This window comes from Pseudomonas sp. PGPPP1 (assembly GCF_002255865.1).
Classification (GTDB): domain Bacteria; phylum Pseudomonadota; class Gammaproteobacteria; order Pseudomonadales; family Pseudomonadaceae; genus Aquipseudomonas; species Aquipseudomonas cremoris.
The window spans coordinates 1-56,873 of the sequence record NZ_NKIG01000009.1 but is presented as its reverse complement, the minus strand read 5'-3'; the positions used below and the strand labels follow the sequence as shown (position 1 = coordinate 56,873).

At 60.2% G+C, this 56,873-nt stretch carries 53 protein-coding genes (1 of these 53 running past the window's edge); 22 read left to right on the top strand and 31 right to left on the bottom strand.

Going from position 1 to position 56,873, the window contains the following annotated elements:
- Together CFE47_RS12605 and dinG are read right to left on the bottom strand one after the other, a co-directional pair.
- Window positions 1–53 carry the 5' end (the start) of a beta-galactosidase gene (locus tag CFE47_RS12605; protein ID WP_286837440.1) on the bottom strand. 2,245 nt of this gene lie to the left of the window's left edge, so only the first 53 of its 2,298 coding nucleotides appear in the window; the start codon lies at window positions 51–53; its stop codon lies beyond the left edge, outside the window.
- Between the two features lie 98 nt (window positions 54–151).
- Window positions 152–2,296 carry an ATP-dependent DNA helicase DinG gene (gene dinG, locus CFE47_RS12600; protein WP_185707312.1) on the bottom strand — a complete coding sequence of 715 codons (2,145 nt, stop codon included), beginning with the start codon at window positions 2,294–2,296 and terminating at the stop codon, window positions 152–154.
- A 99-nt stretch (window positions 2,297–2,395) separates the two neighbouring features.
- Here dinG and CFE47_RS12595 point away from each other — a divergent pair, with 99 nt between their 5' ends.
- Window positions 2,396–2,860: a CopD family protein gene (locus CFE47_RS12595; RefSeq protein ID WP_286837438.1), complete on the top strand. Its 465-nt coding sequence runs from the start codon at window positions 2,396–2,398 to the stop codon at window positions 2,858–2,860.
- 118 nt (window positions 2,861–2,978) lie between these two features.
- Here CFE47_RS12595 and CFE47_RS12590 read toward each other — a convergent pair whose 3' ends face one another.
- Complete coding sequence (locus CFE47_RS12590) at window positions 2,979–3,737, bottom strand: collagen-like protein (protein ID WP_286837437.1); 759 nt, start codon at window positions 3,735–3,737, stop codon at window positions 2,979–2,981.
- A gap of 182 nt (window positions 3,738–3,919) precedes the next feature.
- A complete protein-coding gene (locus CFE47_RS12585; protein ID WP_185707317.1) occupies window positions 3,920–4,615 on the bottom strand; it encodes a PA1041 family peptidoglycan-binding anchor lipoprotein in 696 nt (231 codons plus the stop codon).
- A gap of 190 nt (window positions 4,616–4,805) precedes the next feature.
- On the opposite strand from CFE47_RS12585, the gene CFE47_RS12580 reads away from it, so the two are divergent.
- Genes CFE47_RS12580 through CFE47_RS12565 form a run of 4 tightly spaced genes read left to right on the top strand, consistent with a single transcriptional unit; the run spans window position 4,806 to window position 6,485 of the window.
- A complete protein-coding gene (locus tag CFE47_RS12580; protein WP_185707319.1) occupies window positions 4,806–5,303 on the top strand; it encodes a DUF6231 family protein in 498 nt (165 codons plus the stop codon).
- 5 nt (window positions 5,304–5,308) lie between these two features.
- On the top strand, window positions 5,309–5,779 hold the full coding sequence (locus CFE47_RS12575) for a YchJ family protein (protein ID WP_135310924.1): 471 nt from the start codon (window positions 5,309–5,311) through the stop codon (window positions 5,777–5,779).
- A gap of 20 nt (window positions 5,780–5,799) precedes the next feature.
- The gene (locus CFE47_RS12570; protein ID WP_286837434.1) at window positions 5,800–6,282 is read left to right on the top strand and encodes an LEA/WHy family protein; all 483 of its coding nucleotides are present in this window, start codon (window positions 5,800–5,802) and stop codon (window positions 6,280–6,282) included.
- Window positions 6,279–6,485: an SEC-C metal-binding domain-containing protein gene (locus tag CFE47_RS12565; RefSeq protein ID WP_057975615.1), complete on the top strand. Its 207-nt coding sequence runs from the start codon at window positions 6,279–6,281 to the stop codon at window positions 6,483–6,485. Before CFE47_RS12570 ends, CFE47_RS12565 begins: the two co-directional genes overlap by 4 nt.
- A 138-nt stretch (window positions 6,486–6,623) precedes the next feature.
- On the opposite strand, the gene CFE47_RS12560 is transcribed toward CFE47_RS12565, so the two are convergent.
- Both CFE47_RS12560 and CFE47_RS12555 read right to left on the bottom strand, forming a co-directional pair.
- A complete protein-coding gene (locus tag CFE47_RS12560; RefSeq protein ID WP_286837431.1) occupies window positions 6,624–8,009 on the bottom strand; it encodes an ATP-binding protein in 1,386 nt (461 codons plus the stop codon).
- Window positions 8,006–8,716, bottom strand: coding sequence for a response regulator (locus CFE47_RS12555; RefSeq protein WP_286837429.1), 711 nt, complete (start codon window positions 8,714–8,716; stop codon window positions 8,006–8,008). Before CFE47_RS12555 ends, CFE47_RS12560 begins: the two co-directional genes overlap by 4 nt.
- A gap of 210 nt (window positions 8,717–8,926) precedes the next feature.
- Here CFE47_RS12555 and CFE47_RS12550 point away from each other — a divergent pair, with 210 nt between their 5' ends.
- The 15 genes from CFE47_RS12550 to pdeM all read left to right on the top strand — a co-directional run bounded on the left by CFE47_RS12550 (window position 8,927) and on the right by pdeM (window position 28,334).
- Window positions 8,927–11,308, top strand: a complete 2,382-nt coding sequence (locus tag CFE47_RS12550; protein WP_286837625.1) for a TonB-dependent receptor — start codon at window positions 8,927–8,929, stop codon at window positions 11,306–11,308.
- A 25-nt stretch (window positions 11,309–11,333) separates the two neighbouring features.
- Window positions 11,334–12,449 (top strand): ABC transporter substrate-binding protein, encoded by a 1,116-nt coding sequence (locus tag CFE47_RS12545; RefSeq protein ID WP_286837426.1) that lies wholly within the window; start codon window positions 11,334–11,336, stop codon window positions 12,447–12,449.
- Between the two features lie 139 nt (window positions 12,450–12,588).
- A complete protein-coding gene (locus CFE47_RS12540; RefSeq protein ID WP_286837424.1) occupies window positions 12,589–13,647 on the top strand; it encodes a FecCD family ABC transporter permease in 1,059 nt (352 codons plus the stop codon).
- Window positions 13,644–14,429, top strand: a complete 786-nt coding sequence (locus CFE47_RS12535; protein ID WP_286837422.1) for an ABC transporter ATP-binding protein — start codon at window positions 13,644–13,646, stop codon at window positions 14,427–14,429. Before CFE47_RS12540 ends, CFE47_RS12535 begins: the two co-directional genes overlap by 4 nt.
- A gap of 93 nt (window positions 14,430–14,522) precedes the next feature.
- On the top strand, window positions 14,523–15,167 hold the full coding sequence (locus tag CFE47_RS12530; protein ID WP_286837420.1) for a glutathione S-transferase N-terminal domain-containing protein: 645 nt from the start codon (window positions 14,523–14,525) through the stop codon (window positions 15,165–15,167).
- A gap of 230 nt (window positions 15,168–15,397) precedes the next feature.
- Complete coding sequence (locus CFE47_RS12525; protein WP_286837418.1) at window positions 15,398–17,839, top strand: penicillin acylase family protein; 2,442 nt, start codon at window positions 15,398–15,400, stop codon at window positions 17,837–17,839.
- 181 nt (window positions 17,840–18,020) lie between these two features.
- A complete protein-coding gene (locus CFE47_RS12520) occupies window positions 18,021–19,025 on the top strand; it encodes a ligase-associated DNA damage response exonuclease (protein ID WP_286837415.1) in 1,005 nt (334 codons plus the stop codon).
- A complete protein-coding gene (locus CFE47_RS12515; RefSeq protein WP_286837414.1) occupies window positions 19,022–20,656 on the top strand; it encodes an ATP-dependent DNA ligase in 1,635 nt (544 codons plus the stop codon). Before CFE47_RS12520 ends, CFE47_RS12515 begins: the two co-directional genes overlap by 4 nt.
- A 310-nt stretch (window positions 20,657–20,966) precedes the next feature.
- On the top strand, window positions 20,967–21,746 hold the full coding sequence (locus CFE47_RS12510) for a transporter substrate-binding domain-containing protein (protein WP_286837412.1): 780 nt from the start codon (window positions 20,967–20,969) through the stop codon (window positions 21,744–21,746).
- A 61-nt stretch (window positions 21,747–21,807) separates the two neighbouring features.
- Entirely contained in the window at window positions 21,808–22,536 is a 729-nt protein-coding gene (locus CFE47_RS12505) for an ABC transporter permease (protein WP_185707343.1), read from the top strand.
- The gene (locus CFE47_RS12500) at window positions 22,533–23,243 is read left to right on the top strand and encodes an ABC transporter permease (protein WP_185707345.1); all 711 of its coding nucleotides are present in this window, start codon (window positions 22,533–22,535) and stop codon (window positions 23,241–23,243) included. The genes CFE47_RS12505 and CFE47_RS12500 overlap by 4 nt, the downstream gene beginning before the upstream one ends.
- Before the next feature lie 9 nt (window positions 23,244–23,252).
- A complete protein-coding gene (locus CFE47_RS12495; RefSeq protein WP_286837409.1) occupies window positions 23,253–24,371 on the top strand; it encodes a succinylglutamate desuccinylase/aspartoacylase family protein in 1,119 nt (372 codons plus the stop codon).
- A gap of 13 nt (window positions 24,372–24,384) precedes the next feature.
- A complete protein-coding gene (locus CFE47_RS12490; RefSeq protein WP_286837407.1) occupies window positions 24,385–25,149 on the top strand; it encodes an ABC transporter ATP-binding protein in 765 nt (254 codons plus the stop codon).
- A 54-nt stretch (window positions 25,150–25,203) separates the two neighbouring features.
- Window positions 25,204–27,684 (top strand): ligase-associated DNA damage response DEXH box helicase, encoded by a 2,481-nt coding sequence (locus tag CFE47_RS12485; RefSeq protein WP_286837405.1) that lies wholly within the window; start codon window positions 25,204–25,206, stop codon window positions 27,682–27,684.
- On the top strand, window positions 27,684–28,334 hold the full coding sequence (gene pdeM / locus CFE47_RS12480; RefSeq protein WP_286837403.1) for a ligase-associated DNA damage response endonuclease PdeM: 651 nt from the start codon (window positions 27,684–27,686) through the stop codon (window positions 28,332–28,334). Before CFE47_RS12485 ends, pdeM begins: the two co-directional genes overlap by 1 nt.
- Before the next feature lie 3 nt (window positions 28,335–28,337).
- Here the strand turns inward: pdeM and CFE47_RS12475 are convergent, their stop codons facing one another.
- Window positions 28,338–28,535 (bottom strand): hypothetical protein, encoded by a 198-nt coding sequence (locus tag CFE47_RS12475; protein WP_065886112.1) that lies wholly within the window; start codon window positions 28,533–28,535, stop codon window positions 28,338–28,340.
- Between the two features lie 107 nt (window positions 28,536–28,642).
- Complete coding sequence (gene dcd / locus CFE47_RS12470; RefSeq protein WP_010212421.1) at window positions 28,643–29,209, bottom strand: dCTP deaminase; 567 nt, start codon at window positions 29,207–29,209, stop codon at window positions 28,643–28,645.
- Between the two features lie 400 nt (window positions 29,210–29,609).
- Here dcd and CFE47_RS12465 point away from each other — a divergent pair, with 400 nt between their 5' ends.
- Window positions 29,610–29,819, top strand: coding sequence for a cold-shock protein (locus CFE47_RS12465; RefSeq protein WP_002554837.1), 210 nt, complete (start codon window positions 29,610–29,612; stop codon window positions 29,817–29,819).
- A gap of 223 nt (window positions 29,820–30,042) precedes the next feature.
- Here CFE47_RS12465 and rpoS read toward each other — a convergent pair whose 3' ends face one another.
- The 8 genes from rpoS to CFE47_RS12425 all read right to left on the bottom strand — a co-directional run bounded on the left by rpoS (window position 30,043) and on the right by CFE47_RS12425 (window position 37,162).
- The gene (rpoS, locus tag CFE47_RS12460; RefSeq protein WP_025855149.1) at window positions 30,043–31,047 is read right to left on the bottom strand and encodes an RNA polymerase sigma factor RpoS; all 1,005 of its coding nucleotides are present in this window, start codon (window positions 31,045–31,047) and stop codon (window positions 30,043–30,045) included.
- Between the two features lie 105 nt (window positions 31,048–31,152).
- Window positions 31,153–31,989: a peptidoglycan DD-metalloendopeptidase family protein gene (locus CFE47_RS12455; protein ID WP_286837399.1), complete on the bottom strand. Its 837-nt coding sequence runs from the start codon at window positions 31,987–31,989 to the stop codon at window positions 31,153–31,155.
- Window positions 31,990–32,198: 209 nt separating this feature from the next.
- Window positions 32,199–32,834 carry a protein-L-isoaspartate(D-aspartate) O-methyltransferase gene (locus tag CFE47_RS12450; protein WP_177325361.1) on the bottom strand — a complete coding sequence of 212 codons (636 nt, stop codon included), beginning with the start codon at window positions 32,832–32,834 and terminating at the stop codon, window positions 32,199–32,201.
- 41 nt (window positions 32,835–32,875) lie between these two features.
- Window positions 32,876–33,625 (bottom strand): 5'/3'-nucleotidase SurE, encoded by a 750-nt coding sequence (gene surE, locus CFE47_RS12445; RefSeq protein ID WP_286837397.1) that lies wholly within the window; start codon window positions 33,623–33,625, stop codon window positions 32,876–32,878.
- Window positions 33,613–34,671, bottom strand: coding sequence for a tRNA pseudouridine(13) synthase TruD (gene truD, locus CFE47_RS12440; RefSeq protein WP_286837395.1), 1,059 nt, complete (start codon window positions 34,669–34,671; stop codon window positions 33,613–33,615). Before truD ends, surE begins: the two co-directional genes overlap by 13 nt.
- Entirely contained in the window at window positions 34,668–35,141 is a 474-nt protein-coding gene (ispF, locus tag CFE47_RS12435) for a 2-C-methyl-D-erythritol 2,4-cyclodiphosphate synthase (RefSeq protein WP_012722614.1), read from the bottom strand. The genes truD and ispF overlap by 4 nt, the downstream gene beginning before the upstream one ends.
- A gap of 54 nt (window positions 35,142–35,195) precedes the next feature.
- On the bottom strand, window positions 35,196–36,041 hold the full coding sequence (gene fghA, locus CFE47_RS12430) for an S-formylglutathione hydrolase (protein WP_135308371.1): 846 nt from the start codon (window positions 36,039–36,041) through the stop codon (window positions 35,196–35,198).
- A gap of 8 nt (window positions 36,042–36,049) precedes the next feature.
- Window positions 36,050–37,162 carry an S-(hydroxymethyl)glutathione dehydrogenase/class III alcohol dehydrogenase gene (locus CFE47_RS12425; protein WP_110623477.1) on the bottom strand — a complete coding sequence of 371 codons (1,113 nt, stop codon included), beginning with the start codon at window positions 37,160–37,162 and terminating at the stop codon, window positions 36,050–36,052.
- A 109-nt stretch (window positions 37,163–37,271) separates the two neighbouring features.
- Here CFE47_RS12425 and CFE47_RS12420 point away from each other — a divergent pair, with 109 nt between their 5' ends.
- Window positions 37,272–38,168 carry a LysR substrate-binding domain-containing protein gene (locus CFE47_RS12420; RefSeq protein ID WP_286837391.1) on the top strand — a complete coding sequence of 299 codons (897 nt, stop codon included), beginning with the start codon at window positions 37,272–37,274 and terminating at the stop codon, window positions 38,166–38,168.
- A gap of 111 nt (window positions 38,169–38,279) precedes the next feature.
- Here the strand turns inward: CFE47_RS12420 and ispD are convergent, their stop codons facing one another.
- From ispD to bamA, 15 genes are all read right to left on the bottom strand, one after another.
- Window positions 38,280–38,987 carry a 2-C-methyl-D-erythritol 4-phosphate cytidylyltransferase gene (ispD, locus tag CFE47_RS12415; RefSeq protein ID WP_286837389.1) on the bottom strand — a complete coding sequence of 236 codons (708 nt, stop codon included), beginning with the start codon at window positions 38,985–38,987 and terminating at the stop codon, window positions 38,280–38,282.
- On the bottom strand, window positions 38,984–39,262 hold the full coding sequence (gene ftsB, locus CFE47_RS12410) for a cell division protein FtsB (protein WP_049709653.1): 279 nt from the start codon (window positions 39,260–39,262) through the stop codon (window positions 38,984–38,986). Before ftsB ends, ispD begins: the two co-directional genes overlap by 4 nt.
- A gap of 171 nt (window positions 39,263–39,433) precedes the next feature.
- Entirely contained in the window at window positions 39,434–40,723 is a 1,290-nt protein-coding gene (gene eno / locus CFE47_RS12405; protein ID WP_105696254.1) for a phosphopyruvate hydratase, read from the bottom strand.
- 157 nt (window positions 40,724–40,880) lie between these two features.
- Window positions 40,881–41,726, bottom strand: a complete 846-nt coding sequence (kdsA, locus tag CFE47_RS12400; RefSeq protein ID WP_010212442.1) for a 3-deoxy-8-phosphooctulonate synthase — start codon at window positions 41,724–41,726, stop codon at window positions 40,881–40,883.
- A 5-nt stretch (window positions 41,727–41,731) separates the two neighbouring features.
- Window positions 41,732–43,363, bottom strand: a complete 1,632-nt coding sequence (gene pyrG / locus CFE47_RS12395) for a CTP synthase (RefSeq protein WP_185707376.1) — start codon at window positions 43,361–43,363, stop codon at window positions 41,732–41,734.
- Between the two features lie 273 nt (window positions 43,364–43,636).
- The gene (tilS, locus tag CFE47_RS12390; RefSeq protein WP_286837384.1) at window positions 43,637–44,947 is read right to left on the bottom strand and encodes a tRNA lysidine(34) synthetase TilS; all 1,311 of its coding nucleotides are present in this window, start codon (window positions 44,945–44,947) and stop codon (window positions 43,637–43,639) included.
- Window positions 44,948–45,125: 178 nt separating this feature from the next.
- The gene (locus tag CFE47_RS12385) at window positions 45,126–46,073 is read right to left on the bottom strand and encodes an acetyl-CoA carboxylase carboxyltransferase subunit alpha (protein ID WP_003172288.1); all 948 of its coding nucleotides are present in this window, start codon (window positions 46,071–46,073) and stop codon (window positions 45,126–45,128) included.
- 150 nt (window positions 46,074–46,223) lie between these two features.
- The gene (gene dnaE, locus CFE47_RS12380) at window positions 46,224–49,745 is read right to left on the bottom strand and encodes a DNA polymerase III subunit alpha (protein WP_286837382.1); all 3,522 of its coding nucleotides are present in this window, start codon (window positions 49,743–49,745) and stop codon (window positions 46,224–46,226) included.
- A 73-nt stretch (window positions 49,746–49,818) separates the two neighbouring features.
- A complete protein-coding gene (gene rnhB / locus CFE47_RS12375; protein WP_286837380.1) occupies window positions 49,819–50,451 on the bottom strand; it encodes a ribonuclease HII in 633 nt (210 codons plus the stop codon).
- Entirely contained in the window at window positions 50,448–51,587 is a 1,140-nt protein-coding gene (gene lpxB / locus CFE47_RS12370) for a lipid-A-disaccharide synthase (protein WP_286837378.1), read from the bottom strand. The genes rnhB and lpxB overlap by 4 nt, the downstream gene beginning before the upstream one ends.
- A 2-nt stretch (window positions 51,588–51,589) precedes the next feature.
- Window positions 51,590–52,366, bottom strand: coding sequence for an acyl-ACP--UDP-N-acetylglucosamine O-acyltransferase (gene lpxA / locus CFE47_RS12365; RefSeq protein WP_185707386.1), 777 nt, complete (start codon window positions 52,364–52,366; stop codon window positions 51,590–51,592).
- Window positions 52,363–52,803: a 3-hydroxyacyl-ACP dehydratase FabZ gene (gene fabZ, locus CFE47_RS12360; protein ID WP_003172281.1), complete on the bottom strand. Its 441-nt coding sequence runs from the start codon at window positions 52,801–52,803 to the stop codon at window positions 52,363–52,365. The genes lpxA and fabZ overlap by 4 nt, the downstream gene beginning before the upstream one ends.
- Before the next feature lie 111 nt (window positions 52,804–52,914).
- Window positions 52,915–53,970 (bottom strand): UDP-3-O-(3-hydroxymyristoyl)glucosamine N-acyltransferase, encoded by a 1,056-nt coding sequence (gene lpxD, locus CFE47_RS12355; RefSeq protein ID WP_185707388.1) that lies wholly within the window; start codon window positions 53,968–53,970, stop codon window positions 52,915–52,917.
- Window positions 53,971–53,973: 3 nt separating this feature from the next.
- Window positions 53,974–54,477 (bottom strand): OmpH/Skp family outer membrane protein, encoded by a 504-nt coding sequence (locus CFE47_RS12350; protein ID WP_105696264.1) that lies wholly within the window; start codon window positions 54,475–54,477, stop codon window positions 53,974–53,976.
- Between the two features lie 45 nt (window positions 54,478–54,522).
- Complete coding sequence (gene bamA, locus CFE47_RS12345; protein WP_286837372.1) at window positions 54,523–56,871, bottom strand: outer membrane protein assembly factor BamA; 2,349 nt, start codon at window positions 56,869–56,871, stop codon at window positions 54,523–54,525.
- Between the last annotated feature and the right edge of the window lie 2 nt (window positions 56,872–56,873).

Sequence of the window (56,873 nt, the reverse complement as noted above, 5' to 3'; positions counted from 1 at the left end):
ATCAAAGGCGCAGCGAACAACAGGGCAAATAGAGCAGGCAGCGTGCGAATCATACGAACAAGGTTCTCCCAAACGGCCGATGAATGGCCTGATGACATAAATCCATAGCAGTGAGATAGACCACGAAGTGGGCGAATCCGCCCACGGTGGCTTAAGAAATTTCGCGCCTGAACGGCGGCAAGGCATTCAGGATAGCCTTGCCATAACGCTGGGTGACCAAACGGCGGTCGAGCAAGGTGATGGTGCCCCGGTCCTCCTCGGTGCGCAGCAAGCGACCGCAGGCCTGGACCAGCTTCAAGGAGGCATCCGGCACCGAGATTTCCATGAACGGGTTGCCGCCCCGCGCCTCGATCCACTCGGCCAGGGCCGCTTCGACAGGATCATCCGGCACCGAGAACGGGATCTTGGCAATGACCACGTGCTCGCAGTAGGCACCGGGCAAGTCCACGCCTTCGGCGAAACTGGCCAGGCCGAACAGCACGCTGGAATCCCCGCCGTCGACTCGCGCCTTGTGCTTGTTGAGGGTTTCCTGCTTGGACAGGTTGCCCTGGATAAACACTTGCTTGCGCCAGTCGCGGTCGAGGCCGTCAAACACGTCCTGCATTTGTTTGCGCGACGAGAACAGCACCAGGGTGCCACGCGAACCTTCCACCAACTCCGGCAGGTCACGGATGATCGCGGCGGTGTGGGCAGCGGCATCCCGCGGGTCAGCCTTGAGGTCCGGCACCCGCAACACGCCAGCGTCGGCGTGATGGAACGGGCTCGGCACCACGGCAGTGACGGCCTTTTTCGGCAAGCCGGCGCGCATGCGGAAGCGGTCGAAGGTGCCCAGGGCGGTCAGGGTGGCCGAGGTCACCAAGCAGCCGTAGGCCACGTTCCACAGGTTACGCCGCAGCATTTCGGCGGCGAGGATGGGGCTGGCGTTGACCTCGATATCAAACAGCGCACCGCTTTCCGACAGGGTCAGCCAACGGGCCATGGGCGGGTTGTCTTCCGGGTCTTCGACCGTGAATGCGGTCCACAGCTCCCAGTTGCCCTGGGCACGGGACAGCAGGCTGCCGAACAGCGGGTACCACTCCTCGGCCTGGTTGCTGGCGATGCCGATGTTGACCTCGCCGTCCATGCCCTCTTTGAGCAAGTCGGTGAGGCGGGTAAACAGGTCGGTCAGGCGCGAAAAGCCCTTCTTCAACTCGATGCCCATCTCGCGCATGTGCTCGGGGATCAAGCCGCCGACAAAGCGGTGACGGGGCCGTTCGCGGCCTTCCACATCTTCGCCGGGCTTGAAGTCGGCGACCTGCTCGCAAGCGCTGAACATGAACTGCTGCTGGGTCTTGATCTCCCGCGCCAGCTCCGGCACCTGTTCGATCAGCTTGCCCAGGTCGCCGGGCAGCGGGTGCTGGGCCAGCAATTTGGTCAGATTCTTGGCGGTGGACTCCAGCCAATCAGCCGTGGAGCGCAGGCGGGTGTAGTGAGCGAAGTGGCCGATGGCCTTGTCCGGCAGGTGATGCCCTTCGTCGAACACATAGAGGGTGTCGCGCGGGTCTGGCAGCACAGCGCCGCCGCCCAGGGCCAGGTCTGCCAACACCATGTCGTGGTTGGTGACGATCACGTCGACCTTGCCCATGCCTTCGCGGGCCTTGTAGAAGGCGCACTGGCCGAAGTTGGGGCAATGGCGGTTGGTGCACTGGCTGTGGTCGGTGGTCAAGCGTGCCCAGTCGGCGTCTTCCAGGGCGGTGGGCCAACTGTCGCGGTCACCGTCCCATTTATTGCCGGCCAGTTTCTCGATCATGCTGGTAAACAGCTTCTGGCTGACTTCATCGACTTCGATCTTGAAGCCTTCTTCCTCGAACAGCGAGGCCGTGGCGGTTTGCGCGTGGCCTTCTTGCAGCAAAACGTCGAGCTTGGACAGGCACATGTAGCGGCCACGCCCTTTGGCCAGGGCGAACGTGAAGTTCAAGCCGCTGTTGCGCATCAGGTCGGGCAGGTCTTTGTAGACGATCTGCTCTTGCAGGGCCACGGTGGCGGTGGCGATCACCAAGCGTTTGCCGGCGGCTTTGGCCGTGGGGATCGCGGCCAGGCTGTAGGCCACGGTCTTGCCGGTGCCGGTGCCGGCCTCGACGGCCACGACCGCGGGCTCACCTTCGCGACGACCTTCGTCGTCGGTGTCGATATCCCCGAGGACCTTGGCCACTTCGGCGATCATCAGGCGTTGGCCGTAGCGCGGTTTCAAGCTCTTGGCTTCGAGAAAACGCGAATAGGCGCCCTGGATCGTGGTTTTGAGTTCAGTGCTGATCATGGATAGTCGGGCGCAAAAAACGCTGGATAAATTTTCAGTGGTTCGGATCGGCCGCTATCATACCCCGCTAATTAATCCCGCGCAGAACGGAGTACTTCAATGACCGTGTTTAGCCTCGCTTACACCCTGCATGTATTAGCCGCCTTGATCTGGGTTGGCGGCATGTTTTTCGCTTGGATGATCCTGCGCCCCGCCGCCGTGGCGGCACTTGAGGGCCCTGCCCGACTCAAGCTGTGGGCAAATGTGTTTCAACGTTTTTTTGTGTGGGTGTGGGTCGCGGTGGCGATTTTGCCGATCAGCGGTGTCGGCCTGCTGCAACTGCGCTTCAGCGGGTTTGAGACCGCGCCGCGTTATGTGCAGGTGATGATGGGGTTGTATTTGGTGATGACGGCGCTGTTTATCCGCATCCAGGCACTGAAATTCCCGGAATTGCGCACGGCGGTGGTGGCTGAGGATTGGCCGGTGGGCGCTGCAGTACTGGGGCAGATTCGCCGGTTGGTGGGGATCAATTTGATTGTTGGGTTGGTGGTGGTGGCGATAGCTTCGGCCAGGCCGATGTTCTGAAGGCCATCTTTAGGGCCCCATCGCGGGCAAGCCCGCTCCCACACTGGACCGCGTTCATCTGAACAACTCGATCAAAGGTGGGAGCGGGCTTGCCCGCGATGGCTTCAGAACAGGCGACTCAGAGCCGTTGGATGGTCACAGCACCCGCAGGCCCCGCTGGCCCCGGCTGCCCTTCCAGCCCAGCGCGGCCCTTTTCACCACCATCGGCCTGGTACACCAGGCAGCCCTTGGACTGCCCACCACGCCCAGGTTTGCCCGCTGTACCGGCCAAACCGCCAGCGCCGCCGTCCACCCAGACCTTGATCTGCTCGGCCGGGAAGCTCTGCGGCAGTTCAACCCGCACCAACGCACCCGCCCCACCGGGCAGGCCATCGCCGCCGTTATCGCCATTGGCGCCGCGCCCCGCCGAACCCCAGGTGCAACCTGGGTCCACGCCGTTGGCACCATCCAGCCCGGCATAACCCTGGGCGCCGGCGCCGCCGCGCGCATCAATCGACAACTCATCAGCCGTCAGGGCATTGATGCGCAAGGTCAGGTCGCGCCCGGCCTTGGCAGGTTTTTCGTGAGTACCGGGTGCTCCGCGTGAGGTGATCTGGCTGCCGTGGTCCAGTTGCGCACGGCGCACTTGCAGTTGCAGCCCGGTGTTGCCGGGGGCAATGGCGATACGGGCTTCGCGCCCCAAGTGCAGTTCATCCACCGTGACCTGGCTGATAGTGGCCGGGATCAGCAGCGTGCCGTAGTCGGCCACGTCCAGGCGCTCCAGTTGCAACACGCTGGTGCTGCTAGGCAGGCGCATCAATGAATTGGTTTCAACGCTGACGCTCTGGGCCAGAGCTACGGGGCTGACCAACAGGGCCAGCAGTAAAACCTTACGCATCGTGGTGCTCCCCTAAGCGCTTAAAAAATGTGTCTTCAAAAAACATTTCTAGTTTTTTCTTTGGGCGCACAGTAACGACTTCCACAGGCGCTTTGCCAGTGAAGGATCAAAAAAGTTAATAAACGGGAGGTTAACGAGGGTCGCCAGCAATGCCCCTGTGGATCCCACAGGGGCAAGGGTTGTCAGCGGTTGATCTGGATTTCCACGCGGCGGTTCAAGGCGCGGCCTTCAGCGGTTTTGTTGTCGGCCACCGGATGACTTTCGCCGGCCCCGGTCACGGAAACAAAATTGCTGCGTGGCACGCCGGAGCCGATCAGGTAATCGGTCACCGAGTGGGCGCGTTTTTCCGAGAGTTTCTGGTTGTAGGCGTCTTTGCCGACGCTGTCGGTGTGGCCACTGACCCGCAGCTGGGCACTTGGCGCTTCTTTTTTCAAGCGAGTGGCGATGGTGTCGAGCTTGGTTTTATCCGCTGCGGTCAACTTGGCCGAGTCGAACTGGAAGTGCACATCGCGAATCACGATGGTTTCTTCCTTGACCACAACCACCTCTTCCACCACTGCGGCTACTGGCACGGGCGGGCACCCATTGGCATCGACCTGCACACCTTTTGGCGTGCCTGGGCACTTGTCACGGCTGTCCGGTACGCCATCGCCGTCCTCGTCGCCATCGCCATGCACCCAGCAGTAGGCGCCGGCCATGCCGCCGACCAACAAGGCGCCATAGCCCGCGTAGGCTGAACTTTGAGTTGCACCGATCGCGGCGCCGGTCACACCGCCAACGGCGGCGCAGGTGGGCCAATCGGTTTTTTGCAAGCCGGCACAACCTGTCAATACTCCGGTTAGCAGAACCAAGGGTAGAGCTGTCCGCATGATGCTCATCTGATTTCTCCTGAGGGGATCGGCGGGGGCCGACGAGTGGAGTAAAGACGGCTCCTTTCATCTGCGCCACTACGCCGCGCCCCTGTATTCATTGGGGATGCTCGTGCACAGCTGGCTTTTCGCGATCGCCCGCTCTAGGCCCGTACGCTCAGCCGCGTTAGTCTCTATGGCCCTGATGTGAGGATCTCTGATGACCGCTGGTATTTCTGCCCGTACCCCGCAGCAGGCCTTGGCCGCCTTGCTCGACCTGCACCAACCCAAACGCCTGTTGCTGCTGGGCGCCAGCCAGTTTCCCGCGCTGGAGGCATTTCAAGCGGCGCACCCTGAGACTCAGGTGTCCGTCGCCCCGCCTGGGCCGCTGCCACCGGAGCTTGCTGCGCAGCGTTTTGACTTGGCGTTGGTGGTCGATTGCCTGGAGCACCTGTCAAAACCCCAGGGCCTGACCTTGCTCGGCGGTATTCGCAACCTCAATGCCAGCAAGATCGCCGTGCTGGTGGACCTGGGTGCCTGCGACTGGAAAGACACTGACTTCTTCTCCCTGGCCCTGCAGGCCGGCGAGCGTTTCCAGCGCGATGAGCAGGTTCTGACGCTGTTTACCTACGATCTGCTTGACTATAAACAGGTGCCGGACTGGCTCAACGCCCGCTTCTGGGCCAACCCGGAAAATTTCGGAAAGTATTGGTGGTAACCCCGATGAGTACATCCATTTGCCCGTGCGGCAGTGGCAACCTGCTGGATGCCTGCTGCGGCCATTATCACGCTGGCCACCCGGCGCCCTGTGCCAGCGCGCTGATGCGTTCGCGCTACAGTGCCTACGTGCTGGGCCTGGTCGACTACCTGGTTGCAACCACGTTGCCCGCGCAACAGGCCGGCCTGGACCGCGACGCCATCGGTGCCTGGAGTGCCCAGAGCACTTGGTTGGGCCTTGAAGTGGAAAGCTCCGAAGTGTTCGGCGGCCAGCCAGAACACGCGTTCGTGACCTTCACCGCACGCTGGCATGACAGCACCGGCGAACATAGCCACCGCGAGCAGTCTTCTTTCGTACAGAATGACGGGCGCTGGTACTTCATCGACCCAACCGTGGAGGTGAAGGCCGGACGCAACGATGCGTGTTTGTGCGGCAGTGGGCAGAAATTCAAGAAGTGTTGTTCCAGCTATCTCTAACCCCTCACAGGACAGACGCCATGCTTCGGATCTACAGCTTGATGCTGGCGTTAACCCTGGGTCTCACCGGCTGTGCCTCGTGGTTCGAAAACGACGCCCCGCCGCCCCACGTGTCCTTGGTGAAAGTCGAGGTGGTGCGGGCCAAGTTGCTGGAGCAGAAATTCAAGCTGTACTTTCGCGTGGACAACCGCGACGACGCCGACCTGACCGTGCGTGGCCTCGTCTACAAGGTCAGCCTGGGCGACTTCGTGCTGACCGAAGGCGAGTCCAATGAGTGGCTGACCGTGCCGCCGCGCAGCCATGCTTTTTTCAAGGTGTCGGTGCGCACCAACCTCTGGCCGCAAATCCGCGACGTGGTGCAGATGCTGAAAAATCCCGACCAGCCCGTGCCCTATCGTTTGGAAGGCGAGCTCAAAACCGGATTATTCATCGGTTATGACGTGCAGGTGGCCCACAATGGCGAGATAATCCCCGGCGATTTTATTCCGGAGCGACATCGATGACTCAACAACCCCATGTCCATGGTCCTGACTGCAACCACGATCACGATCACCATGATCACGACCACGACCACGGCCATGTCCACGGCCCGAACTGCGGCCACGCTCACCAAGAGCCGGTGCGCAATGCATTGAAGGACGTTGGTCGCAACGATCCTTGCCCGTGCGGCAGTGAGAAGAAATTCAAGAAGTGCCACGGGGCATAAGCCACGCTAAAAACCAGATGTAGGCAAGCTTGAGTGGGAGCGGGCTTGCTCGCGAAGGCGGTGTGTCAGTCGCTGAATTCATACCTGACCCACCGCCTTCGCGAGCAAGCCCGCTCCCACATTGGATCGCATTTCAGGTCAGAGTTTGCGCTGGAACTGCAATTCCACCTCAAGCCCTCCTCCTTCCCGATTCCTCAAACTCAACCGCCCCTCATGCGCCCTGGCGATGGTGTGGGCAATGCTCAACCCTAACCCATATCCGCCGGTCTCGGCATTGCGTGAGCCTTCCACCCGGTAAAACGGTTCCATCACTTGCTCCAGCTGCTCCTGGGGAATCCCCGGGCCACGGTCGCTGATAACAATCTTCAAGCTGTCGGACTGGTCCTCGACCCGCACCACTACGTCACTGCCATAACGCACCGCGTTTTCCAGCAAATTCTGCACGCACCGTTTGAGGCTACGGGCGTAGCCCGGTAACGGTTGTTTCGCACGGCCTTCGATGCGCACGCTTTCACCGACGTCTTCCAGGTCCGCCTGCAAACTTTGCAGCAAGGCATTGATGTCGATGTTCTGCCGCGCCTCGTTGATTTCACCGCTGCTGACGAAATCCAGGGTGCTGGAGACCATGTGCTCCATTTCTTCCAGGTCACTGCGAAAACGCTCACGGGTACGGGTGTCCTCAAGCATCTCCGTGCGCAAGCGCAAGCGTGTGATCGGTGAACGCAGGTCGTGAGAAATTGCCGCAAGAAAACGCGTGCGTTCGGCAATGTTGGCAATCAGGCGTTGCTGCATCGCGTTAAAGGCCTGTGCGGCGCGGCGTACCTCGGTGGGCCCATCCAACGATAGCGGCGGGCGCTGAATATCCCGCCCCAAGGCCTCGGCAGCCTTGGCCAAGGCGTTGAGTGGACGGATGGCCAGGCGCACCGCTACCAGGGCGATCACCACCAGCACCAAGACACGCAACAGGTAAATGCGCATGACGTAATCGAACAGCAGGTCCAGTGGCGAGGTGCTGGTCCAGCCCTGCTCTTCACGGGCGTCCACCTGCAGCCAGCGGCCATCGGGCAGGCGCAGGTCGATGAGGAATTGCCCCACCACCGGTTTGGAACCGAGCAAGGTCGACAGCCCGGCGGTTTGCCCTTCGCCATCCACCAGCGACAGGCGCAGCAGGATCAGGGTCTGGGCGTAGCCGGTTTTCTCCGAGAGCACCTTCTTGATCAGCCGCTCGGTGGGCCGGTCGCTGTCAGTGAGGCTGCTGGGCGTATTGCTCGCTTGATCACTTAAGGTCAGGCGGAAATGCGGTGCATCCAGCAACTTGATCAACTGGTCCGCCTGCTGCGGATCGCTGTGCACCAGCCGCACCACATCCGCCAGGCGCGTGGCGATCAGCCGCGCAGGAATCTCCAGCACCTGGCCGTGGCGGCGGTCGTACCAGATGCTGCTGGTCAGGGCCTGTGCCGCGAGCATGCCGCTGACCAGTATCAGCACCAGCCGCCCAAACAGCGAACGCGGCAGCAGTCTCACGAGCCCAGCACCACATCATCAGCGGTGAGCATGTAGCCCTCGTTGCGCACGGTCTTGATCAGCCCCGCCGGCAATTGCGAGCGCAGGCGGCTGACGCATACGTCGATGGAACGGTCGAACGGCGTACTGTCCTTGTCGAACACATGGTTGAGCAGAAAGTCGCGGCTCAACGGCCGGTTGGGGTGCTGCAGCAACAGGCGCAACACGCGGTAATCCGAATTGCCCAGGCTGACCACCACCCCTTCCGGCGACAGCAGTTGCCGCGCCCGTGTGTCCAGTTGCCAGCCGGCGAAACCAATGCTCGGTGCTTCATCCAACCGTGCGCGGTCGGGAAAACTCTGCACCCGACGCAGCACCACCTTGATCCGCACCAGCAATTCACGCGGGTCAAACGGCTTGGGCAGGTAGTCATCGGCGCCGATTTCCAGGCCGACAATGCGGTCGATCAGCGAGCCTTTGGCAGTGAGCATCACCACCGGGGTGTTGGAGTTCACCCTTAATTCGCGGCACAGGCTCAGGCCGTCTTCGCCGGGCAGCATCAGGTCGAGGACGATCAGGTCGATGACGTTCAGTTCCAGACGCCGGCGCATCTCCTTGCCATCGGCGGCGGTGGATACCTGGAAACCGGCGTCGCTCAAGTAGTCGCACAGCAACTGGCGGATCTGCGGGTCGTCATCAACGATCAGGAGATGGTCTTGCTTGGCCATGGGCAATTGATCCGAAAAACTATAAAACGCAGCAAATAGCCGAAAGTTCAGCCAGCTGTGTACGCAAATGTAATGGAATGTTGTGGGAAACGATAATCACGCATCAGCGATACAAAGCCAGGGCATGGCAGGGGAAATCGCTCTTTAGACTACCGAACCTAAATGAGAGTAATTGTAATTTAGACTCGGATGCATCCTATGCCACAGCCCATTACATTGCCTACACCCCGCAGCCACGCGCTGCAAAATACCCTGGCCCCGATGTTCGGCTTGCTTGCCGCCGGCAGCGTGACTCCGGTTGCCTGGGCCGACGCCTCAACCGCCACCCCCCAGGATTCGGTGCTGAGCCTGCCGGAAATCAAGGTCGACGGTGAAGCCACTTCCACGTTCAAGGTGGACCGGGTGACCTCGGCAAAAATCAGCCAGCCGCTGCTGGATGCACCGCAAAGCGTGACCATCGTGCCGCAGCAGGTGCTCAAGGAGCAAAACGCGCAAACCTTGCAGGAAGTGCTGCGCAACGTGCCGGGCATCACCTTCATGTCCGGCGAAGGCAACCTGGGCTGGGGCGACCTGTTTTCGATTCGCGGCTTCTCATCCGAGCAAAGCCTGACCGTCGATGGCGTGCGCGATGCGGGCATGTCCACACGCACCGACACGTTCAACCTGCAGCAGGCGGAAGTGTTCAAGGGCACCGGGTCCATTGAGTCCGGCGTTTCTGCCGTCGGCGGCAGCGTCAATCTGGTGAGCAAAGAAGCGCACCTGGGCGACGCCAATCGCGTGTCTGCCGGTATCGGCACCGATGCCTATCGCCGCCTCACCGCCGACCTCAATAAACAGTTGAACGACACCACCGCCGTACGCATCAACCTGATGAAGCACTACAACCAGGTGTCCGAGCGTGACGACGTGGACTACGACCGCTGGGGCATTGCGACCTCGTTCGGCTTCGGCCTGGGCACCGACACGCGCTTCTTTATCGACACTTTCTACCAGAAAGACACCAACACCCCGGACGGCGGCGTGCCGATCCAGCGCGGCACTAACGGCGACCGCATGCCCGGCGTGAAACGCTCCAACTGGTACGGCGACTCCAGCCTCTATACCCAGGAAAACAAAACCACGTCGCTGACTGCGCGCTTTGAACATGACTTCGATTGGAATGACGCGCACCTGCGCAACCAGACCCGCTGGGAGCGCAGCGACAACTTCGCGGTGCTCTCTCCGGCGCGCTTTTTCGCCGCCGATGCCAACGGCCAGAAAACTTGTACCGGCGCTCGCTGTGCGACGTTGGGCTACACCGGTGTAGGCCCGACCAGCCAAGTGCCGGGCAGCACGGTGAATGCCTACACCGACTACGTCAATAACAGCAACACGGCCTACGGCATCCTGCGCGGCAGCGATTTTGGTTTGTCCAAGCGATACACCATCCTGGATAACCAGACCGACTTCAGCTTTGCGTTCAACACCGGCAGCCTGCAACACGCGGTGGTCTCGGGCCTGGAGTTCTATCACGAGACCTACGGCGGCCTGAAACGCAACGCCGAAGTGCCGGCCGGCAACATGTTGTTCGACATGGCCGACCCCAGCCATAGCTTCGCCAGCACCTACGTAACCAAGGGCGTCGGCGAGCCGCGCTCGGTGATCGACAACGCCGGCATCTATTTGGGCGACACCGTCACCCTCAATGAACAATGGCAAGTGCTGGGTTCACTGCGTTACGACAACTGGGACGCTGAAACCCGCCAGCGCGGCCAAGCCACCACCAGCAGCAGCGACGGAGCGGTCAGTGGCCGTGTTGGCGCGGTGTTCAAACCGTTGCCCAACGGCAGCATCTATGTGTCCTACAGCGAAGCGGCGCAACCGTCGGCACTGGGCGCGTCCACCAACAACCAGATCTACGGCGCGGCGAGCACCAGCAACTACAGCCCGGCCAAATCCAAGACCTATGAACTGGGCACCAAGTGGGACATCGCCCACGACATGCTCAACGTCACCGCAGCGATCTTTCGTACAGAGCTGGAAAACTCCTGGGAGTACCAGGACGGCGAATCGGCCCCGGTACGCGCCCTGCCCGCTAAACGGGTAGACGGCATCGAACTGGGCCTGCAAGGCAATATCACCCCGCGCTGGACCGCCTACAGCGGCTTCTCGGCACTCAAGAGCGTACAGACCAAGGGCATCAACAAAGGCGCAGAAGCCAAGAACGTGCCTGACCTGACCGCCAACCTGTGGACCACCTACGCCGTCACCGATGCCCTGAGCCTGAGCTACGGCGAGCAGTACGTGGGCCGACGCCGCTACAGCGACAACAAGTACGTGGGTGGCTTGAACAACAACAGCAGCTACGCCAACGGCCCGTCCGGGGTGAACGCCATCTACGTGCGCGACAACGAGAAAGCCCCCGGCTACTGGCTGAGCAACGTGGCGGCGCAATACAAGGTAAACAAGGACACCACGGTCAACCTCAACCTCAACAACGTGTTCAACAAATTCTATTACAGCCAGGTGGGCGCCTCCCTCGACGGCTTCCAGCTCTACGGTATTCCCGGGGCCGGACGCACCCTCACCGCCAGTGTCGATTATGAGTTCTAAATTCCCTCTATCAGGAGCCCTTGCCATGTCCAAACCCCGTCACCTGCTCAAGCTCGGCGTGCTGTTCGCCGCGCTGGTCATCGGCCACGTCGAGTCCGCCGCCGCCCAGGAAGTCACCGATGTGCTGGGCCGCAAGGTCGAAGTCACCGATCACGTCAAACGTGTGGTGCTCGGCGAAGGCCGGTTGATTTCGGCATTCGCCCTGTTGGACAAGGACGCACCGTTCCAGCGCATCGTCGGCTGGCAGAACGATTTGAAGCTGCTGGACCAGCACACCTACAACGCCTATGTGGCGAAATTTCCGACGGTGAAGGACATTCCACTGATCGGCCAGGCGTCGGAACAAAGCGTCAGTGCCGAGGAAATCCTGTCGCTTAAACCGGATCTGGCGGTGTTCAGCATCTCTGGCCACGGCCCTACCGAACACAGCCCAGTCGCTGATGTGCTGGCCAAGGCCGGCATTCCTGTGCTGTTTGTCGACTTTCGCATCAACCCGGTACAAGGCACCCACGCCAGCATGAACGCGCTGGGCCAGGCATTGGGTCGCGAAGCCCAGGCCAAGGCATTCCTGGACTTCTATGACGCGCACATCAAGGTCATCACCGACGCCGTGGCCACCCTGCCTGCTGGCCCACGCCCAAGCGTGTTCCTTGAACTGCTCGCCGGCGCCTGGCAAGCACCGGGCCACACCACCGGCCAGAGCGGCATGGGGGAAGTGATCAAGTTGGTGGGTGGACGCAATATCGCCGCCGACGTGGTGCCCGGAGCGCTGGGAGATATCAGCGTGGAGTACGCGCTGAAGGCTGATCCGGATGTGTATGTCGCCACTGGCAACCACAAACCGGGTCTGATCCTGGGCGCTGGCGTGACCACCGACGAAGCCCGCGAGGCCTTTGACCGGGTGCTGGCGCGTCCGGAATTCGCCAACCTTCGTGCAATTCGCGAGGGCAATTCCCACGGCTTGTGGCACGACTTCTACAACTCGCCGTACAACCTGCTGGCCATTGAAGCGCTGGCCAAGTGGGTGCACCCGCAGGTGTTCGCCAAGCTGGACCCGCAGGCGACCATGGAGCAGATCAACGGGCAATTCCTGGGGATGCCGTTGCAGGGTGCCTACTGGATCGACAGTAGAAACAAGTAAACACGATCAAACAGGTGGGAGCTGGCTTGCCTGGGATAGCGGAGTGTCAGTCGCTGAATAAGTCGACTAATACACCGCTATCGCAGGCAAGCCAGCTCCCACATTTGGATCCTCATTTTTTCCAGATTGTATGAGCCACATGACCTCTCAAACCCTCGACCTCGCCAGTGCCACCCACGGCTACCGTCGCCTGCTGGCACGGCGTGCGTGGTTGCTGGCCCTGCTCGGCACTGCGCTGGCCTGCGCCATCCTCGTGGACCTGGCCAGCGGCCCGTCGGGCATGGGCCTGCTGGCCTTGCTCGACGGAATTGTGCACCCCTCCCATTTGAGCGCCACCGACCAGGTGATCATCTGGAACGTGCGCCTGCCCTATGCGTTGATGGCCGTGCTGGTGGGGTGCGCGCTGTCGCTGGCCGGGGCCGAGATGCAGGCGATCTTGAATAACCCGCTGGCCAGCCCGTTTACCCTGGGCGTGTCGTCGGCGGCGGCGCTGGGTGCGTCCTTGGTGATTGTATTTCCGGTGACCACCCTGTGGGTGTCGGCTAACACCGCGATCTCCGTCTCGGCGTTCATCTTCGCAGCGGCCTCAGTGTTTTTACTGCAAGCCATGTCCCGCCTGCGCGGCGCCGGGGTGGAAAGCCTGGTGCTGTTCGGCATCGCCTTGGTGTTCAGTTGCAACGCGGTGGTGGCCTTGCTGCAACTGGTGGCCACCGAAGACGTGCTGCAACAACTGGTGTTCTGGACCCTGGGCAGCGTCACCCGCGCCAACTGGGACAAACTCGGCATCCTGGCCCTGGTGGTCGCGGTGGTGCTGCCGTTTTCCTTCACCGCCGCGCCGCGTCTGACCTTGCTGCGCATGGGCGAAGACCGTGCACAAAGCTTTGGCGTGGACGTGAAGCGCCTGCGGTTTTTCTCGTTGCTGCGCATCAGCCTGTTGTCGGCTACCGCCGTGGCGTTTGTAGGCACTATCGGATTTATCGGCCTGGTGGGTCCGCATATCGCACGGATTCTGGTGGGCGAAGACCAGCGCTTCCTGCTGCCGGCCAGCGCCTTGACCGGTGCGTTGCTGCTGTCGCTGTCGTCGATTGCCAGCAAGCTGATCATGCCCGGTGTGATCGTGCCGGTGGGTATCGTTACGGCATTGGTGGGTGTGCCGATTTTTGTGGTGTTGGTGTTCAAGCGCGGGAGGCAGTTATGAGCAAGGGGTTGAGCATCCACAACGCCAATATCAGTTATGGCCGTCGGCAGATCGTGCATGACCTGAGCCTGCCGCCCCTGCCGCCTGGCAGCTTGACCGCACTGATCGGCCCCAACGGCGCCGGCAAGTCGACCTTGCTGCGTGCCGTGGCCGGACTGGAAAAGATGCAAGGCGTTGTGCGACTGGGTGACCTGGACTTGTCGGCCATGTCGGTGGCTGAACGTGCACGACGTGTGACGTACATGCCGCAAAACCTGCCGCCGGGGTTGAGCCTCAGTGTGATGGAAAGCGTGATCGCCGCCTTGCGCGTGGCCAATGTGGACGGCATTCCGTTGTCCGGCGACGCTTGCCTGCGTGAAGCCTTCGAGGCGTTGCAGCGCATTGGCATCGCCCATCTGGCGGACCAACTGCTGAGCACGTTGTCCGGCGGCCAGCGCCAACTGGTCAGCCTCGCCCAACTCATCGCCCGTCGCCCCCAGGTCATGCTGCTGGACGAACCCACCAGTGCCCTCGACCTCAACTACCAATTGAAAGTCATGGAATGTGTGCGCGGTCTGGTGCGTGAACACAACTTGATTGCCGTGGTGGTGCTGCACGACATCAACCTGGCCGCGCGCTTCGCCGATCGCATCGCCGTGTTGCGCCAGGGCCGCTTGTACGCCAGCGGCAAAGCGGATGACGTGCTCGACCCACTGCTGTTTGCCGAGGTCTACCGCGTGCAGGTGCGTATTGAGCGCTGTTCACAGCAGTCGTTGCAGGTGCTGGTGGACGGGGCCGTGTGATTTGCTTCTAAGGGTATGCGCAAATGTTTCATTGAATTTTCGTACACCCAACATCACCTATACCTACAGGCATTCGCTCAATTGGAGAGCTTCATGATCGACCTGTATTACTGGACAACCCCCAACGGTCACAAAGTGTCATTGTTCCTGGAAGAAGCCGGACTGCCCTACGAGGTGCACCCGATCAATATCGGCCAGGGCGACCAGTTCAAGCCAGATTTCCTGAAGATCGCTCCCAACAACCGCATTCCGGCCATCGTCGATCACCATCCGTCCGACGGTGGGGCGCCGATTTCGCTGTTTGAATCCGGCGCAATCCTGCTGTACCTCGCGGAAAAAACTGGCCAGTTCATCCCACAAGACCTACGCGGTCGTCAGGAAACCCTGCAATGGCTGTTCTGGCAAATGGGCGGTTTGGGGCCAATGGCGGGGCAAAACCATCATTTCAGTCAGTTCGCACCGGAAAAAATCCCCTACGCGATCAAGCGCTATGTAGACGAAACCGCGCGCCTGTATGGCGTATTGGATCGGCGTCTGGCAGACCGTGCGTTCGTGGCGGGCGAGGCCTACAGCATTGCCGATATGGCGATCTACCCGTGGATTGTTTCCCACAAGTGGCAGAGCCAGCGGTTGGAAGATTTCCCACATGTGCATCGCTGGTTCAACAGCATCAAGGAGCGGCCGGCGACCATCAGGGCCTATGAACTGGTGCAAAAGGTCAACCCGCCAAAACCCTGATCTAACGTCTCACGCGGTCAAACTGTGGGAGCGGGCTCGCTCGCGAATGCGGTGTATCAGTCAATGCAGATGTGACTGACCCACCGCATTCGCGAGCATGCCCGCTCCCACACTTAAATCTCCTCCCGTCTCACGTTCTCACCCAATTGCCAAAACTCCCGCTTGCGTCGTTTCGCCGCGCTCACTAACGTAGCGCCTTTACTGACGCTACCCCCCGCAGGAGCTTTGCCATGGCCTCGCCAGCCCTCTCACATTTTCTTCCCCGGTTCGGCGTTGCCGCGGCAGTGGCCAGTGCGTTAAGCCTGGCCGGTTGCCAGCTCCAGAGCACCCAGGACACCCTGCCGCCGGTTGCCGGCGTGCAGCCGATCAAAGGCTTGGCACAAAACGTGTCGGTGCGCCGCAATGCCCAGGGCATGCCGCTGATCGAAAGTAATACCTTCCACGACGCGCTGTTCAGCCTCGGTTACGTGCACGCCAGTGATCGCATCACCCAGATGGTCACCCTGCGCCTGCTCGCCCAGGGCCGCCTGGCGGAAATGTCCGGGCCCGAGGTGCTGGATGTCGACCGTTTCATGCGTGCGGTCAACCTGAAAAAAAGCGCTGGCGAGTTGTATAACGCCTCGTCGCCGCGCCTCAAGCGCTTCTTCGAAGTGTATGCGCGTGGCGTCAACGCCTACCTGTTCCGCTACCGCGACAAGCTGCCGCCAGACCTGGCCCAGACTGGCTACAAGCCGGAATACTGGAAGCCAGAAGATTCGGCGCTGCTGTTCTGCCTGCTGAATTTCAGCGAGTCGGCCAACCTGCAGGAAGAAATTTCCTCGCTGGTGCTGGCGCAAAAGGTCGGCGTCGACAAACTCGCCTGGCTCACACCGAGCGCGCCGGATGAAGCCATCCCACTGGCCGAGGCCGAAAAACTCAAAGGCGTGAACCTGAGCCAGATCACCGGCCTTGCTGGGTTGGACACCGTCAGCCAGCAACTGAGCAGCCTCAACGCGTTGGCCGTCACCACGTCGAGCAACTGGGCGATTGGCCCGCAACGCAGCCGCAGCGGCAAAAGCCTGCTGGCCAGTGACCTCGCTGCCCAGCCGCAAGCGCCGTCGCCGTGGAGCTACGTGCAGATTCGCGCGCCGAAATACCAGGCCGTTGGTGCCTCGATTGCCGGCTTGCCGACCCTGTTGTCTGGCTTCAACGGCAAAGTCGCGTGGAGCATGAGCACCGTCAAAGGCGACACCCAGGACCTGTTCCTGGAGAAGGTCAAACGCCAAGGCAGCGCGCTGTACTACGAGAACAACGGCAAATGGCTACACGCCGGCGTGCGTAACGAAACCTTCTTCATCAAAGGCCAGCGCTCGATCCGCGAAGTGGTGTACGAAACTCGTCACGGCGCCCTGCTTAACAGCAGCCAGGCGCTGACCAGCGGTTTCGGCCTGGCCCTGCAAACCGCCGACTTCAAGGACGACAAGAGCCTGGACGCGTTCTTCGACCTGTCCCGCGCGCAAAACGCTGGCAAGGCCTCGGACGCCACCCGCGAGATCCGCGCCATCGCCTTGAACATGATCTTCGCCGACGCCAGCAACATTGGCTGGCAAGTCACCGGCCGCTTCCCCAACCGCCGCGAAGGCGAAGGCCTGCTGCCCTCGCCAGGCTGGGATGCGCGCTTTGACTGGGACGGCTACGCCGACGCGATGCTGCACCCGTATGACCAGGACCCGCCACAAGGCTGGATCGGCACCGCCAACCAGCGCACCGCTCCGCGCGGTTATGGCATGCAGTTGTCCAATTCGTGGGATGCACCGGAGCGCAGCGAGCGCCTGGCGCAACTGGCCAATGCCGGTAAGCATGACAGCCGCAGCATGATCGCCATGCAGTACGACCAGACCACCACCTTCGCTGCCAAGCTCAAGACCATGTTCCAGTCGCCGGGCATGGCCCAGCCGTTGAAACAGGCGATCGATGCGCTGCCGGCCGCCGAGCAGACCAAGGCACGCGAGGCACTGAGCCGCCTGATGGCCTTCGACGGTCGCCTGGTGTCGACGTCCGCCGACGCCGCACTCTACGAACTGTTCCTGCAGGAAAGCGCCAAGCAGATCTTCCTCGACAAGCTCGGCCCGGAAAACAGCGCCAGCTGGAAGGCGTTTGTCAGCACTGCCAGCCTGTCCTACTCGGCCACCGCCGACCACCTGCTGGGCCGCGAAGACAGCCCGTTCTGGGACGACACACGTACCCCGCAGAAAGAAGACAAACCGGCGATCCTCGCCCGCACCCTGGCGGCAGCAATCACCGCTGGCGACAGCCAACTGGGCGCCGATCGCAAGGCCTGGCAGTGGGGCAAGTTGCACAGCACCACCTGGAAAAACATCAACGGCCAAGTGATTCGCGGCCCGTTGGCCAGTGGTGGCGACCACAACACCTTGAACCCGGCGCCGTATAGCTGGGGCCAGGATTTCAACACGAGCCAAGTACCGGCGTTGCGCATGATTGTCGATTTTGGCCAACTGGAACCGATGATGGGCCAAGGCGGTATCGGCCAGTCCGGCAACCCGGCCAGCCCGAACTATGCCAATGGCATCGACCCGTCGCTCAAGGCGCAATACCTGAGCTTCCCGATGCAGCCGCAGAACTTTGAGAAGGTGTACGGGAAGACCAGGCTCACCCTGACTCCCGGTAAATAACCCGATCTAAATGTGGGAGCTGGCTTGCCTGCGATGACGGTCTATCAGTCAACGGTGCATCAACTGACAGATCGCCATCGCAGGCAAGCCAGCTCCCACATTTGATCGTGCGTAATCCAATAGAACTTCTCCCCCCACCCTCTCCTCCTACCTGATAAGCCCATCGCCCCCGGCACCGCCCATGGACCTTGTCATCGCCCGCCCCGAAGGCATCTACTGCGCCGCCGGCGACTTCTATATCGACCCCTGGCGTCCAGTGGAGCGGGCAGTCATCACCCATGCCCACGGCGACCACGCCCGTACCGGCAACCAGCACTACCTGGCCGCCGCCCCCGGCGAAGGCATCCTGCGCTCACGCCTGGGCCAGGACATCAACCTGCAAACCCTGGCCTACGGCGAACGGCTGGACCATCACGGCGTCACCCTGAGTTTCCATCCCGCCGGGCATGTGCTCGGTTCGGCCCAGGTGCGCCTGGAATATCGGGGCGAAGTCTGGGTTGCATCCGGCGACTACAAGGTGGAGCCCGATGGCACCTGCGCACCCTTTGAGCCGGTGCGTTGCCATACCTTTATCACCGAGTCGACGTTCGGCCTGCCAATCTACCGTTGGCAGCCCCAGGCGCAGGTCTTTGCCGGAATCAACGATTGGTGGCAGGCCAATATCGCCGCCGGCAAGGCCAGCGTGTTGTTCTGTTATTCCTTTGGTAAGGCTCAACGGATCCTGCATGGCATCGACGCCAGCATCGGCCCGATCCTCAGCCACGGCGCGGTAGAGCCGTTGAACCGCGTCTACCGCGAAGCCGGTATCTACATCCCGGAAACCCTCTACGCCGGGGACTTCCAAAAGACCGACCCGCTACTGCGCCACGCCCTGATCATCGCCCCGCCCTCCGCCGGCGGCAGCAGTTGGATCAAGCGCTTCGGTGACTACAGCGATGCCTTTGCCAGCGGTTGGATGCGCCTGCGTGGCACGCGCCGGCGGCGCGGCGTTGACCGGGGCTTTGTACTGTCAGACCACGCCGACTGGCCCGGGCTGTTGTGGGCCATCGAACAAACCGGTGCCGAACGGGTGATGGTGACCCACGGTTCTGTCGGCGTACTGGTGCGCCACCTGCGGGAAAAAGGCCTGGATGCCCAAGGCTTTTCTACCGAATACGGCGATGACGAAGAAGAGGCCAGCGTATGAAAGCGTTCGCCGAGCTGTACGCCAACCTCGACGCCACCACCTCCAGCAACGCCAAGCTCGCGGCCTTGCAGGCCTACTTTCGCCAAGCCCCGCCGGAAGATGCCGCGTGGGCGGTGTACTTTCTCTCCGGTGGTCGGCCTCGGCAACTGGTGCCGAGCCGACTGCTGCGGGATATGGCCACCGAAGCGGCCGCAATCGAGCCGTGGTTGTTTGAAGAAAGCTATCAATCCGTGGGCGACCTGGCCGAGACCATTTCGCTGCTGCTACCGGACTATCCCTACACCTCCCAGGATGGCCTCGCGGTGTGGCTGGAAGAAAAACTGCTGCCGCTGCGTGGCCTGCCGCCCCTGGAGTTGGCTGAACGCCTGCCCGCGTTATGGGCGCAACTGGATCAACCAAGCCTGATGGTGTGCATCAAGTTGATCACCGGTAGCTTTCGCGTCGGCGTGTCCAAATTGCTGGTCACCCGCGCTCTCGCCGCCCTCGCCGACCTGGACAGTAAACGCGTGGCGCAACGGCTGGTGGGCTACACGGATTTGTCCAATCGCCCTACGGCTGAGGGGTACCTCAAGCTGATCGCTGCCGAATCGTCCGACGAACACGCGCAACGCGGCGGTCAGCCTTATCCATTTTTTCTTGCCCACGGATTGGCGCAACCGCTGGAGCAATTCGACACCCTGCTCGGTTCCCCCGCCGACTGGCAAGTGGAGTGGAAGTGGGACGGCATCCGTGCGCAACTGGTCAAACGCGAAGGTCGCCTGTGGGTCTGGTCACGCGGCGAAGAACTGGTCACCGAGCGATTCCCCGAACTCCACGGCCTGGTGAGCGGCCTGCCGGATGGCACGGTGATCGACGGTGAAATCGTGGTGTGGAAAAACGCAGTGCAACCCTTCGCCTTGCTGCAACAGCGCATCGGTCGCAAGACGTTGAGTAAAAAAGTCCTCGAGGACGCACCCGTGGCGGTCCTCGCCTACGACCTGCTGGAACATCAGGGCGATGATTGGCGCAACCACACCCAGGCCGAACGCCGCGCCCAACTTGAGCAGGTAATAACTCAATGCAATCAGCCTGTGCTGCGCGCCTCACCATTGTTGACGGGCGCCACCTGGCAAGACCTGGCCGAACAGCGTGAGGCGTCCCGCAGCCTCGGCGTGGAAGGCATGATGCTCAAGAATCGCCAAGGCCTGTATGGCGTGGGCCGGACCAAGGACATGGGTCTGTGGTGGAAGTGGAAGGTCGACCCGTTCAGCGTCGATGCCGTCTTGATCTACGCCCAACGCGGGCATGGTCGGCGCGCCAGCCTCTACAGCGACTACACCTTCGCCGTGTGGGACGGACCGCCTGGCAGCGAGCGAACGTTGGTGCCGTTTGCCAAGGCGTATTCCGGGCTCACCGACGAAGAAATGCGCAAGGTCGACGCCATTGTGCGCAAGACCACGGTGGAGAAATTCGGCCCGGTCAGCAGCGTGACGCCCAGCATGGTGTTTGAACTGGGGTTCGAAGGGATTGCCCTGTCCAAGCGGCATAAGAGTGGGATTGCGGTGCGGTTTCCACGGATGTTGCGGTGGCGGCAAGATAAAGCGGTGGAGGAAGCGGACAGTCTCGCCACGCTGCAGGACCTCCTGACCTGACACATATCCCCTGTGGGAGCGGGCTTGCTCGCGAATGCGGTGTGTCAGTTAACTGATCTGCGACTGATACACCGTATTCGCGAGCAAGCCCGCTCCCACATTTTGAACCTCGCCAGACCCAAAATAGTGCACTGAATTTTTAGTGCCCACTTTCGGGCATCTCCTACACTCAGGTCTCCCTATTCCCACCTTTTAAAACGACCATTCGGAACTATGGTGCAGAAATTGCTACTTGTGTTGCGTCTGACACCGTTCAGTAACAGTCCTAAACGCGCCACAAGCGCTTATCTTGGTTTCCAGGGATTACATAATGAAAAAAGCATTGCTGACCCTTTCTGCACTGGCTCTGTGCATGGCCGCAGGTTCCGCGCTGGCCAAGGAATACAAGGAACTGCGTTTTGGTGTCGATCCGTCCTACGCACCGTTTGAATCCAAAGCCGCCGACGGCAGCCTGGTGGGCTTCGATATCGACCTGGGCAATGCCATCTGTGCCGAGCTGAAGGTCAAGTGCAAGTGGGTCGAAAGCGACTTCGACGGCATGATTCCTGGGCTCAACGCCAACAAGTTCGACGGTGTGATTTCCTCGATGACCGTGACCGAAGCCCGTGAAAAGGCCATCGACTTCTCCAGCGAGCTGTTCTCCGGCCCGACGTCCCTGGTGTTCAAAAAAGGCGCGAACTACTCCACGCCTGAATCCCTCAAGGGCAAGTCCGTGGGCTACGAACAAGGCACCATCCAGGAAGCCTACGCCAAGGCTGTGCTGGACAAGGCCGGTGTGACCACCAAGGCGTACGCCAACCAGGACCAGGTCTACGCTGACCTGACTTCGGGCCGTCTGGACGCTTCGGTGCAAGACATGCTGCAGGCAGAACTGGGTTTCTTGAAGTCGCCAGCCGGCGCTGACTACGAAGTCAGCAAGGCCATCGACGACCCGTTGCTGCCTTCGAAAACGGCGGTCGGTATCAAAAAAGGTAACAAAGACCTCAAGGCCTTGCTCGATAAAGGTATCAAAGCGTTACACGATGATGGCACCTACGCCACCATCCAGAAGAAACACTTCGGCGACCTGAACCTGTACAGCGGTAAATAACACCCTGGCGCCCACTTTTTTTGCAGTGGGCGCTTTTTTATTGCCATCAGGTCCTGAATTCATGTTTGAAGATCTTTTGCAAACCCTGGGGCTGGGTGCTTTCAGCTTGAAGGGGTTCGGTCCACTGTTGCTGCAAGGTACGTGGATGACCGTCAAGCTGTCGGTCGCTTCCTTGGCCGTCAGCGTGCTGCTGGGCCTGCTCGGTGCCAGCGCCAAATTGTCCAGCGTGCGCGTATTGCGCATCCCCGCCCAGCTCTACACCACCTTGATTCGCGGCGTGCCCGACCTGGTGCTGATGCTGCTGATTTTTTACAGCCTGCAGATCTGGCTGACCGGTTTAACCGACTTCATGGAATGGGACTACATCGAGATCGACCCATTCAGCGCCGGGGTGATCACCCTGGGCTTTATCTACGGTGCCTATTTCACCGAGACGTTTCGCGGCGCGATACTCGCCGTGCCCCGTGGCCAGCTGGAAGCTGCTACCGCCTACGGGCTTAAGCGCGGCCAGCGGTTTCGCTACGTGACGTTCCCGCAGATGATGCGCTTTGCCCTGCCGGGTATCGGCAATAACTGGATGGTCATGCTCAAGGCCACGGCGCTGGTGTCGATCATCGGCCTGGCAGACTTGGTCAAGGCTGCCCAGGACGCGGGCAAGAGCACGTATCAGCTGTTCTATTTCCTGGTGGTGGCTGCGTTTATCTACCTGTTGATCACCAGTGCCTCCAACTTCGTCCTGCGCAGGCTTGAACGTCGCTACTCCGCCGGGTGTCGGGAGGCCGTACGATGATCGAACTTCTTCAGCAATACTGGCGGCCCTTCCTTTATAGCGACGGCCAGCACATCACCGGGCTGGCCATGACAATGTGGCTGCTCAGTGCCTCGTTGGTCATCGGGTTCCTGGTATCGATCCCGTTGTCCATCGCGCGCGTCTCGCGCAACCGTGCGGTGCGCTGGCCGGTGCAGTTCTACACCTACCTGTTTCGGGGGACGCCGCTCTATATCCAGCTGCTGATCTGCTACACCGGGATCTACAGCATCGCGGCGGTGCGCGAGCAGCCGATGCTGGACGCGTTCTTTCGCGATGCGATGAACTGCACGATCCTGGCCTTCGCCCTGAACACGTGCGCCTACACCACGGAGATTTTCGCCGGGGCGATCCGCAGCATGGCCCACGGCGAAGTCGAAGCCGCAAAAGCCTACGGCCTCAGCGGCTGGAAGCTGTATGCCTACGTGATCATGCCGTCGGCCCTTCGGCGCTCGCTGCCGTACTACAGCAACGAAGTGATCCTGATGCTGCACTCGACCACCGTGGCCTTTACCGCGACGGTGCCCGACATTCTCAAAGTGGCGCGGGATGCCAACTCGGCCACTTATATGACCTTCCAATCATTCGGCATCGCTGCGCTGATCTATCTGACCGTGACCTTTGCGTTGGTCGGCCTGTTTCGCCTGGCAGAGCGCCGCTGGCTGGCCTTTCTCGGGCCGAGCCACTAAGGAGCGTGTATGCGTCATCAGGTGCATGAACTGATCGCGCCGGTGCCAGGAACGGCGCGGCAGATCCACAGTTTCCACTTCGGCCCGGAGCGGGCCGCAGGCAAGATCTACATCCAGTCGTCGCTGCATGCCGATGAGCTGCCGGGCATGCTGGTGGCGTGGCACTTGAAGGTGCGTCTGGCGGAGCTAGCCGCGGCCGGACGCCTGCGCAGTGAGATCGTACTGGTGCCCATCGCCAACCCGGTGGGCCTGGAACAGGTATTGATGGACATCCCGCTGGGCCGCTATGAGTTGGAGAGCGGGCAGAACTTCAATCGCCTGTTTGTCGACCTCAGTAACGCGGTAGGTGACCAGGTCGAGAGCTTGCTCGGCGACGATCCCCTGCATAACGTCGATCTGATCCGCGACGCACTCTGCGCCGCCCTGGCCGAACAAACCGCCAGCACCCAATTGCAATCCCAACGCCTGGTGCTGCAACGCCTGGCTTGCGATGCGGACATGGTGCTGGACCTGCATTGCGACTTCGAAGCCGTGGCACACCTGTACACCACGCCCGAGGCCTGGCCACAGGTGGAACCGCTGGCACGCTATATCGGCTCGGAGGCGAACTTGCTCGCGACCGATTCCGGCGGGCAATCCTTCGATGAATGTTTCACCTTGGTGTGGTGGCAATTGCAGCAACGCTTCGGCGAGCGCTTCCCGATTCCCATGGGCAGTTTTTCGGTGACCGTCGAGTTGCGCGGCCAAGGCGACGTCAATCACGGCCTGGCCGCCCTCGATTGCCAGGCGATCATCGACTACCTGATCCATTTCGGCGCCATAGCTGGCGACGCCGCGCCGCTGCCCGAGCTGCCCTACCCGGCCACACCGCTGGCAGGGGTTGAACCGGTTGCCACACCGGTGGGCGGCCTGCTGGTGTTCAGCGCCTTGCCCGGGGAATACCTGGAGGCCGGGCAACTGATCGCCGAAATCATCGACCCCATTTCCGACCGCGTAACGCCTGTGCACTGCCAGAAGGCCGGCCTGCTTTACGCCCGTTCGCTACGCCGCATGGCCACTGCCGGGATGGTCATCGCCCATGTCGCAGGCACCGAGGCCTACCGCAGCGGCTATCTACTTTCGCCTTGAGGATGCACGCCCCATGTACAAATTGACCGTTGAAGGCCTGCATAAAAGCTATGGCGACAATGAGGTGCTCAAAGGCGTCTCGCTCAAGGCCAAGACCGGTGATGTGATCAGCCTGATCGGCGCCAGCGGCTCGGGCAAAAGCACGTTTTTGCGTTGCATCAACTTCCTGGAAACCCCCAACGACGGCGCCATGACCCTGGATGGTCAGCCGATCCGCATGGTCAGCGACCGCCACGGCATGCGCGTGGCCGATGATGCCGAGCTGCAACGCCTGCGCACGCGGCTGGCGATGGTGTTCCAGCACTTCAACCTGTGGAGCCACATGAGTGTGCTGGAGAACATCACCATGGCGCCGCGCCGGGTGCTGGGCTGCAGCAAGAAAGACGCCGAAGACCGTGCCCGTCGCTACCTGGACAAAGTGGGTCTACCTGCGCGCGTGGCCGACCAATACCCGGCGTTTCTCTCTGGCGGGCAGCAGCAACGGGTGGCCATCGCCCGCGCGTTGGCGATGGAGCCTGAGGTGATGCTGTTCGACGAACCCACCTCGGCCCTCGACCCGGAGCTGGTGGGCGAAGTACTCAAGGTGATCCAGGGCCTGGCCGAGGAAGGCCGCACCATGATCATGGTGACTCACGAGATGAGCTTTGCACGCAAAGTGTCGAGCCAGGTGCTGTTCCTGCACCAGGGGCTGGTGGAAGAGCAAGGTGCGCCGGAGGAGGTGCTGGGCAACCCCAAGAGTGAGCGCCTGCAGCAGTTCCTGAGTGGCAATTTGAAGTAAACCTTTGCCCACTCTGGAAGGTCTGTGGATTAAGCCTTCCAGAGTGTCAGCCGCGTGGCAAAACCCATCGATTTCGCCAAACCCTGGTTTGCCGCCAAAGGGTGGAAGCCATTCGCCTTTCAAAAAGCCGTCTGGGCCGCCGTCAAAACGGGCCAGTCGGGGTTACTGCATGCGAGCACCGGTGCGGGTAAAACCTACGCCTTGTGGTTTGCCGCCCTCAATCGTTTCGCCCTTACCCGCGCGCCCGCTGTCGGTAAACGCAAACCGCCTGCCGAACCGCTGACCGTGCTGTGGATTACGCCCATGCGCGCCCTCGCCGCCGACACCGCGCGCGCCCTGGAAGCGCCGCTTGCGGCCTTGCAGATTCCCTGGAGCATCGGCCTGCGCACCGGCGATACCAGCAGCAGCGAGCGTGCGCGCCAGACCCGCCGCCAGCCCACGGCACTGGTGACCACCCCGGAAAGCCTGACGCTGATGCTCGCCCGCGCCGACAGCGAAGCGAGCCTGGCGCACCTGCGCATGGTGGTGGTGGATGAATGGCACGAGCTGATCGGCAACAAACGTGGCGTGCAGTTGCAACTGGCATTGGCACGGCTGCGGCGCTGGCATCCGGAACTGATGGTGTGGGGCATTTCAGCGACACTGGGCAATCAATCCCACGCCTTGGACGTCTTGGTCCCACACGGTGACGGGATCAATGTACAGGGGCAAACCGCCAAGGAACTGCGGGTCGACACCTTGCTGCCACCGGTTGCCGAGCGTTTTCCCTGGGCCGGGCATATCGGCTTGAAGATGCTGCCGCAAGTGGTGGCCGAGGTGGACGCCAGCAGCAGTTGCCTGGTGTTCACCAATACGCGGGCACAGTCGGAAATCTGGTATCAAGCGCTGCTCGACGCGCGTCCCGATTGGGCCGGTGTGATTGCCCTGCACCATGGATCGCTGTCGCGGGAAACCCGCGACTGGGTGGAGCGGGCCTTGAAAGACGGTCAACTCAAGGCCGTGGTGTGTACGTCGAGCCTGGACCTGGGGGTGGATTTTTTGCCGGTGGAGCGTGTACTGCAGATCGGTTCGGCCAAAGGCGTGGCGCGCCTGATGCAACGCGCCGGGCGCTCGGGGCATGCGCCTGGGCGACCATCGCGGGTGACGCTGGTGCCGACCCATAGCCTGGAGTTGGTGGAAGCTGCGGCGGCGCAGGATGCGATCGCCCAGCGGCGCATCGAAGCGCGAGAATCGCCTCACAAGCCGCTGGACGTTCTCGTACAGCATCTGGTGAGCATGGCGCTGGGCGGCGGGTTTACACCGGATGCGCTGCTGGCGGAAGTACGCGAGGCCTGGGCGTACCGCGACCTGACAGATGAAGAGTGGGCCTGGGCCCTGGGGTTTGTGCGCCATGGCGGTTTGTCCCTGACCGCTTACCCCGATTACCGGCGCGTAGAGCCAGACGAACACGGCATCTGGCGCGTGCCCGATGCGCGGTTGGCGCGTCGCCATCGGATGAGCGTGGGCACCATCGTCAGTGATGCGAGTATTCAACTGAAATTCTGGAGCAAGGGCGGCGGCGGCAAGAACCTGGGCAGTGTCGAGGAAGGGTTTATCGCGCGGCTCAAGCCGGGTGACGGTTTTCTGTTTGCCGGACGTTTGCTGGAGCTAGTGCGCGTGGAAAACATGACCGCCTACGTACGCCGCAGCACCGCTAAAAAAGCCGCCGTGCCGCGCTGGAATGGCGGGCGCATGCCGCTTTCCAATGAATTGGCGCAGGCGGTCGTCGAGCGTTTTGATGCGGCGGCGCACGGGCACTTTGACGGCCCGGAGATGCGGGCGGTGCAACCGCTATTGCAGACACAGTTGCGCTGGTCCGGCTTGCCGACAAGGTCGCACTTGCTGGCAGAAGCGTTGAAGTCACGAGAGGGCTGGCACCTGTTCCTCTACCCTTTCGCTGGGCGCCAGGTGCACTTGGGGCTGGCTAGCCTGCTGGCATGGCGGGTCAGTCAGCAGCACGCCGTGACCTTTTCGATTGCGGTCAACGATTACGGTCTGGAGTTGTTGAGCGCCACCGAGTTGGATTGGCCTGCGCTGCTGGACGATGCGCTGCTCAGCCCTGAACATTTACTGCATGACGTTGCGGCCAGCTTGAATGCCGGGGAACTGGCGCTGCGTCGTTTTCGCGAGATCGCACGCATTGCCGGGCTGGTGTTTGCCGGCTACCCAGGGGCGCCGAAGAGCACTCGGCAGGTGCAGGCATCCAGCGGCTTGTTCTTCGAGGTGTTCAAACAATATGACCCGCAGAACCTCTTGCTCACCCAGGCAGGGGAAGAAGTCCTGCGAGATGAGTTGGATATTCGTCGGCTGGAAGAGACATTGCGCCATCTGTCGGCACTGACGCTGGACCTGCACCTGATCGAACGGCCCACCCCCCTGGCCTTCCCACTGCTGGTGGAGCGGATGCGCGAAAGCATGAGTTCGGAAAAACTCTCGGAGCGCATTGCGCGGATGGTCAAGGACCTGGAAAAAGTCGCGGATAACGGGAAGCGCTGATGCATTGCTCACTGCTGCTTGAGGGTGAAGAACTGTGGTTGCTGGCGGAAAAGGCAGTGTACTGGCCAGTGCGCCGCTGCCTGTTGATTGCTGATGCGCATTTTGGCAAGGCTTCGGCTTATCGCAGCCTGGGGCAACCGGTACCGCAGGGGACCACCACTGCCAACTTGGAGCGACTGGACCGGCTGTTGTCGGCGCATGCATGCGAGCACGTGATATTTCTCGGGGATTTCCTGCACGGCCCCGGCTCTCACGCCAGCGGCACCTTAAGCGCCTTGCGGGCCTGGCGCGAGCGTCGTGCGGGGCTACGCCTGACCCTGATTCGCGGCAATCACGATAAACGCGCGGGCGACCCACCGCTGGACCTGAACATTGAGGTGGTTGCAGAGCCGCTGTTGATGGGCCCCTTTGCCTTGCAGCACGAACCAGACGCTCATACCAGCCACCACGTACTAGCGGGGCATGTGCATCCGGTGTATCGCTTGCGCGGCAAGGGCCGGCAGAGCTTGCGCCTGCCGTGTTTCCAGATCGGCACGCGACTCAGCCTGCTGCCTGCATTTGGCGCGTTTACAGGTGGATATGCGGTGCAACAGGACAATGACCGCCGAATCTTTGTGATTGGCGATCATGAAGTCTGGCCAGTGGGCTAGAGATCAGGCGACAGGTGCGGGAGGTGGCTCGTCCGGCAACGTCGGCTCACCGGGTTCGGTAGGCTGGGGGTAATCCGGCTCGGGCTGGCCGGGAATGCCGCCCGCGTAAGCGGGATCGGCCATCAGGGACCAGGCCAGAACGCCAATCTGGTTGGGTTCAAGTCGGGCAAGTTCGGCGCTGATTCGCGGGTTGATCTTCATGAAGTACTCCTCAAGCGTTGCTCGACGCGTTTTGCACGCGCCGAGGCAGTACACCCAATAGAGTCACTTCCCGCAGACAAATTCCCTTTACGTGTAAGACCTTTCGATCAAGCGCGTGGGAGAGTGACGCCGCGCTGGCCCTGATACTTGCCTGCACGGTCTTTGTACGACACTTCGCAGGCTTCGTCGGACTGCAGGAACAGCATCTGCGCCACGCCTTCGTTGGCGTAGATCTTCGCCGGCAAGGTGGTGGTGTTGGAGAATTCCAGGGTCACGTGGCCTTCCCACTCCGGCTCCAGCGGCGTCACGTTGACGATGATGCCGCAGCGCGCGTAGGTGCTTTTACCCAGGCAGATGGTCAGCACGTCACGGGGAATACGAAAGAACTCCACGGTGCGTGCCAGGGCGAACGAGTTGGGAGGAATAATGCAGACGTCGCTCTTGACGTCGACGAAGCTCTTTTCGTCGAAGTTCTTGGGGTCGACGATCGCCGAGTTGATGTTGGTGAACACCTTGAATTCATCGGCGCAGCGCACGTCGTAACCGTAGCTGGAAACACCATAAGAAATCACCGGGGCATCGCCCTGGCCACGGATCTGCCGCTCGACGAACGGTTCGATCATGCCGTGCTCTTGCGCCATGCGGCGAATCCACTTATCCGATTTGATGCTCATGGCGGGTGTCCTGAATAGCGAGGTGAAAAAATTCTGTGGGGCATCTTACCGGGGCCGGCGCTGGGGTTCAAAGGCCACGGGACTTTTGTTGATGAATGTCTCGGCAGCAGGTGCTGCAGCTAAAGCCGCAGCCAGCGGGGCCGGCGTCCGTATTGCCACGCCTGGTGACTGTAAATACCACCGCCAGTCACGAAAATGGAGAAACCTTCGGAAATACCATTGGCACGTTCCGGAAAAAGGGTTAAGGTGGCGCCACTGTGCTGCTTGTGTCACTGAGAATCTCTACACGATATGTTGAATTTCGATCCAACCATCTCCAAGAATTTTTCCTGCTCTTTGCACTCAGTCTCGGCCAGGGCTTTTCCTGAGTCGCAGTTAACTTTGTCCAAGGAGATACACCATGTCTAATCGCCAAACTGGTACCGTTAAGTGGTTCAACGATGAAAAAGGCTTCGGCTTCATCACTCCACAATCCGGTGACGACCTGTTCGTTCACTTCAAAGCTATCCAATCCGACGGCTTCAAAAGCCTGAAAGAAGGCCAACAGGTTTCTTTCATCGCTACCCGCGGTCAGAAAGGCATGCAAGCTGAAGAAGTTCAAGTTATCTAACTTGTACTGACTTAGTCGAAAAGACCCCGCCCTTAAAAGCGGGGTTTTTTTATGCCTGGAATTTGGTAGCAGGCACAAAAAATGTGGGAGCAAAGCTTTATGTGGGAGCTGGCTTGCCTGCGATGCTAACGCCTCGGTGTATCAGTTACACCGAGGTGATGCTATCGCAGGCAAGCCAGCTCCCACACAAGCCCAGCTCCCACACTTTCTTCACAGCAAATCGTTATTGAAACAACGACTCACTCGACAAGCCATTCTTCTCCAGGATCTCACGCAGGCGCTTGAGCCCTTCTACCTGGATCTGCCGCACCCGCTCACGGGTCAGGCCGATCTCCAGGCCTACGTCCTCCAGGGTGCTGCTCTCGTGGCCACGCAGGCCGAAGCGGCGAATCACCACCTCGCGCTGCTTGTCCGTGAGCTCAGACAGCCACTGGTCAATGCTTTGGGAAAGATCATCGTCCTGCAACAGCTCACAGGGATCTGTAGGGCGATCATCCGTCAGGGTGTCCAACAGGGTTTTATCCGAATCCGGACCCAGCGAGACATCGACCGAAGACACCCGCTCGTTCAGGCCAAGCATGCGCTTGACCTCCCCTACCGGCTTTTCCAGCAGGTTGGCGATTTCTTCGGGCGAAGGTTCATGATCGAGTTTTTGAGTAAGCTCACGCGCCGCCCGCAGGTAGACGTTGAGCTCCTTGACCACATGGATCGGCAAACGAATCGTACGGGTCTGATTCATGATCGCCCGTTCGATGGTCTGGCGAATCCACCAGGTGGCATAGGTTGAAAAGCGGAAGCCCCGCTCAGGGTCGAACTTCTCCACCGCCCGGATCAAGCCCAGGTTGCCCTCCTCGATCAGGTCCAGTAGCGACAGCCCACGATTGACATAGCGTCGGGCGATTTTCACCACCAGGCGCAGGTTGCTTTCAATCATGCGCTTGCGCCCAGCCGGATCGCCCTTCTGCGACAAACGCGCAAAATGGACTTCTTCTTCGGGAGTAAGCAGAGGGGAAAAGCCGATTTCATTGAGGTACAGCTGGGTCGCGTCGAGCGCCCGTGTGTAGTCAATGTACTTGTGTTGCTTTAACGCGGTGGAGTTCTTGGACTTGGTGCGAACTGAAGGTACAGCAGGTCCCTCATTCGACATCGATTCCGTAGCAATGCCGGTCTCCATAAGGAGAACCTCATCGTCGATGTCAAACTCCGGCGCTTCTTTACTGAGAGCCATTGTTATAGTCCTTTGGTGAGTTCGACCTCAAGCTCTAGCGACGCCTTTATCCTTGGCAACGCTTGAGCCTGTTCCTTCTACGTGAGGGAACAGGCTGGCAACATATCAACGACGGGGTAGGAATTGCAGCGGGTCTACAGGCTTCCCTTGACGGCGAATCTCAAAGTGCAGTTTCACCCGGTCTGTACCAGTTGACCCCATTTCGGCAATTGTCTGTCCGACTTTGACCTGCTGCCCCTCCCGAACCAACAGCCTACGGTTGTGGCCGTAAGCACTGACGTAGGTATCGCTGTGTTTGATGATGACCAGCTCGCCGTAGCCCCGTAAACCACTCCCGGCGTACACCACTGTCCCATCAGACGCAGCTAAAACAGGCTGTCCCAAATCTCCGGCGATATCAATGCCTTTATTCAAACTACCGTTTGAAGAGAATTTTCCAATCAGTACGCCGTTCGAAGGCCATCCCCAGCCCGTCGGAGCAGGCCCTGCAGGGGGCATAGGGGCCGGCGCGGGCTTGCTCGCAATCGTTGGCGAGGCAGTGCCTGCTGGCCTTGTGATGATGGTCGTTTTGCTCGAAGACGACGGTGAAGAAGCGGTGTTTGTCACCACCGTGGTAGGCGTTGAACCGGTGCGGCCGTCAAAGCGAATCGTCTGACCCGGATGTATCGTGTATGGCACAGGAATATTGTTACGGGCTGCAAGCGCCTTGTAATCCCAACCATAACGGAAGGCGATCGAGAACATCGTATCGCCCTTGCGTACCACATATTGCCCAGTGGTCACTGTCGGCTTTTGCGGCACGGCATTATTGCGATCAACCACCCGTGCGCCATTGCTTGACGTGCTGGAGCACGCGGCCAACAGGGAACTCAAGACAAGGCCAAGCACCAGTCGCTGAAAGCTTGTTTTACTCATACGCTGCGCAAGACCTGTGAGACTCACCCGCCGCTCCCTTTGTGGTGGCTGAACATGAATGCCTGTATCAGGCTTGAAATATGACGCAAGTATAACTGGGCATTGGAGTTTTACCGGCACACGACTGAAACGAAAAATTCATCGTGCTTAAACCAGCGCACTCATCATGTTGACTCTATAAACCCCGCTGTAAGACACATCCCCGCCAACAGAATTCACTGCCGACGAACAAATGATCAGGCCAGCGGGCCATTGAGCAACGGTACGAAGCGCACCGCGCCGAGTACATGCCGTGAAAAACCTTCGTCCTCACGAATAATGAGCATCAATTGTTGCACTTCGCCGGAGCCCACCGGGATGACCAACCGCCCGCCAGGCGCCAGTTGATCGAGCAACGCTTGCGGTACATCGGTGGCCACTGCGGTAACGATGATGCCGTTATAAGGTGCCAGCGCCGGCCAACCCTCCCAGCCATCGCCCCAACGGAACACCACATTGCGCAGGTTCAACTCCGCCAGGCGCTCCTTGGCTCGGTCCTGCAGAACCTTGATGCGCTCCACCGAGAACACCCGCTCCACCAGTTGCGACAACACCGCTGTCTGGTAGCCAGAGCCCGTGCCGATCTCCAGCACCTTGTCCAACGGGCCCGCCGCCAACAGCAGCTCGCTCATGCGCGCCACCATGTAAGGCTGGGAAATAGTCTGGTTGTGGCCAATGGGCAGCGCCGTATCTTCATACGCACGGTGGGCCAGGGCTTCATCGACAAACAGGTGCCTAGGGGTGCGCCGGATCACTTCCAGCACCTGGGCGTTGGACAGCCCCTCTTCGTACAAGCGCTGGATCAGACGCTCGCGGGTGCGCTGGGAGGTCATCCCGATACCCCGGCGCAGCAGGTCGTCTTGTTCACGAGCCATCAGTTCAAAGCCTCCAGCCAGCCATCGAGACTACTGAAGGCATCACTGAAGGTGCGATCAAGTTGCAGCGGGGTAATCGAAACATAACCTTGCATCACCGCATGAAAGTCCGTGCCTGGGCCGCCGTCTTCGGCATCGCCCGCTGCGGCGATCCAATAGCCTTCCTTGCCACGCGGGTCGACCACCTTCAACGGAGCCGCAGCACGAGCACGATGGCCCAAGCGGGTCAGTTGGATACCGCGAATATGGTCGAGAGGCAGGTTGGGAATATTGACGTTGAGTACCGTGCGCGGCGGCAGGTCCAGGGAGCCATGGGCCTCCACCAGCTTGCGCGCGAAGTAGGCGGCAGTGGGCAGGTTGTCCAATTGGCGCGAAGCCAACGAAAAGGCGAACGAAGTACGCCCGAGGAAGCGCCCTTCGAGAGCCGCCGCGACGGTGCCGGAATACAGCACATCATCCCCAAGGTTTGCACCCAGGTTGATGCCCGAGACTACCAAGTCCGGCTCCTGATCCAACAAACTGTTGATTGCCAGGTGCACGCAGTCGGTGGGGGTACCGTTCACGCTGATAAAGCCATTGGCCAGAACCTGCGGGTGCAGGGGACGGTCGAGCGTCAGCGAACTGCTGGCGCCGCTTTTGTCCTGGTCGGGGGCAACCACCACGCACTCGGCGTAATCCTGCAGCGCGGCATAGAGCGCGGCAAGACCGGGTGCGGTGGCACCGTCATCGTTTGATATCAGAATACGCATGGGCTGTCCGTCTGCCCCACCGGCACCAGATCAACAAGCTCGCGCACCAAGACAGTGGCGAAGCATCCGGCCGGCAGGACGAATTCCAATTGCAGAATGTCAGGACCGGGATAATGCCACGTCAACCCGCCAATGGGCAGTCGCAGAATGCGACGTTCCTGGCTCATGCCGGCATTCACCAGCCAATCGCGCAGGTCGGCTTCACCGGCAGCAACCGCTTGTTCCAACTCATGGGTTGCACCTGTGGCCGGCGAGTCACCCTCGCCCCACTGTGGCCCGGTCGGATGCAGGTCCAGGATCGCCAGGCGCGGGTCGCTGCACTCAGCCTCCCCCGCCGGAAAAAAACTGCGACTGTCGGTAAACGCCAGCAGGTCGCCGACCTGGGCGCGCTGCCAGGAACCGTCGGCAACACGCGCCGCCAGCACCTTGTTAAACAGGAAGCTGCGCGCGGTTGACAGCAGCCGCGAACGCACATTGCGCTGCTCCGGCAAGGCCTTGCGCGCAGCCCACTCACGGGCATCAACGACGTTGCCACCGTTGTGGCCAAACCGCTGGGCACCGAAGTAATTCGGAATGCCGTGTTGTGCAATCAGTTGCAACCGCGCGTCGATGGCGGCGGTATCACCGGTGAACTGAGTCAGGCGCAAGGTGAAACCGTTGGCCGAATGCGCACCTCGCTGCAGTTTGCGCTTGTGGCGGGCAGTCTTGAGGATCTTGAGCGTTTCGTTTTCCGCCGCACTCATGTCTGGGTCGGCCTTGCCCGGCAGTTGCACGCTGAACCACTGGCGGGTCAACGCCTGGCGATCCTTCAGCCCGGCATAGCTGACGGTACGCAACGGCACACCGGCGGCCTTTGCGATACGCCGTGCGGCCTCCTCGGTGTTCAGGCCACGCTTTTCCACCCACAACCACAGGTGCTCACCCTCGCCGGTCAGCGGGATATCGAGCACTTCATCGACCTGGAAATCTTCAGCCGTGGCTTTCAGTACCGCGCTGCCCAAGGCTTCGCCGTAGGCCCGAGGGCCTAGCAATTGCAGGTCATTCATGCGCGCAGCAACAAGGCAACGGAGTGCACCGCGATGCCCTCTTCACGACCGGTAAACCCAAGCTTTTCAGTGGTAGTGGCTTTCACGTTCACTTGATCCAACTCAATTTGCAGATCCGCGGCAATCAACGCGCGCATCGATTCGATGTGGGGCGCCATTTTCGGCGCCTGGGCCACGATGGTGTTATCAACGTTGCCGACCTTCCAGCCCTTGGCATGGATCAAGCCGACCACATGGCGCAGCAGTACACGACTGTCCGCCCCCTTGAAGGTCGGATCGGTGTCTGGAAAGTGCTTGCCGATATCACCCAACGCCGCCGCGCCGAGCAAGGCATCGCTCAAGGCATGCAACACAACGTCGCCGTCGGAATGAGCCAGCAACCCATGGTGGTGCGCAATACGCACGCCGCCCAAGGTGATGAAATCGCCTTCAGCGAAACGGTGCACATCGTAGCCATGGCCAATACGCATAAAAAAACGCCCCGATTTAATTCAGGGCGTGATTCTACCTACTTTTGCCTCACATTAACCGAGCAAAGCACGCCCGTGATGACGCAAATGGTCTTCGATGAAGCTGGCGATGAAGAAGTAGCTGTGGTCATAACCGGGTTGCAGGCGCAGTTCCAACGGATGACCGGCCGCCTTCGCAGCTTGTTGCAAGGCCTCAGGCTTGAGTTGCACGGCAAGGAAATCATCGCGATCGCCTTGGTCTACCAGCAATGGCAGCTTTTCCGAGGCCTCGCTGATCAGCACGCAGGCGTCCCATTCGCGCCATTTGGAGCGCTCTTCCCCCAGGTAACGGGAGAAGGCTTTCTGGCCCCACGGGCAATCCATGGGGTTGTTGATCGGCGAAAACGCCGACACCGACAGATAGCGCCCAGGGTTGCGCAAGGCACACACCAATGCGCCATGGCCGCCCATGGAATGGCCACTGATGCCGCGCTTGTCCGAAGCCGGGAAATGCGCTTCAACCAACGCCGGCAATTCCTGCACCACGTAGTCATGCATCCGATAATGCTTGGCCCAGGGTTCCTGGGTGGCATTGAGGTAAAAGCCCGCGCCCAGGCCAAAATCCCAAGCGTTGTCCGGGTCGCCCGGCACGCCGGGGCCGCGTGGACTGGTGTCCGGCGCGACGATAATCAGCCCCAGTTCGGCGGCCATGCGCTGGGCACCGGCCTTTTGCATGAAGTTTTCGTCGGTGCACGTCAGTCCGGACAGCCAGTACAACACCGGCAACTTGCCGCCCTGCTCCGCTTGCGGCGGCAGATAGACGGCGAAGGTCATGTCGCAACCGAGCACATCGGAATGATGCTTGTAGCGTTTATGCCAGCCGCCGAAGCTCTTCTGGCACGACAGGTTTTCCAGACTCATGGCCGACCTCAGAAGTGGATGACTGTACGAATGCTCTTGCCTTCATGCATCAGGTCAAACGCTTTGTTGATGTCTTCCAGGCCCATGGTATGGGTGATGAAGGTGTCCAGCGGGATTTCGCCGGTCTGGGCCATTTCCACGTAGCTTGGCAATTCGCTGCGACCGCGCACGCCACCGAAGGCCGAACCGCGCCAGACGCGACCGGTCACCAACTGGAATGGGCGTGTGGAAATTTCCTGGCCAGCGCCAGCCACGCCGATGATCACCGACTCACCCCAACCTTTGTGGCAGCACTCAAGGGCAGCACGCATCAGTTGTACGTTGCCGATGCATTCGAAGGAAAAGTCCACGCCGCCGTCAGTCAAATCGACAATCACATCTTGAATTGGGCGGTCGTAGTCTTTCGGGTTGATGCAGTCGGTCGCGCCCAGTTGCTTGGCGATTTCGAACTTGGCCGGGTTGATGTCGATGGCGATGATGCGACCCGCCTTGGCCTTGACCGCGCCAATCACCGCCGACAGGCCGATACCGCCCAGGCCGAAGATGGCCACGGTGTCACCTGGCTTGACCTTGGCGGTGTTGATTACCGCACCGATACCAGTGGTGACGCCACAGCCCAACAGGCAGACCTTTTCCAGCGGCGCTTCTTTGGGAATCTTGGCCACGGAAATTTCCGGCAGCACGGTGTACTCGGAGAAGGTCGAGGTGCCCATGTAGTGGAAAATCGGCTGGCCTTTGTAGGAAAAACGCGTGGTGCCATCCGGCATCAGGCCTTTGCCCTGGGTGGAACGAATGGCCTGGCACAGGTTGGTCTTGCCCGACAGGCAGAATTTGCACTTGCCACATTCCGGGGTGTACAGCGGGATCACGTGGTCGCCAACAGCTACCGATGTCACGCCCTCGCCGATGGCCTCAACCACCGCACCGCCTTCATGGCCAAGGATCGACGGGAAGATACCTTCCGGATCGGCGCCCGACAGCGTGTAGGCGTCGGTATGGCACACGCCGGATGCGACCACGCGCAACAGCACTTCGCCAGCTTTGGGCATGGCGACATCCACTTCAACGATTTCGAGGGGCTTTTTGGCTTCGAAGGCTACGGCGGCGCGGGACTTGATCATCCGGGTTTCTCCAAGGGGTTAAAAACTGAGGAGGTGAGTGTAAATCACGGCTCGTTGATTAATAATTCAGACGAAAGCAAAACTTTATTGCTGTACAGGGATAATCGCCATGCTGGAAAACCGCTGGGAAGGCATCGACGAGTTCGTCGCGGTTGCCGAATGCAGCCAATTCACGGCGGCGGCGGAGCGCCTGGGCGTGTCGTCATCCCATATCAGCCGGCAAGTAGCGCGCCTGGAAGAGCGCCTGCAGACGCGGTTGCTGTACCGCAGCACGCGCAAAGTCACGCTGACCGAGGCCGGGCAAACCTTTTTGCAACACTGCCAGCGTTTGCAGGACGGTCGCGAAGAAGCGTTGCGCGCAGTCGGTGATCTCACCAGCGAGCCCAAGGGCATGTTGCGCATGACCTGCGCCGTGGCCTACGGCGAGCGGTTTATTGTGCCCTTGGTAACACGCTTCATGGGGTTGTACCCGCAGCTGCGGGTGGATATCGAACTGAGCAACCGCCAACTGGACCTGGTGCACGAAGGTCTCGACCTGGCCATTCGCCTTGGACGCCTACAGGATTCGCGCATGGTCGCCAGCCGACTGGCGCCCCGGCGCATGTACCTGTGCGCCTCGCCGTCATACCTGGCGCGGTATGGCCGGCCCCATAGCCTGTCAGAATTGAGCCGGCATAACTGCCTGATCGGGGGCTCTGACATTTGGCAATTGGCCCAGGACGGGCGCGAATTTTCGCAGCGGGTACAGGGAAACTGGCGCTGCAACAGTGGGCAGGCAGTGCTGGATGCAGCGTTGCAGGGGGTGGGCTTGTGCCAGTTGCCGGACTATTACGTGCTGGAGCACCTGCACAGTGGCGCGCTGGTGTCGTTGCTGGAGGCGCATCAGCCGCCGAATACGGCGGTGTGGGCGCTGTATCCGCAGCAGCGACATTTATCGCCGAAGGTGCGCAAGTTGGTGGATTTCTTGAAAGAGGGGTTGGCTGGGAGGCCAGAGTACAGCAGTTAATCATGGGATATCTGATCGGGCCTCATCGCAGGCAAGCCAGCTCCCACATTGGGAATGCATTCCTCTGTGGGAGCTGGCTTGCCTGCGATGCAGTCGACTCGGTGCAATTGACTAGCGCCGGTTAGCCCACCGCAACCGCAACCACTCCAAATCCTCCGGCCGGGTCACCTTGATATTGTCCGAACGCCCTTCGATCAAGCGCGGCGCCTGGCCAGACCACTCCATAGCCGAGGCCTCGTCGGTAATCAACGCATCCGCCACCAGGCTATCGGCCAACGCGCGGTGCAACGCGCCCAGACGGAACATCTGCGGCGTATAGGCTTGCCAGATCAAACTGCGATCAACGGTTTCCACTACCCGCCCGCGCTTGTCGACGCGCTTGAGGGTGTCGCGAGCCGGCACGGCAAGCAAGCCACCCACCGGATCGTCCGCCAGTTCCATCAACAATTTGTCGAGATCGTCACGGCTCAAGTTCGGCCGCGCCGCATCGTGCACCAATACCCAGTCATCATCACTGGCGCCCAGGGCATTGAGTTGCAGCAGCGCATTGAGCACCGAGCCCGAACGCTCCGAGCCACCGTCCGCACGCTGAATACGTGGGTCGCCAGCGCAGGCCAGAGCGGGCCAGTAAGGATCATCAGAAGCAAGACTGACCACCAAGCCCTTAAGGGAAGGATGGTCGAGAAAACAGCCAAGGCTGTGTTCGAGAATTGTGCGCCCGCCCAGTTGCAGGTACTGCTTGGGGCGGTCCGCAGCCATACGGGCACCGACGCCCGCGGCAGGAATCACGGCCCAGAAGGCCGGCAAATCGTGACTCATTGGGCCAACTGGTAGAGGGTTTCGCCCTCCTTGACCATGCCCAACTCATGGCGAGCCCGCTCTTCGACGGTCTCCGTACCTTTTTTCAGCTCAAGCACCTCGGCATCGAGGACGCGGTTGCGCTCCAGCAGAACTTCATTTTCGGCGTGCTGTGCAGCAATTTGCTCGGTCAGGTCTTTTACCTGCGCAAAGCTGCCATTCCCCACCCATAGGCGGTACTGCAGGCCAGCCAGCAACAAGAGCAAGACGAGGAACAACCAATTGGGACTGCGCATCGAATATCAGGTATCCAGTGAAAAAAGACAGCCATGCAAAACTTTTGAAGCAACTGATAGCACGAAGCCTGGAAAAACCAGGCTTGTGCTTGTTAGCCATCAGATTAGCGTCGAAATTCACTCTGTCGTGAGTTTTCCGACGCAATCCGCCGACTTTTTACCATTTGCCGATCAGCCGCGAAACTCACCACGACCGTTGTACTTGGCCTTGCCCGCCAGTTGCTCTTCGATACGCAGCAATTGGTTGTACTTGGAAACGCGGTCGGAACGGCACAGGGAACCGGTCTTGATTTGGCCCGCCGACGTGCCCACAGCCAGGTCGGCAATGGTCGAATCTTCGGTTTCGCCGGAGCGGTGGGAGATCACGGCGGTGTAGCCCGCAGCCTTGGCCATCTGGATAGCTTCCAGGGTTTCGGTCAGGGTGCCGATCTGGTTGAACTTGATCAGGATCGAGTTGGCGATCGACTTGTCGATGCCTTCTTTCAGGATCTTGGTGTTGGTCACGAACAGGTCGTCGCCCACCAGTTGGATCTTCTCGCCGATTTTGTCGGTGAGGATTTTCCAGCCGTCCCAATCGGATTCGTCCAGGCCGTCTTCGATCGAGATGATCGGGTAGCGCTGGGTCAAACCTTTCAGGTATTCCGCGAAACCTTCGGAGTTGAACACCTGGCCTTCGCCGGACAGGTTGTATTTACCGTCCTCGTAGAACTCGCTGGCCGCGCAGTCCAGGGCCAGGGTCACGTCGGTGCCCAGCTTGTAGCCAGCGTTGGCCACAGCTTCGGAGATCACTTTCAGTGCATCTTCGTTGGATGCCAGGTTCGGTGCGAAACCACCTTCGTCACCGACAGCAGTGCTCAGGCCACGGGCCTTCAGCACAGCTTTCAGGTGATGGAAAATCTCGGTGCCCATGCGCAGGCCTTCGGAGAAGGACTTGGCGCCAACCGGCTGAACCATGAATTCCTGGATATCAACGTTGTTATCGGCATGCTCGCCACCGTTGATGATGTTCATCATCGGAACCGGCATCGAGTAAACACCCGGTGTACCGTTCAGGTTGGCGATGTGGGCGTACAGCGGCAGGTCCTGGTCCTGGGCAGCAGCCTTGGCCGCAGCCAGGGATACCGCGAGGATGGCGTTGGCGCCCAGGCTGCCTTTGTTTTCGGTGCCGTCGAGCTTGATCATCGCAAGGTCAAGGGCTTTCTGGTCAACAGGGTCTTTGCCCAGCAGCAGGTCGCGGATCGGGCCGTTGATGTTGGCTACAGCCTTGAGCACGCCTTTACCCAGGTAACGGCTCTTGTCGCCATCACGCAGTTCCAGCGCTTCGCGCGAACCGGTAGACGCACCGGACGGCGCGCAGGCGCTGCCGATGATGCCGTTATCGAGAAGCACGTCGGCTTCGACGGTGGGGTTGCCACGGGAGTCGAGAACTTCACGACCTTTGATGTCGACGATTTTTGCCATTGTTGTAAACACTCCAAAGTTGACGAAAACGACGCAGCTGAAGGAAAACTTTTGACCGACCGCAAGGGTGGAACAACGGGGCAGGCTTGCAGGCGACAAGGCTCAGGCCCGGGGGCCTGAGCATTTAGCGTGGGATACTTTACCGGAGAAACGTTGCTTACGCGGTCTCTACCGTCGGAAAACTCTTGACCAGTTCGTCCAATTGCTTGAGCTGGGCCAGGAACGGCTCCAGCTTGTCCAGGCGCAGGGCGCATGGGCCGTCGCATTTGGCGTTGTCCGGGTCCGGGTGGGCTTCCAGGAACAGGCCCGCCAGGGACTGGCTGATGCCCGCCTTGGCCAGGTCCAGCACCTGGGCACGACGCCCACCTGCGGAATCGGCGCGACCACCGGGCATTTGCAGCGCGTGGGTCACGTCGAAGAACACCGGGTATTCGAACTGCTTCATGATGCCGAAACCGAGCATGTCCACCACGAGGTTGTTGTAGCCGAAGCTCGAACCGCGCTCGCAGAGGATCAACTGGTCGTTACCCGCTTCCACGCACTTGTTCAGGATGTGTTTCATCTCCTGGGGCGCGAGGAACTGGGCTTTCTTGATATTGATCACAGCGCCGGTCTTGGCCATCGCGACGACCAGGTCGGTCTGGCGCGACAGGAAGGCCGGCAACTGGATGATGTCGCACACCTCGGCGACCACGGCAGCCTGTTCAGGCTCGTGGACGTCGGTGATGATCGGCACGCCGAAGGCTTGCTTGATGTCCTGGAAGATCCGCATGCCTTCTTCAAGGCCCGGGCCGCGATAGGAGGTCACGGACGAACGGTTAGCCTTGTCGAAGCTGGCCTTGAACACGTAGGGGATACCGAGTTTCTCGGTGACCTTTACGTACTCTTCACAGACCTGCATCGCCATGTCGCGGCTTTCCAGCACGTTCATGCCGCCGAACAGCACCATGGGCTTGTCGTTGGCAATCTCGATGTCGCCGACGCGAATGATCTTCTGGGCCATCAGGGTTACGCCTTCTTCTGGTGTTGCGTCAGTGCTGCCTTGACGAAACCGCTGAACAACGGGTGACCGTCGCGCGGCGTCGAGGTGAACTCCGGGTGGAACTGGCAAGCGACGAACCATGGATGATCCGGGGCTTCGACCACTTCAACCAGCGCGCCATCACCGGAGCGACCGGAGATTTTCAAGCCGGCCTCTTTGATTTGCGGCAGCAGGTTGTTGTTCACTTCGTAGCGATGACGGTGACGCTCGACGATCACGTCCTTGCCGTAGCAGTCGTGAACCAGCGAGCCCGGCTCCAACAGGCAGTCTTGCGCGCCAAGGCGCATGGTGCCACCCAGGTCGGAAGCTTCGGTACGGGTCTCGACGGCGCCGGTGGCATCTTCCCACTCGGTGATCAGGCCCACGACCGGGTGGCCGCTCTTGCTGTCGAACTCGGTGGAGTTGGCGTCTTTCCAGCCCAGCACGTTACGGGCGAACTCGATAACGGCCACTTGCATGCCCAGGCAGATACCCAGGTAAGGCACCTTGTTCTCACGAGCGTACTGCACAGCAGTGATCTTGCCTTCCACGCCACGCAGGCCGAAACCGCCAGGCACGAGGATAGCGTCCACACCTTCGAGCAAGGCAGTGCCTTGATTCTCGATGTCTTCGGAGTCGATGTAGCGCAGGTTGACCTTGGTACGGTTGCTGATACCGGCGTGGCTCATCGCTTCGATCAGCGACTTGTACGCGTCCAGCAGTTCCATGTACTTGCCGACCATCGCGATGGTGACTTCATGCTCAGGGTTGAGCTTGGCGTCGACTACCGCGTCCCACTCGGACAGGTCCGCGCCGCCGCACTGCAGGCCGAAACGCTCGACCACAAAATCGTCCAGACCTTGCGAATGCAGGATGCCCGGGATCTTGTAGATGGTGTCGGCGTCTTCCAGCGCGATCACGGCACGTTCTTCAACGTTGGTGAATTGCGCGATCTTGCGACGCGAGGAAATGTCGATCGGGTGATCAGAGCGGCACACCAGCACGTCCGGCTGCAGGCCGATGGAACGCAGTTCCTTGACCGAGTGCTGGGTTGGCTTGGTTTTGGTTTCGCCGGCGGTCGCGATGTACGGCACCAAGGTCAGGTGCATCAGCATCGCGCGCTTGGCGCCGACTTCGAAGCGCAACTGGCGGATGGCTTCGAGGAACGGTTGGGACTCGATGTCACCCACGGTGCCACCGATCTCGACCATTGCCACGTCGGCATCGCCTGCACCCTTGATGATGCGGCGCTTGATTTCGTCGGTGATGTGCGGGATCACCTGGATGGTTGCACCCAGGTAGTCACCACGGCGTTCCTTGCGCAGCACGTGCTCGTAGACACGGCCGGTGGTGAAGTTGTTGTTCTGGGTCATGGTCGTGCGGATGAACCGCTCGTAGTGGCCCAGGTCCAGGTCGGTTTCGGCGCCGTCGTGGGTGACGAACACTTCACCGTGCTGGAACGGGCTCATGGTGCCCGGGTCAACGTTGATGTACGGGTCCAGCTTGAGCATGGTGACCTTAAGTCCCCGCGCCTCCAGGATGGCCGCCAATGAAGCCGATGCGATGCCTTTCCCCAATGAAGAAACAACACCGCCCGTGACGAATATGTAGCGCGTCATGAAAAACCCTAGAAGTCTGCGTTAAAGCGGTCCGAGCCGCCGGGGAAAGCGAAGGAAGGCCGAAGCCCCCGATCACCTGCATTAATCACAGTGCACCTTTCAAAAAAACCGCCGCGTGGTGACAGACCAGCAATGAAACACCGGTACGTTGATCGCTACACATTTTTTGGAATCGCCCAGCAAAGACTGCTTGGTAATCGGCAACTGCTGCGATTCAGGAGAATCCACAGAAGTTGTATCAAGAAGGGAGCGTAGTCTACCGGAAAGGCTCTATCAGCTCAAACCTTGATCGCAGGTCTGTGGCATCCAATGTAATTGCCCATCACCTGTCGGGTTGGGCCATAGCCCTGCAAGGGTTGGGACAGCCAGCAATTGCTCGTCCCGATACAGCAGCGGCAATCTGCCACGTACGAAGCCTGGCACCCCACATTCATTAAGCAGACGCTTTAAGTCCCGCCGCCCTCGACCGGGCACTTCGATAATTTCACCGCCCTGACGATAGCGAACCTCGAAAGAACCTTCGGGGGCCTCCCCTACGAATTCGAGCCGTCCATTGCCGGGTAACTCTAGTGGTTTTTTCAGAGTGGGCCAGCTCACCGTTGCGTCAGAAAATTCCGACCAAGCAGCGGGCACCCACCAGATGCGCTCGGCGCAACGGTGTAGTTCCCCGTCGGCCAGGCGCCATAACGGTTGCGCGTCGCCCTTGGCATCCCGCAAGGAATACCAACTGGCCCAGTGGTCGCTGTCGGGCAGTCGAGTGAGCGGCGTCAGCCAGTGACGCAGGGCATTGCGCTGGCGAGCGTCGGAAAGTTCGCGCAGTGGTGCAAGTACCAAGGACGGCAACGGTAGCCAGGGAAACGGCGAAGGTTGATCGGCACCTTGCAGATCCATCCCTGCCAGCTCATCGAGCAATGCCTGGGCTTCACTCAGGTGCTCGGCGGTGCGCGCCAGGCTTGTTAGGGCTTGGGGCCAGCGCTCGATGAGCGTTGGGAATACCCGATGGCGCAGGTAGTTGCGGGAGAAACGTGGGTCGGCGTTGGAGGGATCTTCGATCCACTGGAGTCGGTGCTCGTGAGCGTAGGCCTCCAACTCGATCCGCGAGACGTCCAGCAACGGCCGCACCAGATGACCACCCGCCAAGGGGCGATGGGCAGGCATTGCCGCCAGACCGCGCACCCCGGCCCCGCGAAGCAGGCGAAACAGCAGCGTTTCGGCTTGGTCGTCACGGTGCTGGCCGGTCAGCAAGACCTCCCCTGCCCCGGTCACTTCAGCAAACGCCTGGTAACGCGCATCACGGGCGGCACGTTCAAGGCTGGCACCTGGCTGGACGTGGACGCGCATGATGCGCAGAGGTACGCCCAGGGCATCACACACCGACTGGCAGTGCGCCGGCCATGCGTCTGCGGCAGCTTGCAAGCCATGGTGAATATGAATGGCGCTGAGGGGCGGAAGGTCTTTGGCGTTGGCCAGGAGGTGCAGCAGGACCGTGGAATCAAGACCGCCGGAGAATGCGATATGCCAAGCCGAAGCGTTGCGCCAAGTAACCAAGGCTTGCAGGAGTTTAGCGGGCAGAGTTGGCTTCATCACAGGTTACCGCTGCAAATCTGGAATACGTCGGCCCAGCATACACAAAGCAAATGTGGGAGCGGGCCTGCTCGCGAAAGCGTGGTGTCAGTCACTGAATAAGTTGACTGAAACACCGCTTTCGCGAGCAAGCCCGCTCCCACACTAGTACTGCATTGTCTGCCAGATCAGTGTCTGATCAGAGACCGTAGCTCATCAGGCGCTCATAACGGCGCGCCAACAGCGCTTCGTTATCCAGCTTCTTGAGCATCGCCAGTTGCGAGCCCAGCTCAGCGCGAATGGTCGCGGCAGCAGCAGCCGGGTCACGGTGGGCGCCGCCCAGTGGCTCGGCGATCACTTTGTCCACGATACCCAGGCCTTTGAGGCGATCGGCCGTGATGCCCATGGCTTCGGCAGCGTCCGGTGCCTTTTCTGCGGTTTTCCACAGGATCGAGGCGCAACCTTCCGGCGAAATCACCGCGTAGGTCGAGTATTGCAGCATGTTCAGTTGGTCGCAGACGCCAATGGCCAGTGCGCCGCCGGAACCACCTTCACCGATTACGGTGGCGATGATCGGGGTTTTCAGGCGGGACATGACGCGCAGGTTCCAGGCAATCGCTTCGCTCTGGTTGCGTTCTTCAGCGTCGATACCTGGGTAGGCACCCGGGGTGTCGATGAAGGTCAGGATCGGCATCTTGAAGCGTTCGGCCATTTCCATCAGGCGGCAGGCCTTGCGGTAGCCTTCCGGGCGTGGCATGCCGAAGTTGCGACGGACTTTCTCGCGCACTTCACGGCCTTTCTGGTGACCGATCACCATCACTGGCTGGTCGTCCAAGCGAGCGATACCGCCCACGATAGCCGCGTCGTCGGAGAAGTGGCGGTCGCCATGCAGCTCGTCGAACTCGGTGAAAATGTGCTGGATGTAGTCCAGGGTGTACGGGCGGCGCGGGTGGCGGGCCAGGCGCGCGATCTGCCAGCTGGTCAGCTTGCCGAAGATGTCTTCGGTCAGGGTGCTGCTCTTGTCCTGCAGGCGAGCGATCTCATCGCCGATATTCAGCGAATTGTCATTGCCGACCAGGCGCAGTTCTTCAATCTTGGCTTGCAGGTCAGCGATCGGCTGTTCGAAATCAAGAAAATTCGGGTTCATAAGCGTCCGTCTTGGGTCGACGGCCAAGGAGTGCCTGGCCAGCCGGTTGTCTATTCGCGCCCTACCTTAAGGGAGAGGCGCGTTTAGGTCGAGATTAAATGTTTTGTCGATATCAGGCGATTTGCTGTCACCCGGCTTTTTACAAGTGCATCAACGGTATTGGAGGAAGACGTTGTCTCGCCCGAACTGGTCACGCAAAGCTTGAATCAAGCCATCGGCGGGATCAATTCGCCAGGTCTCGCCAAACTGCAACATGGCCTTGGCGTCGCTACCGGTGTACTCCATGGTCACTGGGCACGCGCCTCGGTGACGCTTTAGCAGGTCGCCCAACCAGCGTAGCTGATCGCCCTTGAGCGCTTCGGTTTTCACCTTCAAGCGCAGGCTTTCTGCCAAATTGGTGCGCGCATCTTCCATGCTCATCACCCGTTTGATCCGCAAGCGTAGGCCGCCGGAGAAATCATCGTTGCTGACCTCCCCTTCCACCACCACCATGGCGTCGGTCTGCAACAACGACTGCGCCGAGTGGAACGCGTCGGCAAACAGCGATGCTTCAATGCGCCCCGAACGGTCGTCGAGCGTGACAAAGCCCATCTTGTCACCCTTCTTATTTTTCATCACCCGCAGGGCGATGATCATGCCCGCCACGGTCTGGGTGTCGCGAGCCGGTTTCAGGTCAATGATGCGCTGACGAGCAAACCGGCGGATTTCGCCTTCATATTCGTCGATCGGGTGGCCGGTGAGGTACAGCCCCAAGGTATCTTTTTCACCCTTGAGTCGTTCCTTGAGCGTGAGTTCCTTGGCCTTGCGATGGTTGCCGTACACGTCCGAGTCTTCTTCGACGAATAACCCGCCAAACAAGTCGGCGTGGCCACTGTCGTGGGTGCGAGCGGTCTGCTCGGCAGCCTTGATCGCCTCTTCCATGGCGGTGAGCAACACCGCGCGGTTACGGTCGATATTGGCCTGATAGGCTTTCGGCTCATCGTGGAAATACGGGCCGAGACGGTCGAGTGCGCCGCTGCGAATCAGGCCATCGAGGGTCCGCTTGTTGATGCGCTTAAGGTCAACCCGCGCGCAGAAGTCAAACAGATCCTTGAACGGCCCGTCCTGACGCGCTTCGACAATAGCCTCCACGGGGCTTTCGCCGACCCCCTTGATCGCGCCCAGACCATAGATGATGCGGCCTTCGTCGTTCACCGTGAACTTGAACTCCGAGGCGTTCACATCCGGCGCGTCGAGGCGCAGCTTCATGGTGCGCACTTCCTCGATCAAGGTCACGACCTTGTCGGTGTTGTGCATATCCGCCGAGAGTACCGCCGCCATGAACGGCGCCGGGTAGTGGGCTTTCAGCCAGGCGGTCTGGTACGACACCAGGCCGTACGCAGCGGAGTGGGATTTGTTGAAGCCGTAACCGGCGAATTTCTCCACCAGGTCGAAAATGTTACCGGCAAGGTCCGCATCGATGTTGTTGGTGGCGCAACCTTCGATGAAACCGCCCCGCTGCTTGGCCATCTCCTCGGGTTTTTTCTTACCCATGGCGCGACGCAGCATGTCCGCGCCGCCGAGGGTGTAACCGGCCATCACCTGGGCGATCTGCATCACCTGTTCTTGATACAGGATGATGCCGTAGGTGGGCGCCAATACCGGCTTGAGGCCTTCGTATTGATAGTCGGAGTGCGGATACGCCAACTCGGCGCGGCCGTGCTTACGGTTGATGAAGTCATCCACCATGCCCGATTGCAGCGGGCCCGGACGGAACAGGGCCACCAGTGCGATCAAGTCTTCCAGGCAGTCGGGCTTGAGCTTTTTGATCAGCTCCTTCATGCCGCGCGACTCTAGCTGGAACACCGCCGTGGTTTCGGCTTTTTGCAGCAACTGATAAGTCGGCTTGTCATCCAGCGGGATAAACGCGATATCCAGCGGCTCTTCGTCGACCTTGGCACGTTCACGGTTGATGGTCTTGAGTGCCCAGTCGATGATCGTCAGGGTCCGCAGGCCGAGGAAGTCGAACTTCACCAGACCGGCGGCCTCCACGTCGTCCTTGTCGAACTGGGTTACCAGGCCATCGCCTGCTTCGTCGCAATAGATTGGCGAGAAGTCGGTGAGCTTGGTCGGTGCGATAACCACACCACCGGCGTGTTTACCGACGTTACGCACCACGCCTTCAAGCTTGCGGGCCATGTCCCAGATTTCGGCGGCCTCTTCATCGATCTTGATGAAGTCGCGCAGGATTTCTTCCTGCTCGTAGGCCTTTTCCAGGGTCATGCCGACTTCGAACGGAATCATCTTCGACAGGCGATCGGCCAGGCCGTAGGACTTGCCCTGCACTCGGGCAACGTCGCGGATTACCGCCTTCGCGGCCATGGAGCCGAAGGTGATGATCTGACTTACCGCGTTGCGGCCGTATTTTTCGGCCACGTATTCGATCACGCGGTCGCGGCCATCCATGCAGAAGTCGACGTCGAAGTCGGGCATGGAAACCCGTTCCGGGTTCAGGAACCGTTCGAACAGCAGGTCATATTCCAGCGGATCGAGGTCGGTAATCTTCTGTACGTAGGCCACGAGTGAGCCAGCACCCGACCCCCGGCCAGGACCCACCGGCACACCGTTGCTTTTGGCCCACTGGATAAAGTCCATTACGATCAGGAAGTAACCGGGAAACCCCATCTGAATGATGATATCCAGCTCGAAATTTAGCCGATCGACGTACACCTGACGCTTGGCATCGTAGTCTTCAGTGGTGTCCTTGGGCAGCAGAACGGTGAGGCGCTCTTCCAGGCCGTCGAACGACACCTTGCGGAAATACTCGTCGATGGTCATGCCATCGGGAATTGGGAAGTTGGGCAGGAAGTGTTTGCCCAATTTCACTTCGATATTGCAGCGCTTGGCGATTTCGACGGAGTTTTCCAGGGCCTCGGGCAGGTCGCTGAACAGCTCGGCCATCTCATCGGCGCTTTTGAGGTATTGCTCTTCACTGTAGTTCTTCGAACGACGCGGGTCATCCAGGGCCCGGCCTTCGCCGATGCACACGCGGGTCTCGTGCGCCTCGAAATCTTCTTTCTTGATGAAGCGCACATCGTTGGTCGCCACCAACGGCGCGCCCAGCTTGTCGGCCAGGGCGACGGCGGCGTGCAGGTGCTCTTCATCGTTGGGGCGGTTGGTGCGCTGGACTTCCAGGTAGAAACGGTCGGGGAAGACCTGCATCCACTCGCTGGCGAGCACTTCCGCTTCATGGGGGTTACCGCCCAGCAGCGCAATGCCGATCTCGCCTTCTTTGGCGGCCGACAGCATGATCAGACCTTCACTCGCCTCGGCAACCCATTCACGCTCGATGATGATCGAGCCATTGCGTTGGCCGTCGATAAAGCCGCGGGAAATCAGTTCGGTCAGGTTGCGATAGCCGACGCCGTTCATCGCCAACAGGCTGATGCGGCTCAGGGGGCTGTCGGGGTCTTTGTTGGACAGCCACAAGTCGGCGCCACAGATCGGCTTGATGCCGGCCCCCATGGCGTTCTTGTAGAACTTGACCAAGGAACACATGTTGTTCTGATCGGTTACCGCTACCGCAGGCATGTTCATGCCCACCAGGGTTTTGACCAGCGGTTTGATCCGTACCAGGCCATCGACCAGGGAGTATTCAGTGTGCAGGCGTAGATGGACGAATGAAGCCGGCATAGTGATCTCTTATACGTGGAAAACAACAAGGCCCGGATTGTACCGGGCCTTGAGTAAAACATCAGCCTCGCGACTATACCGCCTCGAGACTCTCCCGCGCTTCGTAAGCCAGGCGAACCGGGGCGAATGAGCGGCGGTGGATCGGCGTCGGGCCCAGCCGAGCCAAGGCTTCCAGATGAACGGGCGTCGGGTAGCCCTTGTGGCCACCAATGCCGTAGCCGGGGTAGATCAATTCGAACGCAGCCATTTCACGGTCGCGGCTGACTTTGGCCAGGATCGATGCGGCGGCAATCGCCGGCACCTTGCTATCACCCTTGACCACGGCTTCAGACGGCATTGTCAGTTTCGGGCAACGGTTGCCATCGATCATCGCCATTTTTGGCGTGATGTGCAGGCCTTCTACCGCACGCTGCATAGCGAGCATGGTTGCGTGAAGGATGTTCAGTTCGTCGATCTCTTCGACCTCGGCCCGAGCGATGTGCCAGCTCAGCGCTTTTTCGCAGATCTCGTCGAAGAGCTTTTCGCGGCGGGCTTCGGTGAGTTTTTTCGAGTCGTTGAGGCCGAGGATCGGGCGGTTCGGGTCAAGAATCACCGCCGCTGTGACAACAGCGCCGCACAGCGGGCCGCGCCCTACCTCATCAACACCGGCCACCAGTTCGTGGGCTTGTGCGACCAGGCTGAAATCCAGGCCCATTTGCGTCGTCATAGGGAATCCTGTTTTTGGCCGATCAAGGTCAACACGGCATCCGCCGCCTGGTTGGACGCATCCCGACGCAAAATGCGATGGATAGCGTCAAAACCACGGGTCTGCTCTTCGCCACCATCGATCAGGGGAAGTACGGTTTGCGCCAAGGCCTCAGGCGTTGCGTCGTCCTGTAACAACTCCGGCACCAACAGGCGTTGAGCCAGCAAATTGGGCAAGGAGATGTAGGGGCTCTTGACCATGCGTTTGAGAATCCAGAAGGTCAGCGGTGCCAAGCGGTAGGCCACGACCATCGGGCGCTTGTACAACAAGGCCTCCAGGGTCGCGGTGCCCGAGGCAATCAGCACCGCATCACAGGCGGCTAAGGCCAGGTGCGATTGGCCATCCAACAGGGTCAACGGCAGGCTGCGGCCTTCCAGCAACGTTTCGATCTGCGCGCGACGTTGCGGGCTGGCACACGGCAGTACGAAGCGCACACCGGGCTTCAGGGCCATCAAGCGTTCAGCCGCATCAAAAAACAACGCGCCCAGACGACCGACTTCGCCGCCCCGACTGCCCGGCATCAGCGCAACCAGCGGCCCCTCAGCCAAGCCCAATTCGGCACGGGCAGTTGCTCGATCAGCCTGCAGGGGGATCGTATCGGCCAAGGTATGCCCGACAAACCGCACCGGCACGCCCTTCTCTTCGTAGAACTTCGCCTCAAACGGCAACAAGGTCAGCATCAAATCGCAGCCTTCACGAATCTTCAACACGCGCTTCTGCCGCCACGCCCACACGGACGGGCTGACGTAGTGCACGGTCTTGATACCGGCCTGACGCAATTTGAGTTCGATATTGAGGGTGAAGTCCGGCGCGTCGATTCCGATGAAGACGTCAGGCTTTTCTTCGATCAGGGTCTGGATCAGCAGCTTGCGGCGAGCCAGCAGTTCACGAAGGCGACCCAGCACTTCCACCAACCCCATGACCGACAAGCGCTCCATGGGGAAGTAGGACGTGAGCCCTTCGGCCTGCATCAACGGACCGCCGACGCCAATGAACTCCACCGCCGGATGCTGGGCCTTGAGGGCCCGCATGAGACCTGCGCCCAGAATATCGCCGGAAGCTTCTCCGGCCACCAGCGCGATACGCAGATTGGCCATGATTAGCGGGTGATGCCGCGAGTCGACGCCTGGATAGAGTCACGGAACACCGCGACTTCCGGGAACAACGCTGCCGGCTCGGCCAGTTGGGTCAACGCCTGCTCCACCGTCAGCCCCTGGCGGTAAACCACCTTGTAGGCACGACGCAGGGCATGGATCGCCTCTTCGCTGAACCCACGACGGCGCATGCCCTCGAAGTTCATGCTGCGGGCTTCGGCCGGGTTGCCGAACACGGTGACATACGCAGGAACATCCTTGCCGATGGCGGTACCCATGCCGGAAAAGCTGTGGGCGCCGATATGGCAATACTGATGCACCAGGGTGAAACCGGACAGGATCGCCCAGTCATCAACGTGCACATGGCCAGCCAGCGCAGTGTTGTTGACCAAGATGCAGTGGTTGCCGATTACGCTGTCATGGCCGATGTGGGCATAGGCCATCACTAGGTTGTGGTCACCCAGGGTGGTTTCTGCACGGTCTTGCACAGTTCCACGGTGAATGGTCACGCCTTCTCGAATGATGTTGTGATCACCGATTACCAGGCGTGTTTCTTCACCCTTGTACTTCATGTCCGGGGTGTCTTCGCCTACCGAGGAGAACTGGTAGATACGATTGTGTTTGCCAATGCGGGTCGGACCTTTGAGGATCACATGCGGCCCGATGACAGTCCCCTCGCCGATTTCAACACCTGCGCCGATGATCGACCAAGGGCCGACCTCAACGTCGGCGGCCAGAACGGCCGACGGATCGATGATTGCGCGAGGGTCAATCAAACTCATAGTTTGCGTTCCGCACAGATGATCTCGGCAGAGCACACCGGCTTGCCGTCCACCGAAGCCTGGCACTCAAACTTCCAGATCTGGCGTTTGCAGCTGATGAACTTGGCTTCCAGGATCAACTGGTCACCCGGGGTGACCGGGTTGCGGAAACGCAACTTGTCGGAGCCCACGAAATAGTAAAGCGTGCCGTCGGCAGGCTTGAGGTCGAGCATTTTGAAACCAAGGATACCGGCAGCCTGGGCCATCGCTTCGATGATCAACACGCCCGGCATGATTGGATGCGCGGGAAAGTGACCGTTGAAGAACGGTTCGTTGATGCTGACATTCTTGTAGGCACGAATGCGCTTTTCCTCAACATTGAGGTCCACTACACGATCCACGAGCAGGAACGGGTAACGGTGAGGCAGGTATTCGCGAATCTCGTTGATGTCCATCATTTCGGGGGGAAGCCTGTAATAAAGATTGGGGGCGGGCGAACTAAACGCACGCCCCGCTAGCAAATCAAGGAGGCAGTCTAGCGGCTGTGCACACTTGATATGGAAATGGTATCAGCCTTCTGATGAAGCATTACCGCCAGGGGTCACGTCCCCAACACGCTTTTCCAGCTGTTTGAGACGTCGAGCCATGTCGTCGAGCTGCCTCAAACGTGCTGCACTCTTGCGCCACTCAGCCGCAGGCTGCATGGCGGTACCGGACGAATAGGCCCCTGGCTCGGTAATCGAGTGGGTCACCATGGTCATGCCGGTGATGAAGACGTTGTCGCAAATGTCGATATGCCCCACCAGCCCAACACCACCAGCGAGCATGCAATGCTTGCCGATCTTGGTGCTGCCGGAGATGCCCACACAGGCGGCCATGGCGGTGTGATCGCCAATCTGCACGTTGTGGGCAATCTGGATCTGGTTGTCGAGCTTCACGCCATTACCGATCACGGTATCGGCCAGGGCCCCACGATCGACCGCGGTGTTCACGCCAATTTCCACGTCGTCGCCGATCAATACGCCGCCGACCTGGGCAATCTTGTTCCAGATACCCTTGGAATTGGCAAAGCCGAAGCCTTCACCGCCGATGACCGCACCGGACTGAATTACCACACGCTCACCGATACGCACATCGTGGTACAGGGTCACGCGGGGTGCCAGCCAGCCGCCAGCGCCGATTTCGCAGCGCGCGCCGATAAAACAATGGGCGCCAACCGTCACGCCAGCCGCGACACGTGCGCCACTTTCGATCACCGCGAAGGCGCCAATGCTAGCCGCAGGGTCGACCTGGGCATCATCGGCGATCACCGCCGACGGATGAATACCGACGGCTGCCTTGGGTTTTGGATCGAACAGGTGCGACACCTGCGCATACGCCAGGTACGGATCGGCCACCACAAGCGCATCCCCGGTAAACCCTTCGGCATCAGCAGCTTTCAGCAACACGGCGGCGGCTTGACTGTCGACGAGGTATTTACGGTATTGGGGGTTTGCGAGGAAGCTCAACTGAGCTGGGCCAGCCTCCTGCAAGGTGGCTAGCCCAGTGATTTCTTTCTCCGGGGAGCCACGCAAAGTGGCTCCCAGGAACTCGGCCAACTCGCCGAGTTTGATAGTCGCGGTCATGGCTTACTTCAGCTGGTTCATGCGCTCGATCACCTGACGGGTGATGTCGTATTGAGGCTTGACGTCGATCACAGCGCCACGCTCGAACACCAGGTCAAAGGCACCTTTCTTGATGACTTCTTCCACAGCGCTGTCGAGTTTTGGCTTCAGCTGTTTCAGCATTTCGCGGTCAGCAACAGCCTTGGCTTCGTTCAGCTCCTTGGACTGGAACTGGTAGTCACGAGCCTTTTGCTTGAATTCAAGCTCCAGGCGCTCGCGCTCGCCTTGCTGCATCTTGTCACCGCCGGCAACCAGGCGATCCTGGATACCCTTGGCGCTGCTTTCCAAAGTTTTCAGCTTGGTCAGTTGAGGACCGAATTTTTTCTCGGCATCCACGGCGTACTTCTTGGCCGCATCGGATTCCAACAGCGCCATCTGATAGTTCAGGACGGCGATTTTCATTTCGGCGAAGGCCGGGCTTGCTACCAACACGGTTGCCAGCAGTACCAATTGAGTCAACTTACGCACGATGCACTCCTACAGAATCCGTTGTCGTTATCTTGGGTCAGACGCTTAGAACGTCTGGCCGAGGGAGAATTGGAAAATCTGGGTTTCAGCGTTATCAGGCTTCTTGATCGGCATGGCCAGAGCAAAGCTCAATGGGCCAAGCGCAGTCACCCATGTCACACCCACACCCACGGAGCTTGCCAGGTTGCTCAGGCTCACGTCGTTGCATTGGGTTTCAGACTTCACACCACTCGGGTTTCTGATCTGCTCGCACTTGGAGTCGAACACGTTACCCACGTCCCAGAATACCGACGTACGCAGCGAACGCTGGTCCTTGACGAATGGCAGCGGGAACAGAATCTCCGCACCACCCTGGATCAGTACGTTACCACCGAACGGCAGCGGGTCATTGTCCGAGTCAGCCACGGTGCCCTGGTTACCGGTTACACCAACACCACGGCTTGGGGTACCACGTGGGCCCAAGGTGCTGTCTTTGAAACCACGTACGGAGTTGAAGCCACCCGCATAGTAGTTCTCGTAGAACGGTAGACCATTGGTGGAACCATAACCATCGCCATAGCCCAGCTCAGTGTGCAGGCGCATGGTGTAGTTGTCGCTCAACGGCTGGAACAGCTGGCCACGGTAATCAAGCTTGAAGAACGACAGGTCGCTGCCCGGCGTGGTGGCTTCCAGGGTCAAGCTCTGGGAGTGACCACGGGTTGCCAGTACACCTTTGTTCAGGGTCGACTCGGACCAGCCGGCCGACGCCTTGAAGTTCAGGAATTTGTCGCCTTCGGTACGCACGAAGTTGAAGATTTCATCCACGGTGTACACACCGGTCTTGATCTCATCCTGTTGCGCGGTCAGGCCGAAGGTCAGACGCGAGGTCTCACTGATCGGGTAGCCAATGTTCACGCCAGCACCCAGGCTGTCGATCGCATAGCTTGCAACGTCAACGTCGAGGTCTTTGTAGTCGGTGGTGCGGTAGAAGGCGTTGTAGCCCAGGCTCACACCGTCAGCAGTCCAGTAGGGGTCGACATAACCGAAGTTATAGCGGCTCTGGTATTCGCTTCGGGTCAGGCCGATGGACACCTTGTTACCGGTACCCAGGAAGTTGTTCTGGGTAATGGAACCACCGAGGATCAGACCAGCACTCTGTGCGAAGCCGACGCTGGCGGTGATGGAACCCGACGCTTGCTCTTCTACGGCGTAGTTCACGTCAACCTGGTCATCCACGCCGGGTACGGCTGGAGTTTCAACGTTGACTTCCTTGAAGAAGCCCAGGCGTTCAAGACGGGTCTTGGACTGGTCGATCAGGTAGGTCGACGCCCAGCCACCTTCCATCTGACGCATTTCACGACGCAGCACTTCGTCCGCAGACTTGGTGTTTCCACGGAAATTGATACGGTTCACATAGGCACGCTTGCCTGGATCGACGACGAAGGTGATGTCCACAGTGTGGTCATCATCATGCGGGGTCGGCACGCCGTTGACGTTGGCGAAGGTATAGCCTTCGTTACCCAGGCGACGGGTGATCAGTTCGGAGGTGGTGGTCATCAGCTTGCGCGAGAACACCTGGTCTTTCTGCACCAGCAGCAGGGCCTTGACCTGGTCTTCAGGTACTTTCAGGTCGCCGCTCAGCTTGACGTCACGAACCTTGTACTTCTCGCCTTCGTTGACGTTGACGGTGATGTAGACGTGCTTCTTATCCGGAGTGATGGACACCTGGGTCGAAGCGATATCCATGTTGATATAGCCACGGTCGAGGTAGTAGGAACGCAGACGCTCCAGGTCACCAGACAGTTTTTCGCGGGCGTACTTGTCATCGTTCTTGAAGAACGACAACCAGTTGGTGGTCTTGAGTTCGAACAGGTCGATCAGGTCGTCATCAGCGAACTTGGTGTTACCCACCACGTTGATGTGCTGGATCGCCGCCACGGTGCCTTCGTTGATGTTGACCTTCAGGCCAACACGGTTACGAGGCTGCGGAACCACTTCCGTTTCCACGGTCGCGGAGTAGCGACCCTGGGCAACGTACTGGCGTTGTAGCTCGTTACGCACACCCTCAAGGGTGGCGCGCTGGAAGATCTCGCCCTCGGCCAGGCCGGATTGCTTCAGACCTTTCATCAAGTCTTCAGTAGAGATCGCCTTGTTGCCTTCGATCTCGATACTCGCGACGGAAGGTCGCTCGACGACGGTGATGACCAGGACGTTGCCTTCGCGACCCAGTTGGATGTCTTGAAAGAAACCGGTTTTGAACAGCGCACGAGTGGATTCCACCAGGCGACGGTCATCAGCCTGTTCACCGACGTTCAACGGTAATGCACCAAAGACGCTACCCGCGGAAACCCGCTGGAGGCCGTTGACGCGAATATCGGAGATGGTGAAGGACTCGGCGTGAACTTCGGCGATCATCA

What these genes read in the sequence shown, in the direction of transcription:
- CFE47_RS12490 (WP_286837407.1), top strand. Translation starts at nt 24,385, where the DNA reads ATGTACAAATTGACCGTTGAAGGCCTGCATAAAAGCTATGGCGACAAT.
- dnaE (WP_286837382.1), bottom strand. Translation starts at nt 49,745, where the DNA reads ATGCCGGCTTCATTCGTCCATCTACGCCTGCACACTGAATACTCCCTG.
- ftsB (WP_049709653.1), bottom strand. Translation starts at nt 39,262, where the DNA reads ATGCGCAGTCCCAATTGGTTGTTCCTCGTCTTGCTCTTGTTGCTGGCT.
- ispD (WP_286837389.1), bottom strand. Translation starts at nt 38,987, where the DNA reads ATGAGTCACGATTTGCCGGCCTTCTGGGCCGTGATTCCTGCCGCGGGC.
- rnhB (WP_286837380.1), bottom strand. Translation starts at nt 50,451, where the DNA reads ATGACGACGCAAATGGGCCTGGATTTCAGCCTGGTCGCACAAGCCCAC.
- CFE47_RS12565 (WP_057975615.1), top strand. Translation starts at nt 6,279, where the DNA reads ATGACTCAACAACCCCATGTCCATGGTCCTGACTGCAACCACGATCAC.
- fabZ (WP_003172281.1), bottom strand. Translation starts at nt 52,803, where the DNA reads ATGATGGACATCAACGAGATTCGCGAATACCTGCCTCACCGTTACCCG.
- CFE47_RS12595 (WP_286837438.1), top strand. Translation starts at nt 2,396, where the DNA reads ATGACCGTGTTTAGCCTCGCTTACACCCTGCATGTATTAGCCGCCTTG.
- ispF (WP_012722614.1), bottom strand. Translation starts at nt 35,141, where the DNA reads ATGCGTATTGGCCATGGCTACGATGTGCACCGTTTCGCTGAAGGCGAT.
- CFE47_RS12475 (WP_065886112.1), bottom strand. Translation starts at nt 28,535, where the DNA reads ATGAAGATCAACCCGCGAATCAGCGCCGAACTTGCCCGACTTGAACCC.
- truD (WP_286837395.1), bottom strand. Translation starts at nt 34,671, where the DNA reads ATGAATGACCTGCAATTGCTAGGCCCTCGGGCCTACGGCGAAGCCTTG.
- CFE47_RS12575 (WP_135310924.1), top strand. Translation starts at nt 5,309, where the DNA reads ATGAGTACATCCATTTGCCCGTGCGGCAGTGGCAACCTGCTGGATGCC.
- CFE47_RS12495 (WP_286837409.1), top strand. Translation starts at nt 23,253, where the DNA reads ATGCGTCATCAGGTGCATGAACTGATCGCGCCGGTGCCAGGAACGGCG.
- CFE47_RS12520 (WP_286837415.1), top strand. Translation starts at nt 18,021, where the DNA reads ATGGACCTTGTCATCGCCCGCCCCGAAGGCATCTACTGCGCCGCCGGC.
- CFE47_RS12465 (WP_002554837.1), top strand. Translation starts at nt 29,610, where the DNA reads ATGTCTAATCGCCAAACTGGTACCGTTAAGTGGTTCAACGATGAAAAA.
- dcd (WP_010212421.1), bottom strand. Translation starts at nt 29,209, where the DNA reads ATGAGCATCAAATCGGATAAGTGGATTCGCCGCATGGCGCAAGAGCAC.
- bamA (WP_286837372.1), bottom strand. Translation starts at nt 56,871, where the DNA reads ATGATCGCCGAAGTTCACGCCGAGTCCTTCACCATCTCCGATATTCGC.
- kdsA (WP_010212442.1), bottom strand. Translation starts at nt 41,726, where the DNA reads ATGGCCCAGAAGATCATTCGCGTCGGCGACATCGAGATTGCCAACGAC.
- CFE47_RS12570 (WP_286837434.1), top strand. Translation starts at nt 5,800, where the DNA reads ATGCTTCGGATCTACAGCTTGATGCTGGCGTTAACCCTGGGTCTCACC.
- CFE47_RS12590 (WP_286837437.1), bottom strand. Translation starts at nt 3,737, where the DNA reads ATGCGTAAGGTTTTACTGCTGGCCCTGTTGGTCAGCCCCGTAGCTCTG.
- rpoS (WP_025855149.1), bottom strand. Translation starts at nt 31,047, where the DNA reads ATGGCTCTCAGTAAAGAAGCGCCGGAGTTTGACATCGACGATGAGGTT.
- CFE47_RS12580 (WP_185707319.1), top strand. Translation starts at nt 4,806, where the DNA reads ATGACCGCTGGTATTTCTGCCCGTACCCCGCAGCAGGCCTTGGCCGCC.
- CFE47_RS12535 (WP_286837422.1), top strand. Translation starts at nt 13,644, where the DNA reads ATGAGCAAGGGGTTGAGCATCCACAACGCCAATATCAGTTATGGCCGT.
- eno (WP_105696254.1), bottom strand. Translation starts at nt 40,723, where the DNA reads ATGGCAAAAATCGTCGACATCAAAGGTCGTGAAGTTCTCGACTCCCGT.
- CFE47_RS12425 (WP_110623477.1), bottom strand. Translation starts at nt 37,162, where the DNA reads ATGATCAAGTCCCGCGCCGCCGTAGCCTTCGAAGCCAAAAAGCCCCTC.
- pdeM (WP_286837403.1), top strand. Translation starts at nt 27,684, where the DNA reads ATGCATTGCTCACTGCTGCTTGAGGGTGAAGAACTGTGGTTGCTGGCG.
- CFE47_RS12450 (WP_177325361.1), bottom strand. Translation starts at nt 32,834, where the DNA reads ATGACCTCCCAGCGCACCCGCGAGCGTCTGATCCAGCGCTTGTACGAA.
- CFE47_RS12510 (WP_286837412.1), top strand. Translation starts at nt 20,967, where the DNA reads ATGAAAAAAGCATTGCTGACCCTTTCTGCACTGGCTCTGTGCATGGCC.
- CFE47_RS12515 (WP_286837414.1), top strand. Translation starts at nt 19,022, where the DNA reads ATGAAAGCGTTCGCCGAGCTGTACGCCAACCTCGACGCCACCACCTCC.
- CFE47_RS12555 (WP_286837429.1), bottom strand. Translation starts at nt 8,716, where the DNA reads ATGGCCAAGCAAGACCATCTCCTGATCGTTGATGACGACCCGCAGATC.
- CFE47_RS12385 (WP_003172288.1), bottom strand. Translation starts at nt 46,073, where the DNA reads ATGAACCCGAATTTTCTTGATTTCGAACAGCCGATCGCTGACCTGCAA.
- CFE47_RS12585 (WP_185707317.1), bottom strand. Translation starts at nt 4,615, where the DNA reads ATGAGCATCATGCGGACAGCTCTACCCTTGGTTCTGCTAACCGGAGTA.
- CFE47_RS12540 (WP_286837424.1), top strand. Translation starts at nt 12,589, where the DNA reads ATGACCTCTCAAACCCTCGACCTCGCCAGTGCCACCCACGGCTACCGT.
- lpxD (WP_185707388.1), bottom strand. Translation starts at nt 53,970, where the DNA reads ATGACCGCGACTATCAAACTCGGCGAGTTGGCCGAGTTCCTGGGAGCC.
- CFE47_RS12505 (WP_185707343.1), top strand. Translation starts at nt 21,808, where the DNA reads ATGTTTGAAGATCTTTTGCAAACCCTGGGGCTGGGTGCTTTCAGCTTG.
- fghA (WP_135308371.1), bottom strand. Translation starts at nt 36,041, where the DNA reads ATGAGTCTGGAAAACCTGTCGTGCCAGAAGAGCTTCGGCGGCTGGCAT.
- lpxA (WP_185707386.1), bottom strand. Translation starts at nt 52,366, where the DNA reads ATGAGTTTGATTGACCCTCGCGCAATCATCGATCCGTCGGCCGTTCTG.
- lpxB (WP_286837378.1), bottom strand. Translation starts at nt 51,587, where the DNA reads ATGGCCAATCTGCGTATCGCGCTGGTGGCCGGAGAAGCTTCCGGCGAT.
- CFE47_RS12545 (WP_286837426.1), top strand. Translation starts at nt 11,334, where the DNA reads ATGTCCAAACCCCGTCACCTGCTCAAGCTCGGCGTGCTGTTCGCCGCG.
- dinG (WP_185707312.1), bottom strand. Translation starts at nt 2,296, where the DNA reads ATGATCAGCACTGAACTCAAAACCACGATCCAGGGCGCCTATTCGCGT.
- pyrG (WP_185707376.1), bottom strand. Translation starts at nt 43,363, where the DNA reads ATGACGCGCTACATATTCGTCACGGGCGGTGTTGTTTCTTCATTGGGG.
- CFE47_RS12420 (WP_286837391.1), top strand. Translation starts at nt 37,272, where the DNA reads ATGCTGGAAAACCGCTGGGAAGGCATCGACGAGTTCGTCGCGGTTGCC.
- CFE47_RS12525 (WP_286837418.1), top strand. Translation starts at nt 15,398, where the DNA reads ATGGCCTCGCCAGCCCTCTCACATTTTCTTCCCCGGTTCGGCGTTGCC.
- CFE47_RS12500 (WP_185707345.1), top strand. Translation starts at nt 22,533, where the DNA reads ATGATCGAACTTCTTCAGCAATACTGGCGGCCCTTCCTTTATAGCGAC.
- surE (WP_286837397.1), bottom strand. Translation starts at nt 33,625, where the DNA reads ATGCGTATTCTGATATCAAACGATGACGGTGCCACCGCACCCGGTCTT.
- CFE47_RS12530 (WP_286837420.1), top strand. Translation starts at nt 14,523, where the DNA reads ATGATCGACCTGTATTACTGGACAACCCCCAACGGTCACAAAGTGTCA.
- tilS (WP_286837384.1), bottom strand. Translation starts at nt 44,947, where the DNA reads ATGAAGCCAACTCTGCCCGCTAAACTCCTGCAAGCCTTGGTTACTTGG.